This window comes from Peribacillus sp. FSL P2-0133, from assembly GCF_037975445.1.
Taxonomy (GTDB): domain Bacteria; phylum Bacillota; class Bacilli; order Bacillales; family DSM-1321; genus Peribacillus; species Peribacillus simplex_E.
This window is the reverse complement of record NZ_CP150254.1, coordinates 1,839,972-1,897,642: the sequence shown is the minus strand read 5'-3', so window position 1 is coordinate 1,897,642 and position 57,671 is coordinate 1,839,972. Positions and strand designations below refer to the sequence as shown.

At 37.6% G+C, this 57,671-nt stretch carries 63 protein-coding genes and 2 pseudogenes (2 of these 65 cut by a window edge); 17 read left to right on the top strand and 48 right to left on the bottom strand.

The genetic code is table 11. From position 1 onward, the window contains the following. The 18 genes from MKY17_RS09195 to MKY17_RS09110 all read right to left on the bottom strand — a co-directional run. Positions 1-696, bottom strand: the 5' end (the start) of a protein-coding gene (locus tag MKY17_RS09195; RefSeq protein WP_339201714.1) for a phage tail spike protein. 795 nt of this gene lie to the left of the window's left edge; the window shows 696 of its 1,491 coding nt (coding positions 1-696); the start codon lies at positions 694-696; its stop codon lies off the left edge, out of view. Next, entirely contained in the window at positions 696-1,406 is a 711-nt protein-coding gene (locus tag MKY17_RS09190; RefSeq protein WP_339201713.1) for a phage tail protein, read from the bottom strand. Before MKY17_RS09190 ends, MKY17_RS09195 begins: the two co-directional genes overlap by 1 nt. Continuing rightward, entirely contained in the window at positions 1,403-5,755 is a 4,353-nt protein-coding gene (locus tag MKY17_RS09185) for a peptidoglycan DD-metalloendopeptidase family protein (RefSeq protein WP_339201712.1), read from the bottom strand. Before MKY17_RS09185 ends, MKY17_RS09190 begins: the two co-directional genes overlap by 4 nt. 223 nt (positions 5,756-5,978) lie before the next feature. Then, positions 5,979-6,341 (bottom strand): hypothetical protein, encoded by a 363-nt coding sequence (locus MKY17_RS09180; RefSeq protein ID WP_339201711.1) that lies wholly within the window; start codon positions 6,339-6,341, stop codon positions 5,979-5,981. A gap of 187 nt (positions 6,342-6,528) precedes the next feature. Further along, entirely contained in the window at positions 6,529-6,984 is a 456-nt protein-coding gene (locus tag MKY17_RS09175; protein WP_339201709.1) for a hypothetical protein, read from the bottom strand. Between the two features lie 48 nt (positions 6,985-7,032). Beyond that, positions 7,033-7,653 (bottom strand): helix-turn-helix transcriptional regulator, encoded by a 621-nt coding sequence (locus tag MKY17_RS09170; protein ID WP_339201707.1) that lies wholly within the window; start codon positions 7,651-7,653, stop codon positions 7,033-7,035. A gap of 146 nt (positions 7,654-7,799) precedes the next feature. Then, positions 7,800-8,408, bottom strand: a complete 609-nt coding sequence (locus MKY17_RS09165) for a major tail protein (protein ID WP_339201706.1) — start codon at positions 8,406-8,408, stop codon at positions 7,800-7,802. A gap of 38 nt (positions 8,409-8,446) precedes the next feature. Beyond that, the gene (locus MKY17_RS09160; RefSeq protein WP_339201705.1) at positions 8,447-8,833 is read right to left on the bottom strand and encodes a DUF3168 domain-containing protein; all 387 of its coding nucleotides are present in this window, start codon (positions 8,831-8,833) and stop codon (positions 8,447-8,449) included. Beyond that, a complete protein-coding gene (locus MKY17_RS09155; RefSeq protein ID WP_339201704.1) occupies positions 8,833-9,225 on the bottom strand; it encodes a hypothetical protein in 393 nt (130 codons plus the stop codon). Before MKY17_RS09155 ends, MKY17_RS09160 begins: the two co-directional genes overlap by 1 nt. Next, positions 9,222-9,590 (bottom strand): phage head-tail adapter protein, encoded by a 369-nt coding sequence (locus tag MKY17_RS09150; protein ID WP_339201702.1) that lies wholly within the window; start codon positions 9,588-9,590, stop codon positions 9,222-9,224. The genes MKY17_RS09155 and MKY17_RS09150 overlap by 4 nt, the downstream gene beginning before the upstream one ends. Next, on the bottom strand, positions 9,577-9,870 hold the full coding sequence (locus MKY17_RS09145) for a phage gp6-like head-tail connector protein (RefSeq protein WP_339201701.1): 294 nt from the start codon (positions 9,868-9,870) through the stop codon (positions 9,577-9,579). Before MKY17_RS09145 ends, MKY17_RS09150 begins: the two co-directional genes overlap by 14 nt. Positions 9,871-9,883: 13 nt before the next feature. Beyond that, entirely contained in the window at positions 9,884-11,044 is a 1,161-nt protein-coding gene (locus MKY17_RS09140; RefSeq protein WP_339201699.1) for a phage major capsid protein, read from the bottom strand. Positions 11,045-11,055: 11 nt separating this feature from the next. After that, positions 11,056-11,781, bottom strand: coding sequence for a head maturation protease, ClpP-related (locus MKY17_RS09135; protein WP_339201698.1), 726 nt, complete (start codon positions 11,779-11,781; stop codon positions 11,056-11,058). After that, complete coding sequence (locus MKY17_RS09130) at positions 11,771-12,916, bottom strand: phage portal protein (RefSeq protein ID WP_339201696.1); 1,146 nt, start codon at positions 12,914-12,916, stop codon at positions 11,771-11,773. Before MKY17_RS09130 ends, MKY17_RS09135 begins: the two co-directional genes overlap by 11 nt. Positions 12,917-13,148: 232 nt before the next feature. Continuing rightward, a complete protein-coding gene (locus MKY17_RS09125) occupies positions 13,149-14,048 on the bottom strand; it encodes a hypothetical protein (protein ID WP_339201695.1) in 900 nt (299 codons plus the stop codon). 355 nt (positions 14,049-14,403) lie between these two features. Further along, entirely contained in the window at positions 14,404-16,038 is a 1,635-nt protein-coding gene (locus MKY17_RS09120; protein ID WP_339201693.1) for a terminase TerL endonuclease subunit, read from the bottom strand. Beyond that, a complete protein-coding gene (locus MKY17_RS09115) occupies positions 16,035-16,337 on the bottom strand; it encodes a P27 family phage terminase small subunit (RefSeq protein ID WP_339201692.1) in 303 nt (100 codons plus the stop codon). The genes MKY17_RS09120 and MKY17_RS09115 overlap by 4 nt, the downstream gene beginning before the upstream one ends. 105 nt (positions 16,338-16,442) lie before the next feature. After that, complete coding sequence (locus MKY17_RS09110) at positions 16,443-16,772, bottom strand: HNH endonuclease (RefSeq protein WP_339201691.1); 330 nt, start codon at positions 16,770-16,772, stop codon at positions 16,443-16,445. Between the two features lie 177 nt (positions 16,773-16,949). Between MKY17_RS09110 and MKY17_RS09105 the strand changes: the two genes are divergently transcribed. Next, positions 16,950-17,705 carry a DUF4393 domain-containing protein gene (locus tag MKY17_RS09105; protein ID WP_339201690.1) on the top strand — a complete coding sequence of 252 codons (756 nt, stop codon included), beginning with the start codon at positions 16,950-16,952 and terminating at the stop codon, positions 17,703-17,705. Positions 17,706-17,880: 175 nt separating this feature from the next. On the opposite strand, the gene MKY17_RS09100 is transcribed toward MKY17_RS09105, so the two are convergent. The 3 genes from MKY17_RS09100 to MKY17_RS09090 all read right to left on the bottom strand — a co-directional run bounded on the left by MKY17_RS09100 (position 17,881) and on the right by MKY17_RS09090 (position 19,665). Continuing rightward, the gene (locus MKY17_RS09100) at positions 17,881-18,432 is read right to left on the bottom strand and encodes a hypothetical protein (protein WP_339201688.1); all 552 of its coding nucleotides are present in this window, start codon (positions 18,430-18,432) and stop codon (positions 17,881-17,883) included. Between the two features lie 126 nt (positions 18,433-18,558). Next, positions 18,559-18,873, bottom strand: coding sequence for a hypothetical protein (locus MKY17_RS09095; RefSeq protein WP_339201687.1), 315 nt, complete (start codon positions 18,871-18,873; stop codon positions 18,559-18,561). A gap of 147 nt (positions 18,874-19,020) precedes the next feature. After that, positions 19,021-19,665 (bottom strand): hypothetical protein, encoded by a 645-nt coding sequence (locus tag MKY17_RS09090; protein ID WP_339201686.1) that lies wholly within the window; start codon positions 19,663-19,665, stop codon positions 19,021-19,023. A 403-nt stretch (positions 19,666-20,068) separates the two neighbouring features. Here MKY17_RS09090 and MKY17_RS09085 point away from each other — a divergent pair, with 403 nt between their 5' ends. Beyond that, positions 20,069-21,007, top strand: coding sequence for a hypothetical protein (locus MKY17_RS09085; RefSeq protein WP_339201685.1), 939 nt, complete (start codon positions 20,069-20,071; stop codon positions 21,005-21,007). Between the two features lie 87 nt (positions 21,008-21,094). On the opposite strand, the gene MKY17_RS09080 is transcribed toward MKY17_RS09085, so the two are convergent. Beyond that, positions 21,095-21,478, bottom strand: coding sequence for an ArpU family phage packaging/lysis transcriptional regulator (locus MKY17_RS09080; RefSeq protein ID WP_339201684.1), 384 nt, complete (start codon positions 21,476-21,478; stop codon positions 21,095-21,097). A gap of 824 nt (positions 21,479-22,302) precedes the next feature. Between MKY17_RS09080 and MKY17_RS09075 the strand changes: the two genes are divergently transcribed. Further along, entirely contained in the window at positions 22,303-23,430 is a 1,128-nt protein-coding gene (locus tag MKY17_RS09075) for a beta family protein (RefSeq protein WP_339201683.1), read from the top strand. Here MKY17_RS09075 and MKY17_RS09070 read toward each other — a convergent pair. The 8 genes from MKY17_RS09070 to MKY17_RS09035 all read right to left on the bottom strand — a co-directional run bounded on the left by MKY17_RS09070 (position 23,351) and on the right by MKY17_RS09035 (position 30,216). Further along, positions 23,351-23,956, bottom strand: coding sequence for a sce7726 family protein (locus tag MKY17_RS09070; RefSeq protein ID WP_339201681.1), 606 nt, complete (start codon positions 23,954-23,956; stop codon positions 23,351-23,353). The genes MKY17_RS09075 and MKY17_RS09070 overlap by 80 nt on opposite strands. A gap of 103 nt (positions 23,957-24,059) precedes the next feature. Next, the gene (locus MKY17_RS09065) at positions 24,060-24,239 is read right to left on the bottom strand and encodes an XtrA/YqaO family protein (RefSeq protein ID WP_339201679.1); all 180 of its coding nucleotides are present in this window, start codon (positions 24,237-24,239) and stop codon (positions 24,060-24,062) included. A 186-nt stretch (positions 24,240-24,425) separates the two neighbouring features. Beyond that, complete coding sequence (locus MKY17_RS09060) at positions 24,426-24,620, bottom strand: hypothetical protein (protein WP_339201678.1); 195 nt, start codon at positions 24,618-24,620, stop codon at positions 24,426-24,428. After that, positions 24,621-25,553, bottom strand: a complete 933-nt coding sequence (locus MKY17_RS09055; protein ID WP_339201676.1) for an ATP-binding protein — start codon at positions 25,551-25,553, stop codon at positions 24,621-24,623. Next, the gene (locus MKY17_RS09050) at positions 25,453-26,373 is read right to left on the bottom strand and encodes a hypothetical protein (RefSeq protein WP_339201675.1); all 921 of its coding nucleotides are present in this window, start codon (positions 26,371-26,373) and stop codon (positions 25,453-25,455) included. The genes MKY17_RS09055 and MKY17_RS09050 overlap by 101 nt, the downstream gene beginning before the upstream one ends. 185 nt (positions 26,374-26,558) lie before the next feature. Continuing rightward, positions 26,559-26,768, bottom strand: a complete 210-nt coding sequence (locus MKY17_RS09045; RefSeq protein ID WP_339201673.1) for a hypothetical protein — start codon at positions 26,766-26,768, stop codon at positions 26,559-26,561. Positions 26,769-27,338: 570 nt separating this feature from the next. After that, complete coding sequence (locus tag MKY17_RS09040) at positions 27,339-28,583, bottom strand: serine hydrolase domain-containing protein (protein WP_098372724.1); 1,245 nt, start codon at positions 28,581-28,583, stop codon at positions 27,339-27,341. A 592-nt stretch (positions 28,584-29,175) separates the two neighbouring features. Next, the gene (locus tag MKY17_RS09035) at positions 29,176-30,216 is read right to left on the bottom strand and encodes an NAD(P)-dependent alcohol dehydrogenase (RefSeq protein ID WP_098372723.1); all 1,041 of its coding nucleotides are present in this window, start codon (positions 30,214-30,216) and stop codon (positions 29,176-29,178) included. Positions 30,217-30,558: 342 nt separating this feature from the next. On the opposite strand from MKY17_RS09035, the gene MKY17_RS09030 reads away from it, so the two are divergent. The 3 genes from MKY17_RS09030 (at position 30,559) to MKY17_RS09020 (ending at position 32,674) form a co-directional block, all read left to right on the top strand. After that, on the top strand, positions 30,559-30,969 hold the full coding sequence (locus tag MKY17_RS09030) for a MerR family transcriptional regulator (RefSeq protein WP_098372722.1): 411 nt from the start codon (positions 30,559-30,561) through the stop codon (positions 30,967-30,969). A 393-nt stretch (positions 30,970-31,362) separates the two neighbouring features. After that, entirely contained in the window at positions 31,363-32,070 is a 708-nt protein-coding gene (locus MKY17_RS09025) for an SDR family oxidoreductase (RefSeq protein WP_098372721.1), read from the top strand. A gap of 193 nt (positions 32,071-32,263) precedes the next feature. Continuing rightward, positions 32,264-32,674, top strand: coding sequence for a cupin domain-containing protein (locus MKY17_RS09020; RefSeq protein ID WP_098372720.1), 411 nt, complete (start codon positions 32,264-32,266; stop codon positions 32,672-32,674). A 35-nt stretch (positions 32,675-32,709) separates the two neighbouring features. Here MKY17_RS09020 and MKY17_RS09015 read toward each other — a convergent pair. Further along, a pseudogene (locus tag MKY17_RS09015) lies at positions 32,710-32,846 on the bottom strand (helix-turn-helix domain-containing protein); the annotation flags it as partial. 310 nt (positions 32,847-33,156) lie between these two features. Between MKY17_RS09015 and MKY17_RS09010 the strand changes: the two are divergent. From MKY17_RS09010 to MKY17_RS09000, 3 genes are all read left to right on the top strand, one after another. After that, a complete protein-coding gene (locus MKY17_RS09010) occupies positions 33,157-33,345 on the top strand; it encodes a hypothetical protein (protein ID WP_339201672.1) in 189 nt (62 codons plus the stop codon). 170 nt (positions 33,346-33,515) lie between these two features. Further along, positions 33,516-33,794 carry a hypothetical protein gene (locus tag MKY17_RS09005; protein ID WP_339201670.1) on the top strand — a complete coding sequence of 93 codons (279 nt, stop codon included), beginning with the start codon at positions 33,516-33,518 and terminating at the stop codon, positions 33,792-33,794. 228 nt (positions 33,795-34,022) lie between these two features. Continuing rightward, on the top strand, positions 34,023-34,370 hold the full coding sequence (locus tag MKY17_RS09000; RefSeq protein WP_339201669.1) for a hypothetical protein: 348 nt from the start codon (positions 34,023-34,025) through the stop codon (positions 34,368-34,370). A 343-nt stretch (positions 34,371-34,713) separates the two neighbouring features. Here the strand turns inward: MKY17_RS09000 and MKY17_RS08995 are convergent, their stop codons facing one another. From MKY17_RS08995 to MKY17_RS08975, 5 genes are all read right to left on the bottom strand, one after another. Beyond that, the gene (locus tag MKY17_RS08995; protein ID WP_141995133.1) at positions 34,714-35,229 is read right to left on the bottom strand and encodes a hypothetical protein; all 516 of its coding nucleotides are present in this window, start codon (positions 35,227-35,229) and stop codon (positions 34,714-34,716) included. A gap of 6 nt (positions 35,230-35,235) precedes the next feature. Then, positions 35,236-35,649: a hypothetical protein gene (locus MKY17_RS08990; protein WP_098372717.1), complete on the bottom strand. Its 414-nt coding sequence runs from the start codon at positions 35,647-35,649 to the stop codon at positions 35,236-35,238. Between the two features lie 798 nt (positions 35,650-36,447). Then, entirely contained in the window at positions 36,448-37,029 is a 582-nt protein-coding gene (locus tag MKY17_RS08985) for a cupin domain-containing protein (protein WP_339201668.1), read from the bottom strand. 112 nt (positions 37,030-37,141) lie between these two features. Further along, positions 37,142-37,597 (bottom strand): peptidoglycan-binding domain-containing protein, encoded by a 456-nt coding sequence (locus MKY17_RS08980; protein WP_286177184.1) that lies wholly within the window; start codon positions 37,595-37,597, stop codon positions 37,142-37,144. 95 nt (positions 37,598-37,692) lie between these two features. Beyond that, positions 37,693-37,968, bottom strand: a complete 276-nt coding sequence (locus MKY17_RS08975; RefSeq protein ID WP_286177175.1) for a M15 family metallopeptidase — start codon at positions 37,966-37,968, stop codon at positions 37,693-37,695. A 602-nt stretch (positions 37,969-38,570) separates the two neighbouring features. On the opposite strand from MKY17_RS08975, the gene MKY17_RS08970 reads away from it, so the two are divergent. The 5 genes and pseudogenes from MKY17_RS08970 to MKY17_RS08950 form a co-directional block, all read left to right on the top strand. Then, positions 38,571-38,873, top strand: coding sequence for a CotD family spore coat protein (locus MKY17_RS08970; protein WP_286177183.1), 303 nt, complete (start codon positions 38,571-38,573; stop codon positions 38,871-38,873). A gap of 473 nt (positions 38,874-39,346) precedes the next feature. Beyond that, on the top strand, positions 39,347-39,721 hold the full coding sequence (locus MKY17_RS08965; RefSeq protein ID WP_142323992.1) for an S-Ena type endospore appendage: 375 nt from the start codon (positions 39,347-39,349) through the stop codon (positions 39,719-39,721). Between the two features lie 300 nt (positions 39,722-40,021). After that, on the top strand, positions 40,022-40,360 hold the full coding sequence (locus MKY17_RS08960; protein ID WP_098372714.1) for an S-Ena type endospore appendage: 339 nt from the start codon (positions 40,022-40,024) through the stop codon (positions 40,358-40,360). Between the two features lie 64 nt (positions 40,361-40,424). Continuing rightward, the gene (locus MKY17_RS08955) at positions 40,425-40,838 is read left to right on the top strand and encodes an S-Ena type endospore appendage (protein WP_286177174.1); all 414 of its coding nucleotides are present in this window, start codon (positions 40,425-40,427) and stop codon (positions 40,836-40,838) included. 663 nt (positions 40,839-41,501) lie between these two features. Beyond that, positions 41,502-41,831: pseudogene (locus MKY17_RS08950) on the top strand (HTH domain-containing protein); the annotation flags it as partial. 328 nt (positions 41,832-42,159) lie between these two features. Here the strand turns inward: MKY17_RS08950 and MKY17_RS08945 are convergent. Then, a complete protein-coding gene (locus tag MKY17_RS08945) occupies positions 42,160-43,125 on the bottom strand; it encodes a hypothetical protein (protein WP_098372712.1) in 966 nt (321 codons plus the stop codon). Between the two features lie 285 nt (positions 43,126-43,410). On the opposite strand from MKY17_RS08945, the gene MKY17_RS08940 reads away from it, so the two are divergent. Further along, positions 43,411-43,674, top strand: coding sequence for a hypothetical protein (locus MKY17_RS08940; RefSeq protein ID WP_098372711.1), 264 nt, complete (start codon positions 43,411-43,413; stop codon positions 43,672-43,674). 95 nt (positions 43,675-43,769) lie between these two features. Here the strand turns inward: MKY17_RS08940 and MKY17_RS08935 are convergent, their stop codons facing one another. Beyond that, on the bottom strand, positions 43,770-44,114 hold the full coding sequence (locus MKY17_RS08935) for a YolD-like family protein (protein WP_339201667.1): 345 nt from the start codon (positions 44,112-44,114) through the stop codon (positions 43,770-43,772). A 463-nt stretch (positions 44,115-44,577) separates the two neighbouring features. Here MKY17_RS08935 and MKY17_RS08930 point away from each other — a divergent pair, with 463 nt between their 5' ends. After that, positions 44,578-45,204: a hypothetical protein gene (locus tag MKY17_RS08930; RefSeq protein ID WP_098372951.1), complete on the top strand. Its 627-nt coding sequence runs from the start codon at positions 44,578-44,580 to the stop codon at positions 45,202-45,204. A 268-nt stretch (positions 45,205-45,472) separates the two neighbouring features. Here MKY17_RS08930 and MKY17_RS08925 read toward each other — a convergent pair whose 3' ends face one another. The 5 genes from MKY17_RS08925 to hflX all read right to left on the bottom strand — a co-directional run bounded on the left by MKY17_RS08925 (position 45,473) and on the right by hflX (position 50,865). Beyond that, on the bottom strand, positions 45,473-46,099 hold the full coding sequence (locus MKY17_RS08925; RefSeq protein ID WP_098372709.1) for a major tail protein: 627 nt from the start codon (positions 46,097-46,099) through the stop codon (positions 45,473-45,475). A 258-nt stretch (positions 46,100-46,357) separates the two neighbouring features. Beyond that, positions 46,358-47,692 (bottom strand): type I glutamate--ammonia ligase, encoded by a 1,335-nt coding sequence (gene glnA, locus MKY17_RS08920; RefSeq protein WP_034313424.1) that lies wholly within the window; start codon positions 47,690-47,692, stop codon positions 46,358-46,360. Between the two features lie 38 nt (positions 47,693-47,730). After that, complete coding sequence (locus MKY17_RS08915; protein WP_076368569.1) at positions 47,731-48,135, bottom strand: MerR family transcriptional regulator; 405 nt, start codon at positions 48,133-48,135, stop codon at positions 47,731-47,733. 195 nt (positions 48,136-48,330) lie between these two features. Next, complete coding sequence (locus MKY17_RS08910) at positions 48,331-49,599, bottom strand: methionine gamma-lyase family protein (RefSeq protein ID WP_098372708.1); 1,269 nt, start codon at positions 49,597-49,599, stop codon at positions 48,331-48,333. A 12-nt stretch (positions 49,600-49,611) separates the two neighbouring features. Further along, entirely contained in the window at positions 49,612-50,865 is a 1,254-nt protein-coding gene (gene hflX, locus MKY17_RS08905) for a GTPase HflX (RefSeq protein WP_144528769.1), read from the bottom strand. A 168-nt stretch (positions 50,866-51,033) separates the two neighbouring features. Between hflX and MKY17_RS08900 the strand changes: the two genes are divergently transcribed. Further along, the gene (locus tag MKY17_RS08900; RefSeq protein ID WP_098372706.1) at positions 51,034-51,642 is read left to right on the top strand and encodes a trimeric intracellular cation channel family protein; all 609 of its coding nucleotides are present in this window, start codon (positions 51,034-51,036) and stop codon (positions 51,640-51,642) included. A gap of 37 nt (positions 51,643-51,679) precedes the next feature. On the opposite strand, the gene spoVK is transcribed toward MKY17_RS08900, so the two are convergent. From spoVK to MKY17_RS08875, 5 genes are all read right to left on the bottom strand, one after another. Beyond that, positions 51,680-52,636 carry a stage V sporulation protein K gene (spoVK, locus tag MKY17_RS08895; protein ID WP_063236403.1) on the bottom strand — a complete coding sequence of 319 codons (957 nt, stop codon included), beginning with the start codon at positions 52,634-52,636 and terminating at the stop codon, positions 51,680-51,682. A gap of 388 nt (positions 52,637-53,024) precedes the next feature. Next, on the bottom strand, positions 53,025-53,258 hold the full coding sequence (gene hfq, locus MKY17_RS08890) for an RNA chaperone Hfq (RefSeq protein ID WP_034313436.1): 234 nt from the start codon (positions 53,256-53,258) through the stop codon (positions 53,025-53,027). A gap of 3 nt (positions 53,259-53,261) precedes the next feature. After that, positions 53,262-54,248: a tRNA (adenosine(37)-N6)-dimethylallyltransferase MiaA gene (gene miaA, locus MKY17_RS08885; RefSeq protein WP_098372704.1), complete on the bottom strand. Its 987-nt coding sequence runs from the start codon at positions 54,246-54,248 to the stop codon at positions 53,262-53,264. 305 nt (positions 54,249-54,553) lie between these two features. Further along, positions 54,554-55,876: an ATP-binding protein gene (locus tag MKY17_RS08880; protein ID WP_098372703.1), complete on the bottom strand. Its 1,323-nt coding sequence runs from the start codon at positions 55,874-55,876 to the stop codon at positions 54,554-54,556. A 529-nt stretch (positions 55,877-56,405) separates the two neighbouring features. Next, positions 56,406-57,671 carry the 3' portion of an ABC transporter permease gene (locus MKY17_RS08875; protein WP_098372702.1) on the bottom strand. 675 nt of this gene lie beyond the right edge of the window, so 1,266 of the gene's 1,941 nt are visible here — the last part of the coding sequence; the start codon falls outside the window, past its right edge; its stop codon occupies positions 56,406-56,408.

Here is a 57,671-nt window from a genome sequence, read left to right as displayed (position 1 = left end):
TCCTAGCGGAATCAACCGTGTAATAATCTCACTTGGATCCGCTTCTTTTTCAATGCTCTTCAAGTTTTTAGCAAGCCGAATCTCCGTTGTCTTTTTCACACCAATTTTACTTAGGTAATCCAGGTAACGGACACCGTTCTGTTTTCGGACCCTTAATTCCCCACCGAGCCGGTCAATGAGCTTGTCAAAGATGGAATCTAGCGTGGATTCATACCCCAAGTATCGATAGACATTATCGGTGGAATTCGTCACAGTTACTTGGCCCACTTGAAATTTTTTATCCACCTCGTCACCAGCGACCTCAGCATTATGGCAATCCACTATCACTTTAAAAAAGGCAGCAATCGTCATGTTTCTATATTCACCATGACGCTGGCAGGAATCATTCAGATACCCTAACTCCCCCTCGCACAAAAAGGATTTCATAAATTTGCCCTGATCATCCATTGACTCTGTTGGCATGAGAACACGGCCCTCGAATTCCCTTTTACCACTCTGAATATGATCCACCGTAACAAGCGTTCGCAATGGGCGTATGAGATGAAAACCTGGATTATCAGGAAGAATGGTAAATGAGAAGCTATCCGCTACATTAATGCCTTGTTTGACCTGGCCCGTCTGTACCTTAAGATCATTAAACGCTGGATGATGAATCACGGTTTCTTGTTTCCCATTCATTAACGTGACTTTGTACACTAAATCATCTCCTTTCGATAGTGGAAGGAGATGTGGCCATTTCCAATGATACGGAGATGATTATGTCCAGGCTTCAAAACAAAATCAAAAGAGGCGGATTCACCCTTTTTAACCTGGTAGGTGACCCCATCTTTAATAATCTGCATGGCCGCAGAAGCCTGTATGTTAGGCCGAGCATGCTTAGCCCCTGGATTGTGCAAAATGGGATCTAGCCTTCCTGAAACAGGGAATGCGGTCGTTTGAGCAACATCCCAAAGGAAGTTAAACTCATCCCACCGATCATGCCCTTCTTCATGATCGGCAATTTTAAATGGGTAAGCAGTAAATGTGATGCTGAGCTTGCCACCGACAAAATAATCTTCGTCATCTGGATTCTCCATGACTTCAGCCAAAAAGTAAAAGCCTGGGAGCTTATCATCTTTCAGCTTTATTTTTTTACTTGGCGGCATCAGCCAATGCAGGATGTCTGTTTCACGCACATACAAATGGTTTCTTCCCATTTCTCCCGTGATGTTAAATACATACGTAAGCTCACGCTCCAAATACTCTTGATCACCATACAGGGAAGAAAAATCATACTTTGTATTGGAAAAAGGGATACTCTCCAAAATCTTGTTTTTAGAAGGATTGCCGATTTTACGGCTCTCTAGTGTAAGCCCGAAATCCCTATAACTATGTTTGCCATTGTATTCAATACCGGTCCATATCAAGTGGCCATCCTCCTTCCAGCATGATTAATTCGTTTAGCCTGGTCCTGATCCAATAGTGAACCAACCTTTTCCCTTCCCAAATACACATCGGCCGTCTTTTCCGCAATGGCTTTTAAATAGGCCATCATTTCCGCATGATCTTTCTTCAGAAGTTGGTTTTGTTTCAGTGTCGCTTCAAGCAGCTGCATCAACAGGTTATTTTCTTCACTGCAAGTGCTAGGTGAAACATTCGGCAGCTGGTGTGGACGCTTATTGCCTTGAATCTCTCTGCCAGCAAGAGCCAACAATTTCTGTGCAGCCGTTCTTCGGGCGGGATTGGTTGGAATGACAAATTCCGGCCACCCGTCTTCTGCAAGGTTGTACATACCAGCACTATTTATCAAACCACCTGTGGCATAGCCATGACCATGACCGATAACTCTAAGCATTCCGCCAACGCCATATTTTCCTTTAGCATAGTTCATACCTGCCAGCAAGCTGTGTAAGCCATTGAATGGATCGTTATATCCTGGGAATGCATGTGCACGGAATGTTGACGGGATCACCTGGACGAGGCCGCGAGCAAGTTGTCCACTGTAATAATTGGCATCTTTGACCCCAGAACTTTGTACAGCCTTCTCATTACCGCCCGATTCAGACTTAATTTGTCTTAACCATGTATTCACATAGGCATCGGTTATTGGAAGACCGTTCATCCCCAATGCTTTTATGACCGTTCCGCGCCATCTTTCCACACTGCTACTAACAGGTGTCTTGTTGCTACCAAATGCTCCTAACAAACCACCGCCACCCAGTTCCTCAGGGTTTACCGCCACGTTGTTTCGTCTAATCTCAAAATGCAAATGATTCCCTTTTGAATGACCGGTATTGCCGACAGTCCCGATGATTTGCCCGTTTCTTACGCTGTCACCTGTCTTCACGTTATTTTTACTGTTATGTGCGTAAAGATACGACAGACCGCCGCCTGCATCGATGTGAACGACATTCCCATATCCACCATAACCGGATCCTGTTTGGCCAAACCCGGCAAATCGGACCACTCCACCCGATTGGGAAGGAATCGGTGTACCTGCAGGAGCGCCAAAATCTATCCCTTTATGCAGTTTTCCCCAGCGCTTACCAAACCCACTCGTTTTCCGGAAGGGAGCAGGAAAGCTAAATCCCCCACCGCCAAAACTAGGAAGGAGTCCTCCTACAAAATCGACAACCTTATCTTTCACTATGCCGAATGCACCTTTTGCTATCGTGCCGAAGTTACCATCCATTTTAGGTACTTTTACGCCCATGGTGCTAAGGACTTTATCCATCAAGCTTTTGGCTCCTCCAGAAGCCCAGTCCCAAAATTGAGAGGCTTTATCTTTTAACGCACTATTACCGGTTTTGATGGCACCTGCAGTCTTTGAGCCTATACTCTTTACGCCATCCCAAGCAGCGCCCGCCCCATCTTTAATCTTAGTCAGCCATCCCTTTCCATCCTTATAAGTAGGAATGGCATCTAAAAACAGCTTTGTATCAGGACCATTCATAACCGACGTAGCTCTAGGTAAATTAACGAAGGTATCCGTTGCTGGTGACAGGGCGAATTGTCCGTTTGGAAAACTTAATAGCTCAGCCATTCCACCATCACCAACAATGGCAGGGCCACCAGGATGCCCGTCTGTACCTTTTGCGTATTGTGGAACTTTCCAAGGTTTTAATTGGTTCTTCTCATCCACACCTACCAAATCCATAACCCAATTGACACCTTTAATGACCCCATTTACACCTTCTCCAAGCCCCGATACCAATTTATTCGCAACTGATATGATACCTGCCTTTATAAAGCTACCTGTTTTTTTCAGGCCATCTGACATCCTTTTTGGCATGCCCTTTACCGTTTCGACCATATCTGAAACATAGCCTTTAACATTTTTTTTAATTGAGCCGAATACTTCTGATATGCGTGATTTTAAACTAGTAAAACGGCTTAACGTATTTGTCACCAAGTTTTTGATAGGCTTATAAATATAATCCTTAATGGCATTCCAGATGGTTTTTGTCAGATCACGGATTTCATTAAAAATGGTTTTTATCGTATTCCGCATGGTAGTGAAACGATTCTTCACTAAATCCCAAATGGATTGAATGATTGATTTGAAGAACTTAAAGATGCCATTCCAAATGGTAGAAATGAGATTTTTAATAGAATTGGTGATGGTATTCAACGTATTATTCATGGATGTAAATCGATTCTTCACAAAGTCTACGATCCACTTAATGACCGTAGAAAAAACGTTTTTAATACTTCCCCACATGCCCTTGAATGAGTTTACTAGCAACTTCCCTAGTGAAAGAATGCCTTTCAGCATCTTGCCCCAGAACATTAATTGCACGAAATTCCAAATGAATGTTAAAGCACCTAAAAATACTTGTTTAATGCCTTCCCACATCTTACGGAAGTTCCCTGTGAATAGTCCGGAGAATACCTTTACTAAACCCATAATGATGTTTAAGGCTCCGGAGATGACGCCTTTGATATTTCCCCAAACAGATTTAATGATTGCCAGCACGAGAGGCATGGCAAACTTTATCACCTTCACAATAGCCCCGAATACAACTTGAATGATTTTACCTATATTTAAAAGAGCATCCATGATAATCTGTCCATTTTCATCCCAGAATTTTTTCAGATGATCTAGTTGATCTTTAAAGAATTTAATGACCGCTTGAATGGCTGGTTGGATAGCTTTTAACAAGTTCTTAGCCAGTTCTTTTATTTTTCCAAGCAATTTGTGGACGCCGTTACGGAAAGTCTCTGAGTTTTTATAGAGGAGGATAAATCCGGTACCTAATAACGCTAAAATCCCAATGGTTATCCCAACGGGGCCAGTTAAAGCTATAAAACCTGATTTTAACCATTTTAATAGGCCGCCGCCTTTGGCAATAGATTTAAAAAGTGGTCCTAACTTGAGTGCAACATTAGCAATTACACCACCAAATAAACCCAACCCAACAAGTAACGGACCGATTAAAGCTAAAAATCCCATGAATGTAACCATTAGATTTTTCGTGCCATCGCTAAGATTTTTAAACCACCCCACAGCATTTATCGATATTGAAACGACGAATTCTAGTGCAGATCCCAATCCTGCAAAGATAGGTTTAAAGATTTCATCGGAATTTTTGAAAAGGTCCCTGCCCTCATCTAACATGTTTTTTACACCGTCAAAAATACCGTGTTCTGTAACCATCCTCTCTCCAACCTGAGAAATGGACGCTTTGAAATTCTTCCATTTACCGGATAATGTTTCACCTGACTTTTCAATCATTCCGCTCGCAGCTACCGTCTTTCCATTCAGCCCTTCTGTTCCCTCAAGTATTCCTTCTGACATGGTCCTTAGAGCATCATTTATATCGATGGTTCCATCTTTTAAGGCTTTTCTTACTTCCTCTCGACTTTGGCCTAATTTGTTTCCAAGAACGGCCAAAATATCAATGCCTGCATTGGCAAACGAGTTGACCATGCTCCCGTCCACTTTCCCACTTAATAAAGCCTTTTGTATCAAGTCTGTCAATTGTGGAACTAGTTGGTCATCCCCTTTTAATGCGGCTAATTCCATGGACACTTCCGCATAAAGCAAAGAGTCTTTTTCTGACGCATTAGAAGCCAATAAATTGGCTACGGGGTTAGCAATTTCTGATAAGCCAAATGATGTTCCTGTAACGAGATCACTAACGCCTTTCATCACGGATTCCACTTGTTTTTCGCTGTCAAGAATCGTGCTAAGCATGAAATTAACCTGCTCTAAATCCATTGCCCGTTTAAACCCCATCGTAGCCACCGTGCCGACCAATCCAGCTATAGGTGCCGTTAATCTTGTGGTCAGGGTTTTACCTGTTTCTTTTATTTTCCCACTAATAGATTCAAGCTTATTTCCAAATGAAATCAGCGAATCTCCAGCTAGTGTCCATCCAGAAGAAGCAATTCGTTGTTCTTCTTTCAATTTTTTTAGTTCTTCTCTTACATCCCCAACATGACGTCCTAAGTTATTGAGGGCAGCCACTTCATAGTTATAGCTTTTGGCTGCCTTATCCGCTTCTTTAGAACCCTCACCATGCTCTCTGACCATCTTTTCGTACTCAGCCTTGGCTTGTTTCGTGACCTCTTTTTGGACTTCTAGTTTTCGATTCAATCCAGCTAAACGTGTTTCATATTTCCCTATAGATCGATCACCGCGATTAAATGCAGACAGGTTAGCCTTCAATTCACTGTTTACGGCCCTTAGCTTATCTTTTACCCCAGTTAGACCACGGTTGAGGCCTGTGGAGTCGAGGTCCAGTCCAATCGAAAGTCCTTCTATCTTCTCCATTCCATCACCCTCCCTTCACAAACCAATAAAAAAAATCCCTAGCCTCCGAATGCGGCAATCAAGGATTTTTCTTGTTTTGGTTTATTTTTTTCGTTTAGGATGTCGAGTAAAAAATGATAAGGCATATTCAATATCTCATTTATGTCCTTATCCTCTTTCAGGAGATCAAGGATGAGGATGTCCAAGTATGCTTTTTGCTTGGCTGGAGAAAAGTCCTCATCCGTTAACGTTCCTTCGCCAAGAACTTTTTTGTTTCATCATTTTGGCTGCCTTGCGCCACGAACATTATTTGTTCTTGCAGGGTTTGAATGGCATTAGGAGCATGGAGACCATTGAATAACTCTTCCTTGGTAAATTGCTTGTTATATACCTTATTGGCGACAAAATCCAATAATTTTTCGATCAACTCCCTTTCTGAACCAGCACTTTTACTTGATTCGCTTTTATCGATTTCGTCTGTCATATCAATCGCTTCATAAACAACAGAAAATGGAATGAATACAGGAGTGAGGTATTTTTCTGTGACAATTTCACCCTCTTTTACTTCTTTCACCAATTCGATCATATTGCGTTTTAAATTTGCCATGTTTCCACGTCCCCTTTTTAAATAGGCTTTGTTAAACATTAATGTTTATTTGTACAAATAAAGGAGACCACTTTTTATGGTCTCCTTTATTGCATCCTATGGAATTAAATCGCCAATTAGTTGGATAAGCAAAGGAACGACAGAAACTTATCCTTTGCTTACTTTACTTCCAACCTTAAAAATCGAGCTAAACAGTTATACTATTACCCTTCCCTTTTTCCTTCTCTAGTTGTTGTTCTTCGTGCCATTTTTTATATCCAGTAATGTGTTCATCAAGGAGTTGATGATAACGGAACCAGGTGTGCTTTTCAACTTTTGAAGTATAATCATTTAAATTTGCCCAATCAGATATTAATTCAATAGCTGGTTCAATATATTTTTCATTATTAGCTGCTATTTCTATTAAATTGGTACAAACATCTCTTGTCCAATTTAATTTATCGTATTTATCCGAAGACTCTTCATTAGGTATTCCCATCAAATCAAAAACATGGTCAACCATCTCATTCATTTCAGAATCAAAAACTTCAATAGCTTTCGACATTACTGGTTCATTCAAAAATACCCTTTTAAATGATTTTTGTTTTTCATAGTAATTTGAAAATGACGTAATTACATTTTTTAATATTTCCTTCTGTTCCATCAAGAAACTCCTCTTTTATTCATAGTTGAAGTGTAACATTATAATAAATTAGTATTCTTCACTCTTTTTTTCTCCACGCCAAATAGCAAATTGCGCTTCACTTTCAGCCTTTTGTTCATTTGATAGCTTTTTCCAAATATAAGTCTCAAAAATGTGATGCATATAAATGCTATGAACTCCCTTGCCAGAAAGCAAATTATCCATCATCCTATTTCGAATATCTTGCTGGACTATATAATGGAAAAACTCTAGGCAGTACCCAGCCTCTTCTAAACTACGAATATTAGCACGTCCCTTTGTATACGGGTTAAATAATTTACTTTCTTTTCTGGACCTATTAATGGCTTCAGAAATAGTTTCATCGCTAGATTCATGATATTCAAGTATATAATGGTCGATTCGTTGATAACCTTGCATATCACCTTTGAAAACCAAAAGTTCATCATAAGATTTCCCTAAAATCCTGGAGAGTATTATTAAATCAATTTTATCAGGAAGGGATATCCCACGATAATAATTAGATATCGTTTTTAATTCTCTTCCCAAAATTTTTGCTAATTCTGATTGTGAGAAACCTGCGTTCTGCACTAAATATTTTATTCTTTGCCCAGTTGCCTTTGTATCAATCTTGTCCAATTTTGAAAAGTCTTCCTCTATTTTACTTGTCAATCAAAGAGCCCCCTAAAAAGTAGATATCCGTATTATAGTTACTTTTTATTGGTATAAGAAGTAGAAAAATTCTTTCTATAATTGTTTAAAAACTAAAATTTGCAATAACTTTAAAATTGTTCCATTAACCCTGTCGGTTTACTTTTTTAAAATTCCACTGGTGTGCCAGGATAATCTTGACCAAAAACCTTTTGAAAAAGTGAATCCCGGTTGTCTGTTTCCCCTTTTTTGTCCGCTCCGAAAAGTACTGATTTTTCAGATTTGGCCCCTTCCACGTACCGCTCCATAAATTCTCCCGTTACTTCTTCATTACCAAATTCTTTGTTTTCTTCTTTGGTTTTACCAGTAATTTTGGTACGCATGAACATTCCTTTTGTTAGCCCCACCCACTCTTTAGAACCGTCCTCAAATGTCTTGGTAAATACCACAGCCACATAAGGAGGTACATCATCACCGCCAATGGAAGAAAGACCATCCACCGTTTCTAAACCAAACAAGATATTTTTGTCTTCAATGGGTACTGAGTGAAACTGAGTGGATACGGATATATTTCCACCTGAAATGGCAATTTCAGCTGTACGATTATCTCCAAACGCCCTAATTGCTTCTTGTGGCATCTCTATCTCTATCTCTTGCAAAAATTTAACCCGGATAATTTCCCCCGTCTCAAATTGTTCATCCTCATTGGTTAATACAGCATAATAAAATTCATCCACACCAGTTGACGCTTTATACCTTTTTTTCTCTTCCGGCAAAGTAATCACTCCTCATTTTTTGTATTAAAATAGTCATGCTATAAAGTGTCCAGATCATCTCGATATATTTTCCCTCGATATCTTCTAGCATCACGGAAGGTCCCTGTATCTTTATCCCATTCATCCACCCCTGACCCTTGAAAAAACCCAACGTTCCACATGACAAGGCAAATTTGTTCGGATAGTTCTCTTGTAGCGGTTCTCTTTTTCGACCAAACGTCTATTTGGAATAGGCAATCATAAGTAAGCCAGGTATTATCAGCAAAATCTTGAGGAAGAGGGACATCTAATGGATCAATGATGATAAAAGGTGCCTTAACTTCTCCCGTTTCAGGAAACTCGTAAAATTTAATTCTTCCATTAGCTGTTTCCTTGATATATGGGTCTGCCATTAACGCATCATATATCATCCCTAAGACATCCATTACACTCCCTCCTTTATCACCCTTTTTATTGCACTACGATAGGCTGATTCGGCATTCCGCATGGCTCGTACGATGGCACCTTTACCACGTGGGCTCGGGTTTTGCACCGTGCCAAACTCATTTAAATGAATGATGCGATAACGATCTTTCGGACCATGCCAATGAATTTTAATCGTCCTCACACCAGCAACCCACATCGGCTCCGATATGGTCATTTCTTCAATGGATGCCCCGGTATCTTTAAAGGAGGCAAATTGAATTTTAAGTTCCTTGATAAATACTTGGGCGCCTCGTTTCAACGCTTTATCACTTAACTGCTGCACCCTCATTCTCCCTAAGCGTTTTTCTAATTCTGCCATCAACGCTTTTTCCCCATGGATTTTCACGCTCATTCGGTTAACCCTGCCACAATTTTGATAAAATTCTTATTTTGCAAATCCGGCTGAACATGTTTAATGTTATATCTCTTGTCCTGATACCTTGTATCATCGATGGAAAGAACATGCTTATTGGATGGAATATAGTCTTCTAGTGGATCCCGTATCGTAATGGTAATATCTGATAAAGTGCCATTCGACTTAGCCATCTCTATATCTTTCAACCACACATGATCAACCTTGGCCATGGCTTGATGGAGAACCTCTCTTTCAGACTCCCCAGGCTCTGGACCCTTATTTGGTGCATACTCATAAAAAGTGATAGGCGTACGTAAATCCCCTGAATTCACTCTTGGCGGCTTATATTTAAACGGCTGCATCAGATTCCCCCTCTTTTAAAGCGATCGATAACCCTAAGCTGGTAATCTCACTCAAGAAATTATCCTCAAAATATTCAACCGCATCATTATAGAGATACCTTGTCCGCTCAAAGATAAGCTCCTTGGCCTGCGTATTCTTTTCCACATCAAATGCACCGCACTTGCTTTGTAAAACCTCAATAGAAAAGGACAACAATCTTTTTAAATTGTCATCCTCGCTCGAATGGGAAATATGCATGCGCTCTTTAAATTCTCGTAATAGTTCTTGTGTGATTTCCAATCACATCCACCCCTTATGCACCTTCTGGTTCCATTGTATCCTCTGTTATATCAAGATTTAAATCATATACTTGGGCAGCATAGTTATCTTTCGGTTTACCTGTGGCATATTGTTTAGCAATGTACAGCGTTGCATCTTCCATGGCTAAGGTTTGATCATATTTCTTTACCTCCATTGCTCCACCGATCGCGGCGATGTATTCACCACGGATAAAAAATAACACTTTACCTTTTGGTACAAACATCGATTCTGTCATAGTCGGGTTGAATGGTAGACTCGTCACATAAATGCCTGCAGCATTTTGAACGGTGGCATTTGCTTGAATGCTAAAGTTATCAAATGGATTGACAATCATGACTACTTTCCCGGCTATATTGCGCACTTTTTCTTCTTCTTTTTTCCCAACTGGACGAATGGATAGCTTTTCTACGACCCCTTTCAATTCGTTGATCGTCGTGCGACCAGGCTTGAAGGTTAAAGTGCCCGCAGATTTTTTATCTTTGTACTCTCCCTCTCCATTGGTTCCACCTTTTAGATCCTTCAATAAGCCAATCGGCATACCAGATCCAGTACCAGCAACATATCCACGCTCTAGCCCCACTGACATTGCTTCCGATATCATTGTGCGCACATACCGTTCAACCCACACAGGACCAAGTTTTAGCATGTCATTTGATAATGGTATAAATGCGGTTAATTTAAGTTGGCCGATTTTTTCTTTACGGAACGTAGCATTTAATTGCCCTTGAATCTCTCCAAATAATTCGCCCCATACTGCCATACCTTCTGGATCCCCATAGATGTATTCAGTAACAGCACCAAGATTTTGAATACCGATTTGTTGGAGCAGTGGGTGTGATTCTACTAAATCATCAAAAATCCGGTCTTGAGTAGTGACCGGCAGCGTATCGTTATCTTTGAATCCACCATCTTCAATGACCACATTAAAAAACTTGGTTTCTTCGCTGGTAAGGACATTGGCACCCCTTGCTTGCATGATGGAATTGTCGGCCATATGTGCATGAACCTGATTCATAATATCGCCTTGTACATCCAGTGCCAGTGCTTCCAGCATGTTGTTTAACGCAGCCGCCTGTTCTTCAGCATTTCCTTCTTGTGTAGCTTGAGCAAATGCTAGTTTTTTCTCTGCAAAATTATTAAATCTAATCGCCATTTTCATTCCCCCTATAAATGTAAAAAGAGCATGCTCAAGTTCTGTTTGGGTTCAACAGGATCTTGATCAGGCTCTTTTTTTGGTATGAATTCATTTTTTATTTCATTTCTAAATTCAACAAACATCTGATTCAATGTATTTACATCGATGCCAGTAGATGCAGCGATTAATGGATTAGACGTTTTAGACATTGATAATTTGTTATTGAATTTTTTCGCTTTATTCTCAAAGATCTCTGACTCAACTTCTTCTGGTTCTGCATCGATGATTTCATCAATTAAACCATATTTTAATGCTTCCTCTGCTGTAAGGTACGTTTCATTATCGAGTAATTTTTTCATGGTAGATTCATCTACTCGATTCGTATAGGATTGCAAAACAGCTTGGCTCACCTTCTCCACATCATCAGCCGCTTTTCGAAGCTTCTTCGCATCCCCTGCTACGAATGTTTGAGCATTGTGGACCATCAACATCGCATTTGCATGTGCTCGCAATTTATCAGCACCCATACAAATGATTGAACAAGCACTGGCAGCGATACCTGTTATTGTTACAGTAACAAATCCCTTATGATCTTTAAGGGTATTACAAATATCAATTCCTAAAAAAGCATCTCCACCGTAAGAATTTACGGATAAATCAATATCCTCATCTTCCTTTATCGATTTCATCATATAATTAAAATCCCAAATACTCGAGTTCCAGCCAATAATATCACCTTTAATTTTATGCCTCATCCTCTTCACCTCCTTTAAGCGCTTCAGAACTTTCTTGATAATTCTTTGTAATAAAGTACCTGTCCATAATTGGGGCATCCACTCTTTCCTCTCCTAATGCCTCACGCAATTCATTCCCGTTAAATGTCCCTGAAGCCCTCAACTTATCGACCGCTGTGGCCACATCAAACATATTAATATTTGACACACGTTTAGTTTCCATTTTCTGTCCTGCTAGATAATCCTTTTTATCAATCAGCTTCGCATTCAATTCATCTTTGATTTTTTTCAAAAAAGGATCAATGCAAAAAGTCATGTAATTGCGGGTAGGCTTCTCTACATCTGCCATATCCCCATGAAGCAAAGAAATGGGAATGCCCAAGGCTTTTGCGACCTGATTGAGAAAACCATCTGCGACCTTGGCCACTTCGTCTACACTTTGAAATTGAGAAGTATTCTTCAATTCCTCTAACTTAAAGCCCTTTTGTTGAGGTACAAAAGCCACAGATTTATCAGTAAAAGCTTTATAAATTTTATCAATATACGTTTGTAGTCTTCGTTGTGTTTTCTCGTCTTTTTCATAGGTAGACTCTACATTAACAAGTCCACGTATTTGATTTTTCCTTTTCTGAAATTCTATAATCCTACCAAATAGTTCTCCATAATCGGCATATAGGCCATCCAGCATAGTGGATAGCTTTTTATTGCTGTATTCCAGGTAAATAACATCACTCATTTGAAAGGTACGAGAAAAAGTAAAATCCTTAATGGTTACATCTTTGAATGAATCATCGACCAGGGCATATTCAACTCGTGTGAAAGAGTCCGCAATCAATAAATCTTCGGTATCCGACTGGATAACCAAACACTCATTGTCATAGATCAGCTTATGGACCACAGTTTGCCAAAATTGGCTGGCTGACATGTTCAGATTCGGTCTGACATTTAATCGGTAATACATTTCGTCCTTCACAATCTTTTTATCCTTCTTCACATAAAATTCCGATTGACTGATGGTGCGGCCGATCATATTGGTACATGTTTGGATGGCCAGTTGCTTCATGTAAATTTTCTTGGAATTATCTTCGATTAATTCAAAATCAAACATGAATTCCAGTTCCTTGTTTCTGCTTTTTATCAGGTCTAGAAATCCCAATATCTCACCTCCTTTTTTAAGGCTTTGTTAAACATTAATGTTTATCTTTGAACAAATAAAAGAGACCACTTATTTGTGGTCTTCTTTAGTGCAACTAAAGAACTAATACACCTGTTAGTTTATTAAGAAAGCGATTTTTATTAAAGAACACGCCATATTGTTGAAGATTTTATTTAAATTAATTAATATCAATCTTCTTGAACAAAAGCTACACTATAGTTGAAATAGTAGTTTAATTATAATTATATATACTTGAATCAAAATTATTACGGTCGCAAATCCGTAATAATTCGTTTAATTCATCTTTTTGTTGTTTATTTTTCCCTTTTTTACTTGATAATGAATTTCCAATGTCTTTTAACATCATTTCTGCCTTCACTCCGATTGAGTCATGTATACGTAGTACCTCATCAGTACTTTCCTTTTTCATGTTATTTTTTAATGTTGAAAACGATATCAAATATGATAAAAGACGTTTACGGTCTTTAAATAAATACTTTTTATCATCAAGGATTGTTCTTTTAATCTGTTCAAATTCAGGATCAAATAATAGGATCATGTCTTTTTCAAACACCCCTTTATATCTCGTCCAGTTAAGTAAAGTCATAATATTATAGGCTAATACCTTGCCCATCTCCAAAGTGAACATTTTGTCAGATTCATCGTCTATTCCATTGTCAAAATTAAAAGCGAGATCATCAAATACTTTTTTTGCTTGTTTGTCAGTTATACCTTCAGGATGATTGTATTGAATCCTACCAGATATAATTATATCTCTAACGGAAATAGGCCTTTCTTCAGGCAAGTGAGAAAATATAAACCGACCTTTAGGACATTTTTCTATTGAACTATACTTTGAATATATCTTTGCTTTCAAGATTTGTAGAAGGGAACCACTTAATGCTTCTAATGAAAACATCTTTTGTTCCTCTTCCTGTTTAATTAGTTTCAACTTCTTTTCCAGCTCTAAAGTTTTATCCTCATCACCCGAAAGAATTATTCTTAAAGATTCTTCATTAGCTTTTAAATCATAAAATTCCCTGTCTTCTTTTCCGAATATTTCAATTAGTTGGGTAATACCAAAATGTAAATCTGGAAAGAGTTTAAATTCATCTTTAATTACTTTTACCATACTCATGTCCTCCAAATAGTTTAAGATTCACTTCTAAAACAAGAAATATAAAATTCGCTTACTCCATTAACATGTTTCTTAAGTCAAATAACAACTATTTACTTTTGTATATCCTAACAAAAGTTCCCTGATATTCCAATTACAAGACTATAAAAATTAACATACCTCCACTAACATTAGATTAATTTAATTACAATACTTCACGATTTCATCTAAACTGTAACATAGAAATCATTCTTTAAAAGTGTTGTTCAAGAATATGACCTAATTGTTGAACAAAGATCAAACAGCAGTGCTGAACTAAACTGCCCGATAGTTCAACAAGAAAATCAACAATATCCTTTAACAGAGCCTATTAAAAATCTATATCATCCAAGAAAAAATCCACATCATCGACTAATATTTCATCAGCTTTAAACAAGGCATGAATAAATGCCTGGAAGCCATCTGTTTTCCTTCTGAATTCATCCTTTTTCAGATACTCCTTGTTTCCATCCTTTTTAATGTGAACATAGACATTATTCGTATACCAGCGCATTAACGGATTGTCACCAAAAATAATATTGTGGTTTGCAAATGCTGTTTCCACTCTTGGAGCGAGCAATGAATGAATTGCTTTAGGATTACGAATAAATTCTAGTTCGAATCCCTCAGCTGCTAGAGCTGTTTTAACTAAATCCAACCGAAAGGTATCTGCCACAATCTTTGTAAGACCATATTTTTCCCGGGCATTTACAAACCAATTGACAATATGACGGATATCTATAGACGGCTCATCCACAATGGTTAGAAGCCCTAATCTTTCCCACTCCTTAATAGGAGCCTTTAATTTTACCGTGCCAAGAAACTCTTTACGTACAAAAGAGTGAGATTTCCACACATAATCATTTTCTACCTTGAAGAGTAACCCTACTGCTGCAAAGTCTTTGATGCTAGCATAATCCAAACCACCGACACAGGTACGATGTGCTAAGTCTGGGAGAGGTCTTTTAGTGGCAAGTACTTCTTCCCAGGAAGCAACAACCTTATTTAAATCTACTTCCGGGAGATTCATCCGCTTGGTTATGAACTCTTCACGATTTGATGGATCGTTGGCAAGATCCTTGTATTCTTCTTGAACAATATAAAAAAGCCCTTCGGCATAATCGCTTCTAGGCTCACAAAACATGGGGTTGGCTTTCTCCCATTTGCATATATCTTCGACTTCTTCCTTGTTATCTAGCTTACAAATAAACGGGAAAAGTGAATCGTTTAATTCTTGTCCTTCAAGGATATTGTTGGCCCGCTCTTTTATTTTATCGAGATAACCTTCTCGAACATAGCCATCCGTACCTATGAAAAACTCTCGAGGATTTTTTACTTTTCCTAAACCACTAGAGAATACCCGCACCACTTCATTTGTTTCGTATTGATGTATTTCATCATAAATGACGCAGCCATCACGTAAACCATCCTTAGTAGATGCGTTGGACGTACGATATTTTACAATGCTTTTTGTCGCATTATTTTTGATTTCCACTTTTGTTTTATAGAACATTCCTTCTAAAATTTTATGTTCTTCAATGGTTTCGTACATTTCCACAAAGGAGGTTTTTGCCTGGTCTTCCGAGTTTGCAACAATGGAAACATTGTATTTTGGGATACCATGCAATTCACTTATGAAAAAATTTGTTAATGCAGTGATTAAACCGTTCTTACCACCACCCCGCCCCATCATAATTAGGAATTTACGAAAGAAGTTTCTCCCGTTACTTTTGTAAAATAAAAAAACAAATGCTGCTATGAACATTTGAAAAGGTTCTAAGGGGAAATACCATTTCTCGGTAAACCTCTTAAAATTATTTATTTGCTCTTCGTCAAAATATAAAGCATCTCGTGATAAAACGTGTTCCTTCAAATACTCAATCAGCAGGACACGCTCTTTATTAAACTTTATCTTTCCTGATTCATACAGCTTGATATATTCATCAACGTATTTATTAGAAATCATATAAGGTCACTAGCGCTATGCTTGGGCTCCTTTTCATCCTCGAAACCAAATGACTTTTCTATACTCAATAAAGAAGCATTAATCTTATTCCGTTCACCAATCAGGGGGTGGGCTTTAGTAAATGTCTGTGATCCATTTTTCGTTGTTACGGATTCGCCCTCTTTGTTGATGATTTTATTTATTCTTCTAAAAGACTTGACCAAATGTATATACCTTTCCACTTTCTCAACCTGTATCAAATCATCCAAATTTATTTTATTCATTATCTGTTTTTTGAGTTCAGTGATTTTAACCGCCATGTTCCCACCCCCTAACGTGAAAAATTGGTGATAAATCTGAAAAAACGAGCCCCCTCCCCGCTCCCGCGGTAAAATAAAAATAGCCTCTTTGCAAGGCGGGGGGTGTTACCACAACTCATCATCCCATTTCTTCTGCTTTGTCGCTCCAAACACTCTATTGTGCAGCTTATTGTGGCAGTTTAAGCAAACCGTTTCGAGATTATCTAATACCAATGCCAATTGCGGATAGTGTTCAATCTCATACTTATGATGAACGTTTAGCTCTACACTCTTCCGTTCACCTTCCACCTTGATTGAGTCCACATGTACCTTGCCCTCTCGCTTACACTGTTGGCATTCATAGTTGTCCCTCACCAACGCCTGCTGCCTTAGCTTGTTCCAGTCGCTTGTCCTATAGAACTTCTTCTTCTCATCCTTTGACTTGTATTCTTTCACTCACCGCCTCCCCCCTTTATATTGGCTATTCTAGTTTACTTATTTGTTTATTTGACTTGTTGCAACGGTTAACCAGAAACCAATACAGAGAATAAACCATGTAGTTAAATATGGATGATTAAATATTGCCTCCAAAGTAAAAACCTCCTATAATTTGAATTGAGAGGGTGGATTTATATGGGTTTATTACCAAAGTTTATTGATGACGCAGCTGGACCTCCTGCCCAAGCTGTAGGAAACACTTTGTCTAATATATGGGAATTAGGAGTTGGCTCCCATGTTTCTTTGTGGTTAAAGAAACAAGAATATCGACAGAAGCAAAATTATGAGGACTATATTCAAAAAGTTGAGGAAAACACACAAAATATTCCTGAAGAATTTTTGAGTGAACCTCAACTAAACATTGTCGGACCAGCAATTGAAGCCTCCAAGTACTATATAGAATCAGAAGAACTACGCGCAATGTTTGCAAACCTTATCGCTTCATCAATTGATAGCAGAAAGACTAATGAGACGCATCCTTCCTTTGTGGAGATTATTAAACAATTATCTCCCCTTGATGCTCAAATTTTAAAAAACTTTCATACTATTCAACGGCATCCAATAGCACAAGTTAGATTAGTCAATGATAAAAATCACTTCATAGTAACCCAACAGCATATTATGGATTTCAGGGTATATGATGGTTATGAATCACATACATCTTCACTATCTAATTTACAAAGATTAGGATTATTAGACATTGATTATTCAAATGCCGTACCAGATTCTTCAAAATATGATTTCGTTAAAAATCATCCAGCTTACCAATCTGCCCGTCAGCAATTATTAGAAATCCAGGAAGATAACCCTTCCTTCAATACAGTTTCCCATCATGAAGGGATATGTGTAAGGACTCCTTTATGTAAAGACTTTGTTAAAGTATGCTTTTAAAGAAATCATTTTTTAGAATTTTTTAGGACTTCGTGATTCTATTAAGAAATTTATTTATATCCGCTAATGTTTAAGTATTTAATGAAGAAAACATTTGACCCTTTGTTGGGTCTTTTTTTATTTCCCCTACTCACTCCTTCTCCATAATAAAAAGACACTTCAAAATGAAAGTGTCTCAATCTTTTCCTTTTAAATAATGGTCGTGGTAAACCTCAATATTTCGACTAGAATATTGTCTGCTTAACAATATGATTAAAAATAAAAATGTAACTATTGCGAAATACCACCAAGTCCAATGATGATGGTGCCTTCCAATAACATTACTCAGCCCAATCACAAAAGCAGAGATAAATAGACTTACCATAAATCCCCCAAGTTCATGCTTTCGAGTAAGTAAATATCTATATCTTTCTTTCTTCTCGGCTCCATTTTTATGGTTTGCAATGTAATCATCTACTTTTAATTCTTCATTGAAATATTTGCTCCATGATCCAAATATTAATTTGGGCAGCACCCAAAAAACAGAATGATGAATCTGGTTTAGCAGATAGCCTAAAGGAACTCCTAACACCGTTAATACAGCACCAATAGCTAATAGATCAGATGAATTGACAACATGATCTGAAAAAAAATCAAAGTAAATAATAATATAGTACGGCAATAAAGCCATTACCATTATCCATCCTGGAATACCCCATCTAATCAAATACTTAGTATCGAAGTTCATTTCCTCGCTCCTTCCGCCTAATAATTATCAGGCAAAAGTAACTACGAGGACAAATACTATCGTTCGTCAATAAACGACATATTCAAAAAGAAAGAGCACCCAATGAATGGATGCCTCAACTAATAATTATTTATTATTTTCATGATATTCGGTAGCTGAAAGTATAATTTCCTCATAAATATCTTTGAACCATTCACAAGGCTGGTAAGATGCCGTTAATCCTTTACGTACCGGCCCTACGGTGGCTTTGCTTATACTCAATTGGATGATATCTTTAGCAGAATTAACAGATTCTTTATCAATGATAATGTTATTTTTGTATTCCTCTTCAAGGAACTTATATGCTTTAAAAGCCTCATCCTCAGACTCATAATCAAAAGATTTTCTTTCGTCATTCTTCATTATTTCTAAACTGTAGATTGTTTTATTTTTAGTTTCCATATAATCACCTCCTTTTGCCCTATATATTCGACATAAGTAATCATTTTCCTTCAAAAAGTAAAAGCACCCTATAGAAGGGATGACTTGATTTATACCATAACGAGCATGTCCTCGATAAAGTCTACTCCTTTCTTCCATAAAGATTAATCATTTTAAATGTTTTCTAAAACCAAATTTTTTATAATCTTTAATTTCACTTTCTTTTTGTAAAATTAGCTTCATTCTTTTTTCTTCTGAATAGAAAGAATTATTTTTTATTTCTTTTATTTCATATTTCAATTTATTAATATTGCTTTTTATTTTCTCTTTGGATGAGAGGTGAAAATCATGATAGAGGCTACCATATGTACTTACACTGGATCGTATAAAGTTTAAAAAAGCGTTATATGCATCGTATAAATCGTCTTCTGAAGAGACATTATTAAATTTTTGCTCCATCTCATACCATTTACCTAAATCTTGGTATACTAATAAATGAACATTCTTGTGAACTAATTTCGAAACTTCTTCCATGGCTGAATCCCAAATTTCAGCATTCTCAATTTCTAGAAATTGTTGAAAATGCGTTTCTTCTTCTACCTCAATATTTACTGTCTCCCAATCAATTTTTAATGCATGATTGTACTTTAAAAATGCAATAAAAATCCCATTATATAGCTCTAATAATTGTCTCTCTTTCAAAATTTGCTTCGCCTTCGTTATATCTGTAACTCTTTCCTTATATAAAGCCACAAGAGAAGAGAGCACCACAGTAATTAAAGGTATTAGAACGACGCCAATTAACCATTGCATCCTAGATCCTCCTAGAAATTTATTTAGTAGGTTAATTATAGCAAAATTGAATTTTTTATTAATCACCTCATTATGCTAATTGCTTAATAAAATAATTTTGGAGGGCTTTTACCCCCTTGCCCCGCCAGCAGTCACCGCAAACAAAGTGCATCAGCATAGAATTCATGCCTGTTTGACTACTCGAGTAATGCACTTTGATATGGGATATGTGCGTCTCCCAGGAATGACTTCCTGAGATAATCTTATAAAAATACGCATAAAAAAAAGGCACCAAATTTGGTAGCCTTTTTCTCCATATTTTTTCCTTGTTTTTTCAATGACCTGTTTAAATATAAAAACCATAGAAGGAATTTACTGAAAATAAGAGAATTGTTTAAAGAAATAAATATAATGGAGTGAAAATATGCAAACTGTTACTGAACTATCAAACCTTGAAATTAGAAACTTAATTTTAGAAACGCTCGCCTATAAAGACGATGACATAGATACAGAAGGCAAAACTTTTGAAATGTATATGTATCAAGGTAGTCAAAGCGATTTATTTCGCTTACTTAATGGATTAATTATAAAAAAAGAAATTAAACCACAAAAAGCGGAAATATATGGAGAAGCTTGGGGATGCGGTTCAAGATTATTATACGAGAACAGCAATATAAACCTTACTATGAACGAAATAAAAAAAGTTTACCAAGAGTTTAATAACTTGGTTGTACAAGGTGTTATTGCACCAGGTGCCTATGGAAGCTATGGACCCGACCTTCCTTTTTTTCATGTTACTGACTACGGTATGGAATGCATAAGACAAATAGATATCTTACCCTACGACCAAGATGGTTATTTGACCAGATTAAAACAAACTAATGGCATAAATGACTGGGTTGTATTTTATGTAACTGAGGGTTTACGATGTTTTAATGCAAACTGTATAAATTCTTCCATAATAAATATTGGGCTGTCTGGTGAAATAATTGCAGAAGAACTAACAACAAGTTTTTTAGATTTTCTAAAAAACAAAGATCTAGCACTATTCAATGTTTACGAAACAGAATTAAAAAACCCCAATATGAACAAAATCTCATTAAAATATTCAAAATACCTCGAATATCAAAAAAAATATCTAAAAAACAACAGACAAGATGTTGGTTTATTGGCACTTAAACCTAAAATGGATAATTCAAGTTCAGAAATATATGCAACCTTCACAAGATTAACCAGAAATTCAATTTCTCATCCTAATGATATTATCATGGATAGAATTAAAGCATTAATGTTCTTTTTATCCTTTGTTGATTACTGCGAAATACAATATCAATTTATCAACTATTATAAAATAAATTCATAACCTAAAACCTGTTAAAAATATAAAAAAACCGGAATTGAACTGCACCCCAAATGTTAGACACCTCCTAACATTTGGAGGTGGTATTTTTTAAATTATCCCTAAAGAAGAAGCTATCATAAATAGAGCTTGCTTCTTCTTTTCATAATATGAATTTTTCTGTAAACCTAACTCTAAATAAATGGTTAAATCATTTTGTCTCTCGAGACTAAGATACTTCATTTCAATGATTTGACGTTCGATCTGGTCAAGGCTATTATTCAAGGTCCTTTCTATATGTATAACCTTGAATTCATTCTCCGCGTCATTTTGTAGTAGTTTGGGAAAGATGTGTTCAGTAATGCCATTCTCATCTAATTCCTTTTTATTCTGTTGACGTATTTTAAGAGCTTTATAAAGCTTCAATTCCTTGGCCACTAGTGAGCGAACCTTTTTCTCATCAACGTCCGGAAAGAAGGATAATTGGTTACTCATTCATTCCCCCCCTAGGGTATAATATGTCTACCAAAACACACACCATAGCCGGGAGAAATCCTGGCATTTTTTTATTTCCAATTTTAATAATTAATACTGAGACTCATCTTTTACTAATTCAAGCTGACCAGGAGCTACACTTGCTGAACCATCTTTATCGATCGTGTACTCTACTCTACCCCATCGTGTGGTTCTTCATAGAACTCTTCAATATTCATTTGCGAAGGCTGTAGAGTAATGGAAACATAAGCCCCTGCATGAGGATATAATTTGTTGACCTTCCCATCCACATCGCGCTTGATATGGAATTTTAAGACAGTTTTCTAATTATCACGTTGGATGGATATAAACTCAGCTCCAATTTCCCCAGCTTCACTTTCCTCCACATTCAGCATCGTAATCGATCCAGGCATTTTAAAAAGATTATTAGCATGTGTAAATGAAAGCATATGTGAAAAAGACAGATACTACTGACTGAAGATTATTCCTCAGTGACAATAAACATTCGAATCGATATCGAGAGGAAGTTCTCGTAAAAGTTTATCCAAAAGAATGATAAAAAGGAACTTGTTATTTTCCATGTTCAGGGAGATCAATTGCCGATAGTTTTCAATTCTTCAAGCAAGAATTTACTGGGAATCTTCTTCTTACAAAAAAAAGACACTAAATAATGGTTTCCCATTCATTCAGTGTCCTCCGTTTTTCGGTTAGACTTTTTTGGATAAATTGTAATTTTTTTGAAACCTCCAAGACTATATATACGTATACATATAAATCATCTCGTGAATCAACATCATAAAACAAATAGAAAAGGAGAATGCCTTATGTTTGATCAAAATCATTATGTTCCCATCTTAAAGTGGAAGATGGGCGAAAGAAATGGATTAAAAAATGTTACTAAACCATCTAAGATGCGCATCACACCACTGCTTGAAATTCAGCCGTTCACTAAGGCTAATAAGACACTCGAACAAAATATAAAAGACCTTAGCAAACAAGTAAAAGAATCTTGGGATATAGACAAACCTATATTTGTTGACATTGATTCTCTTTATATTGATGGTGGTGTTGATCCAAATGCTTTGACATCAAATGGGATCCATTCTGTAGAAGCCATTATTGATTCTATTGAAAGCGAAGGAGTATCCGTTATTCCAGTCTATAGTTTTTTCAGATATAATATCGGCAATAAATATCAGGATGGTGTTAAAAAATCTGTTCAAAAACATCAGAACGGGCTTTGTCTAAGACTAACAAATGAAGATTTTGAAAGCATGAAAGATCTAATAACCAATTTAAAACAAGTCTTAATCGACTTCTCCCTAAGTCCTGAGCAAATAGATATAATTTTAGATTTCGGTGACATTTCTCATCAAAATAATTCACAAATCTCCTCACTCTACCTAAATGTAATTTTAAACTTTCCCTATATAAACCTGTGGAGAACTTTTACAATATGCAGCACCTCATTCCCTAGTCAATTAAGTAAAAAGGTTGCTACTAGGACCAATGGTGAACTTCCTAGAGCAGAATGGGGTATTTATCAAGAATTACTACAAAAAAACATCTCACGCCTTCCATCCTTTGGTGATTATACAATTGTTAATCCTGCCGTTCCTGTTGATTTTGATCCGACTTATATGGATATGGCACCCACTATTAAATATACAATAAAAGATAAATTCCTAATTTTCAGAGGCTCTGGTGTAAAAGCAAGTGGACAAGGTTTTGGACAAGTTGGCAAAATTGCAAAAGATGTAGTAACACACAAAGAATACCTTGGTGCTAAATTCTCATATGGAGATCAATTTATTGATAATTGCGCTAATGTACCGAATAGTCCGACAGGTAATGCTACTAGTTGGGTAACCATTAATGTGAATCACCATTTAGAATTAACGGCTTCTCACTTCTCCAACCTTGGCGCTGCTTCAACTGTTGGTTCACTGTAACCTTCAACTCTTCAAAAGTAATAGAATCGCAAATTTTTTGATATATAATCCTTCGAGGCTTGCCTATATATCCTTTTTGCATGCCTCTTTTTTTTAAAATCTCCAGAGCTTCCTCTTTCCATAATAAATGACTTAATGAATAAGGATCTACATTATCATTTAACCTTCCTTTCCTAATTTCACGTAAATTAAACTTATCCTTATTTTTTGTGACTAACATTATACCCCACCATTTTGGGACCATGGTTCGAACACTTTCTAAATAATTTCTTTGAACAACGATAGTCATCCTATCAAAAACCTTGTTATAATCATTAATTTGACTGGGCAGTCTAAGTAAATTATCACTTTCGCTTTTTATCTCATATCCATGGAGAATGCCATTAATTACAGCAACATCTACTCTAGATTTACCATGTAGTACACCCATTTCATTGACAATCTTTGTATCATTCACATGGGAATACCGACTATACAATTCATCTAATAATACTTCTCGTATGTCATTATCCCTTAATTTATTCATTGAATTTCACCCTTCTTTTTATATCAAAGAAATACTACCATAAATGTCCTGTCTAAGTAAGGTTTCTCCTTAAAATATAATTTTCCTTCACAAAACAGACAACTCATAACTTCCTTTTCTCAGTAGTTTCCAATCGATCTACTTTTCCACCAAGTGTAATTACAACAGTCTCCCCATATTCCGGTAATTCATGAAAAATCAATTTACCATCCTTAACAACATATAATTTATTACTATCCATCAAATCTACTTCAGTAGTCATTGTATTGATATATTTACCCATCCAGATTCCTCCTATGCTAAAATGAAAATAAGAAATGCACAGCTTAATCTCGGTTTCCTGTCGGCAAACGGGGATTCCTTATTTTGCAGCAAAACAACTCAGATTCAATATAAGTCTATGCCAACCTTCCAGACCTGATAACCTGTATTGATTGACGATTCGCATTTTGGATTAGTACAAGCCCTATTAGGAAGTAGAAACACCATTCACAATAGCCTTGTCATAAGTGCTATAAAAATCACCAATCGTACGAAAACGCTCCAAGGCTTTCTTTTCTTCGTCATCCGTATAACAAACTGTCTTCGATTGGTTCTCCCCACCCAACTGCCAATAAATGATTGAATAGGGTGCTAGTCCATCAAACCCTAATAAATTCCTCATTCAAATCCCTGCCAATCTATGATTAAGTATTTTTCTATCTCCCTTGATCACTACGGTGAAATCATGGCACATTTGATAAATGCGAGTCCCTAGTCCCTCATCTACATCTACTATTTCATCTACAACCAATTCTGAAGAAACAAGAATTGGTTTATGGTTTAAATACCTGTAATTAATTACCGCATATAGTTGTTCTACCTGCCAATCTGTAGCCCTTGGCTTGCCTTTCACTGGCTTGAACAAATCATCAATAAAGAGGACTTCGATTTGCTTCATACGTTCCAGTTTGGCTTCCAATTTATCGAAGTCATCTTTTAAATCGTTAAACCCCTCCACGTATGGAAAATACAAAACTGCCACGTTTAGCTTCTTAATCAGATTATTAGATATCGCTGTGAGCAAATGAGTTTTCCCCGCTCCAGGCTGCCCAAGAAGAGCGATACTATTGGCCCTATCTTTCCGGATTTCTGAGAAACTCTGAAAGTAAGCCAAAGAACATTCATAAGCATCAAAGATAACCTTTGGCTTACCTCTGCTAAGAAAATCTTTAAACCCAATCTTTTTAAAATCGTTCGTAATTTCGCTGGCTCGCATAAGTCGTTCGGCCTTTTTCTTCCGGACACATTCACACCGCTTTGAATATGTTGTATGCCACTCCTTTGCTTCATTAGGACTGCAAACTTTCCCAGCAAAATAGTCCGATTCTAAGACCATGCTTTCCGGCGTAAGCTTAGCCACTTCTTGACCGTCTATGGTTCTTGTGTCAATGAGCCATTTAGTCTTATCATGAACACGATAAATAATAATCTGATGGTCCTTACACAAAGGACAGTCAGGCTTTTTTTCTTCCGAGCCAACCGGTTTGGCCCCCTGTAATGGATCGCTCCTTTGAAGTAGTTTTACTAATGCTTCCTCTATCGATTTTGTTGCCATCGGATATCCCCCTTTTCGCAAGATTCTGAGATTCTAATTTTTTCTGGTGCCTATCTAAAATGAAACCGGCACAATAAGATAAACTGTTTATTCGATCGCGTATGTGCTTAGGTTTGTACTGCTCAAAACATTCGGTAAGGTATACTAAAGAATCGTTTAAAGGCACACCACTGGTTATAATTTCATTAGCTGCATCTTCATCCTTTGGTGAAAAATCAAAGCCATAGGCTCTAAGTTGTATGAATCGGTTTAAAAGTGATTGCACTGCTTGTTCAGAAGTTTGTGATATTTCTCCCGCAAACATGGGATCATCCTTTAGACCGGTCGTAGGCACCCCGTCACTTTCTTCTGGCGTCGGCACGTTATCAACAGCAACAAGTTCTTTATCATTCTTTTCATTCTTGTTTATATCCGTTAGCTGTTTCTTCACTGTTCCCTCACCGTTACCTTCCAACTCTTTCACTTGGTATAAATCCCAATTTATAAGACTTATCAGTGTGTATTGTCTGTTACCCTTTCCCCGATTTATCTTGATCATTGATTGCTTTTCTAGCCACGCTAATATTGTAGAAATCGTTTTAGGATTTGGTTCTTTATAAACCGCTCCCTCGTACCAACCAACATTATGAGCTATTGTCCTGACGGAGGTTAAGTGTTGTCCTCCCCTTATCGTTAAAAACGTTCCATCCTTCATAGGAATCTTATTATCCTGATGATTGGCCTGATATTTCAGATATTGCCAAACCCTATGATATAGAGGGGGCATCATCCAAATAGAACTATCCAACTCTTTTCTAAAATCCTTAATGTATCCTTGCAAGATTCCATCCCCCTCATCTTTAAATATTTATTTTTGATGGCAAATCCACTTTATATTCAACTCATATCTCTTATATTCATTGACTTAAATAGCCCTCCTTTACCATCACTGAGGATTATGCTAGAATGACGTTAATTAAATGGTTTTAAGATAAAGTGACTCCTGCTGCGAACAGGGGTCTTTTTTCATTCCGCAGTAGTAAATTGGAAACCTAATACTTCAATCAGATAATCTTCTAAACTATTTTCAAGAAATACTTCACCATTACTTTTATCAATGATAATTGCATCATCTTCTATTATTTCATTACCAAAATAATCGATTCCGCAATGTCCTGTTTGTGCTACCAAATTAGAATAACCAGTTTCTGAATGTTTAATATCCTTTTTAGGCATCTAATTTCCCTCCCAGTACTCATATTTCATATTTACAACAGGTAAATTAATTTCAGTGATAAATTCGTATACTATGAATTCTCCCAATTTTTCCAACTTCATTTATGGTGTTAATTCTTTTTGTTCAGATAACCATATAAGTAGAAATTCTTCGGTTGCTTTTGCGGGCATAACCCACTCTCGCCCCACTCTTACCTTCGGAAAACGAGTATCATAGAAAAACTGATCTTTAATGAAGTTTTCACTCATATTTGTCTGGCGGACTAACTCTTTCATGTCCCAAAAAGTGAAGCAATGTTCAAGTTTGCTTTTTAGTTAGCCATTTCAAACATCTCCATTTCTAATAGGCTTTGTTATAGATTAATGTTGATTTTTGAACGAATAAAAGAGACCACCTAAAAGTGGTCTTCTTAAGTACATCCTATGGAACTAACGCACCCTATTGTTAAGAACAATATCTCACAATCTTGATAAGCAAAGTACCAAAGGCAACTTTTGCTTCCAATCGGCCGACAGGAGGCTGACCGTTGGGTGTCGTGGGGGGCGGGCGTACCAGGCGCGGGCTCGGTGTCAGTCTTCGATTGCCTGGTAGACCATGGTCCAAAAGTCGTGGATAAGCCGCGCTGAATCCGGGGTGGACATCCCGACCTGGGTGAGCAGGATTCCAGTGAGCTGTTTGTCCGGGTCGGCGTACGTCGTGGTGCCGGTTCCACCGTCCCAGCCGAACTGGCCGATGGACGCGTAGTCACCACGGTAGGTGCGCACCGCCATCCCGAAGCCCCAGCCGCCGTGCTGCCCTTGGCCGAATGACACATGGACGTTGTTGCTGGCCATTGCGTTTCGGACGGATTGTTGCTCGGGCGTGAGGCGGTTGGTGGTCATCAGCTGGACGGCGGGCCGGGACAGGATCCGTTCGGTCCCTTGCATCCCGTGATTTAGCAGCATCCGGAAGTAGGCGTGGTAGTCGTCGACGGTGGAGGAAAGTCCGCCTCCGCCGCCCTGGAACGCTGGAGGCTGGCTGTGGCGTCCCCCCTTGGCCTCGTCCCACACAATGAACTCTCCGGTCTGCGGGTCGGGGGCGTAGAGGGGCGGCAGCCGGTCGATCTTGTCGGCGGGCACGTGGAAACCGGTGTCCTTCATGCCCAGGGGGTCGAAGATGCGTTCGCGCAGGAACGTCTCAAACGTCTGGCCCGTGACCCTGGCGACGAGCACTCCGAGTAGATCGTTGCTGATGTGGTACTGCCAGCGCTCTCCGGGCTGGTGCATCAGCGGGAGTGTGCCCAGGCGGCGCATCCACTCATCCGGCTCGGGCATCGGCTCCGGTAGATCGGGCGTGAGCCCCTGCTCGAATATCGCGCCCATAATCGGAGTGCCCAGCGACGTCATATCCATGCCGAGCCCGAACGTGGAGGTCAGCAGGTCCCGTACTGTGATCGGCCGCCGCGCCGGCACGGTATCGTCCAGCGGGCCGTCGATCCGCTTCAGCACCCGCCGGTCGGCGAGTTCAGGCAGCCACTGCTCTACTGGGTCATCCAGCCGCAGCCTGCACTCGTCGAGCAAGACCATCGCCGCAGCCATCGTGACCGGCTTGGACGTCGAGGCAATCCGGAAGATCGTGTCCCGGTGCATCGCCGCGCCACCGTCATGGCGCATCGTCCCAATCGCTTCGACGTGCGTCTCACCGTACCGGCTGACCAGGGCGACGAGTCCAGGGATTTTCCCGGACTTGACATGCCGTGTCAGCACCTCACGCAGTCTACGCAGTCCTGCTTCGGAGAAGCTTCTGTTGCTTCGTCCCGTAGTAATCTTTTTCATTTGGTTTCCCTCTCTTTACTTTTTTATCAGCCCTATTGTTCTACAAAATCTCTATTTGTTATCAATGCTTGAAAGCGTGTTCGATGCATCAAAGAGACTGAATATTGGTATTCAAAAGGTCACTCTCCTCCTTTCTGGGTGATCAGAATCTAGATATGTCCACCACTTAGCATAGTGCCATATGTTCATCGGACGTTTATTCTCGGTTTTATCAAATTCAAAGTCACCATTATTCCGTAAGTAATCTTCTTTGTAACCGTTGTCTTGCCCCCCTTAATGGAGTCGAGCAGAGCGAGAATACTGCCCTTTTCCAGTTAAGCTCCCACCTCCACATTCCCTAATTATGTATATTCTAGATGTAAATATAAATTCCTTATTCAACTATCCTGCCCCGTTAGTTCATCAAGGAAATCAACAACTCCTTTAACAGAGCCTTCTAATAAAAAAGAGCAGGCATTAGCCCACTCTTAGATTTCTTTAATGACTGGTTTACCCAGCATGTTCTCAGAGGACAATAGTTCCTCTAACCGTTCTTCCTCAACCTTTTTATTTCCTGGTTTCGGAAATGCAGTTTAGATCCTAATTTAGCAACTTAGATTGTACTAGTGTCAATAACAAATCGATACTTTACATCTGATGCTAAGACACGCTCATATGCTTCATCAATTTGATCAGCAGAGATTACTTCAATCTTAGGAACAATATTATGTTTGGCACAGAAATCCAACATTTCCTGAGTTTCACGTATGCCTCCAATCGCGGAACCTGCAAATGAACGACGATGACCGATAAGGGATATCACGTTTAGGGACAATGGCTCTCCAGGAGCACCGACGTTTACCATAGTGCCATCAAGGGTGAGTAAGGAGAAATACGCATCAAGATCAATCTTTGCACTTACTGTGTTGATGATTAAATCAAAAGAACCTGCAAGCTTCTCAAATGTATCTCGGTCGCTAGTAGCATAGTAGTTGTCTGCGCCAAACTGCAAGCCGTCCTCTTTTTTATTCAATGTTTGTGATAGAACGGTCACATTTGCACCCATAGCATGTGCAATCTTGACTGCCATATGGCCAAGACCTCCCAAACCAACAACCGCTACTTTCTTGCCCGGACCAGCTCCCCAATGGTTTAATGGTGAGTAGGTTGTAATGCCTGCGCAAAGTAATGGTGCAGCGGCGTCAAGTTCAATGTTATCAGGAATTCTTACAACAAAGCCCTCGGTTACGACGATATGTGTAGAATAACCACCTAGTGTAGGCTCACCATATTGGTCGACACCAGCGTAAGTTGGAACATGTCCTTTAAGGCAGTATTGTTCTTCCCCTTTAAGGCAGTTCTCACATTTTCCACAGGAGTCAACCATACATCCGACTCCTACTCGGTCACCGACTTTATACTTTGTTACCTCGGCTCCAACATCGGTAACAATTCCCGCAATCTCGTGTCCTGGTACAAGTGGATAGTTAACGGGACCCCATTCGCCGTGAGCAGCATGGATGTCTGAGTGACATATGCCTGCAAATTTAATCTCAATTAAAACATCATGTAAATCTAGATCACGTCTTTTAATTTCTGCTGCTCGAAAATGTCTGTCAGGACCGTCGACAGCTCTTGCTTTAGCCGTTACCATTTAAAACCCTCCAATTAAATATATTTTTCAAGAGAATACTTTGTAACTAGAGGAGAAAATTAGGTTTGAAAGCTCTCATTCCTTCATTACTACCCCTCCGCTTTTCTCTTGCAAATAAATGTTATTCCTTATAGTTAACTCTAAGTCAAGTCATTTTTTTATATTTTTTTCTCATTCGTTTAGGTGACAATTCAGCTAGTAACATAGGACAATAACACATTTATGAGTTATATCTCCATTATTTAAAAGTGATTTTGACACTCAGCAATACCCATGATAAAATCGCTTCACGTCTTAGAGTTAACTCGAAATTTATGCTTGAGGAGAATAGGAGTGAAAACAATGAACAAATATTCTATTAGTGAAGTTGCAAAAGAATTGAACCTTACAACATATACCTTACGTTACTACGACAAGGAGGGACTTTTGCCTTTTGTAGAACGAACACCTAACGGAACACGACTGTTTAAAGAATCCGATATTAATGCTTTAAAAATCATTGAATGTCTTAAATCCACCGGGATGCCTATTAAAGAAATTAAAAATTTCATTGATTGGTGTACTGATGGGGATTCCACCTTACAGCAAAGATATGACATGTTCTTAGAACGTAAAGCTGCTGTAGAAGCACAGTTGGAAGAAATGAACAAGACTATGAAACTAATAAATCTTAAATGTAACTATTATAAAACTGCCTTGGAGGCTGGAACGGAAGATATTCATAAAAACGATAAAATTGGGAATTTTAATTAATATAGAGCAACCTATCCTTCAAACCTAATTTGTAGGATAGGTTGCTCTATTTGTGATATTCACTGTGCCAATAAAGCAATGCATTTCCAAAACCACTGCATGTTCTCTACTCCCACTTCATCCAACGATACAAAGTGGCTTAATCTAAAGTTAACAATAAGCCAATAAAAAAATTAATTATTATTTATAAAATTTCCCCTTGAATTAGAGTCTACTCTAACCCTTATACTTAGTCATGTAACTAATTATCATTACTACGTCGTGTGATAAATGGAAATTCTTGATTCTAACAGAAGCTATTCGGGGAATTGGGCTGATTCCTTCATTTTTCTAGATTGTGCAATAATCTACTCTTGCCTATGATTAGCGGGCGAAAAAGGAGGATATTGGAAAATGTCAAAGGATACAAAAGTTGCACTTGTCACTGGCGGTAATCGAGGAATTGGATATGAGCTGGTCAAACAATTGGCTTTGGAAGGTTTTAAGGTCATCTTGACAAGTCGAGATCCAATAATAGGTCATAAAATTGCCAAAAAACTTAAGAAGTCAGATTTAGACGTATCATTTCTGGTAATGGATGTAAACAATCAAGAAAGCATTCTTCAGGCCGCGATCACTGTAAATGAGCGATATGGAAGATTAGATGTATTGATTAATAATGCAGGCGTGTATTTGGATGAGGATAAAAAGTTAATGGCTATGGACCCTTCCATTCTGGAGCAGACAATGGAAACCAATTTCTTTGGAGTTTACCATGTAATCCGTTCCTTTATTCCCATCATGGAAAAACAAGGCTATGGCAGAATTATTAATGTTTCCTCAGAATATGGCGGGATGAGCCAATTGTCATATCCAGGAGTAGGAGCATATAAGTTGTCTAAGCTTGCCTTAAACGGATTGACACAATTGCTTGCTAGAGAAGTCAAAGGTGATATTAAAATAAACGCTGTCGATCCAGGATGGGTAAGCTCAGAGATGGGTGGACCATCTGCTCCAACTACACCTAAGCAAGCAGCTGAGTCATTCTTATGGTTAACAACAATTGGATCTGAAGGGCCAAGCGGAAAATTTTTCAGAGGCGGAAAACTAATTGATTGGTAACAAAACAGTCTAAGAAATAGAATATTAAGTGTTTAGGTGTGTTGGATGAAACCATCCGCAATATGCCGACCGCATTGCTGGTGCAATTGCCTTTCCTATTTAGCAACTATCTGATGTAGTCATTAATGAAATGATAATTTGACCAACTGTTCAAGTTGGTTAATAAAAAAATGAAGTTATTGGAGGCAGTAAAATGGCAAAACATGAAGAAGTAAAAAATGGCGTTATTTTCCCAGTGGGTGAAAAAAATGAAGCATATGCTCAATTTTTTGTCGGACAAAGTTATCTTAAGACATTAATTGCAGATCCTAAAGTAAATGTTGGTGTTGGGAATGTAACCTTTGAACCAGGATGTAGAAATAACTGGCATATTCATCGTAATGGGTTTCAACTTTTATTAGTAACTGGTGGCGAAGGTTGGTATCAAGAAGAAGGAAAACCTGCTCAATTCTTAAAAGCCGGTGATGTTATTGTCACCCATGATGGTGTAAAACACTGGCATGGTGCTACAAAAGACAGCTGGTTTGAACACATTGCAATTACTGCAGGTACGCCGGAATGGTTGGAACCAGTAACAGATGAGGAATATAACAGATTAAAATAATTGGCCGGACACTTCTTGGACCCTTTCACAGGGTCCTTGCCGGACATTTTATCTTTCACAGGCTGATAATGATGGCGTTGACTGTTTGCATCATATCCTTTTTTCTCTTCATGGGTACTTGGCGGATCATGCCAAGGTCTTCAAGTTTCTTCATTAAACGTTGAACAGTTTTAATCGTATAAAAATATATAAGATAACTAATTAAAATAACTAAAGTTGCTATTGCTCACCAAAAGACTGCCGGTTATAAAAAAGGGGGTTTTTACGATTATAAATTGGAGAATAAAGGAATCTATTTAATACAGGGAAAAGAAAATCATTAAATTATGATACACACTTCCTCCTTTATCCATAAGTTCCTCTTTTTATCATGACCTTAAATCATATAATTTCCAAATATTATATTGAAATTCTTCATCACTATGATTTACTTTTTGGGGTGGAAGCGTTAATGTAACCGATTTATTCACAACAAAGGTGATATGGATGCGACAGATATTCAGGTTGCAGCAGAAGATAATAAATTTTCAGGTGCATTAATACGCATCTCTGACGACTCCACTACTGTTCAATCCGGCAATAATAGTAGCATTGACCTAGGAGTTCCTTCATTCCCGAGTAATATGATTAAGGAAATAGATCACGTAGAAATTAAAGCAATTAGTTATTAATTGTGAGGAAAAACAATGAACATAAACATCAAGGTTTACTTACATTCAAAAGGAACGAGATTTTTACAGAGTAGAAGTTTCCCAGTACATATTCCTAGGTATGAACCTAAACATCCTCCTTTTCTTTGCATACTCTAAATCAATAAAGAATAGAGGAGGAATCGCAAAAAATGCATGATATATACACAGATGAAGATATAAATTTAAACGATTTAAGAAGACGTATTGGTTTTGGTGGTGGAGGTCACTTTGGAGGTTTTGGAAGGCCTTTTGGGTTTGGGAGACCATTTGGTTTTGGATTTCCTTTTTTAGGTGGTCTTGCTGCTGGAGCTTTGCTTGCAGGACCTTTTTATGGCGGCTATGGAGGATATTATGGATATGATGGATATGGATATGGATATCCAGGTTATGCACCATATCCAGACTCATATTTATACTACTCTTATTGAGAAAAAAAGTTAGTGACTAAGAACAAGAGCGAATATGGACTTGTAAAGATAATCTACTTTAAAAGCCCTTCTCACATAGAGAGGGGTATTGTAAATGTGGTAAATGTGGTTCATAACAGGAAATATAAAACATAAAAAATGTTGATATTCCTAGGTAATAACCTAAACTTCTTCCTTATCTTTGCATATTCTAAATCAAATTAAAAAATAGAGGAGGGGTTACTTGAAATGTGTGAATTAAATGCAGGTATAAATATAGTTGATTTAAGGAGAATTACTGTAGGTGGTATTGGTCCCATTGGAGGGGTTGGACACATTGGTGGTGTTGGACACATTGGTGGTGTTGGACATGTTGGTCCCATTGGTGGTGTTGGTCCCATTGGTGGTGTTGGTCCCATTGGTGTTGTTGGTCCCATTGGAGATTATGGTGGTATTGGTATTAGCTATGGATTTCCTTTCGCAGGGGGGCTTGCTGGTGGAGCATTTCTTTCAGAGCCCTTTTATGGTGGATACGGTGAATATGGATACCCCGGATATGCTCCATATCCAGATTTTTATTCATACTACACTTATTGAGAAAAAAAGTTAGTGACTAAGGGCAAAACGAATGTAAATTGTAAAGATATTCTTATTTAAAAACCGGGATTTATGTTTGCATAAACATTAGCAATGCGCCAATTCTTACTAGTTAATTGTGAAATTATACATCATAAAACATTTATTAAATATGGATAAGTTTATTATATGCTTGAAAGGCTACTACCACTGCAATAAATGAACCAATAAGAAATAAAACAGAGCTTCCTAGTGTAAACAACCTTCCTATTAAGGTGTTTTTTGCTTCTTCAATCTAGGAAATATCGTTATTCATATATTATTGCCTCCGGCCTATTGAATTTAATATTCATAACTGCAAAATTCACTGTTGGTGAAAATGGGGATAAATAAAATTTTGTAAGAAGATCACTTCTCTTTTTAGAGATTCGGTAATAAAAAATAAAGATTTCATATCCTGATGTAATGAATCTATTTGTTTTTCCATTTTTTTAATTTTTCTACTTTGTTCCTTTGCTTCTTGTTCTGCTTTTTTCTCTAATAAAGCTGTTTGTTCAATTGCGAGTGCAGTAGATCCTGTAGATACCATGTCTCCAATAGTCACCAATATGGCCCCAATCAATGATAATATAAAGCCTGCATTAGAATCTGATCCTGAATTGGTGGTATTTGGATTCTTAGTAGCTCCTTCTCCTTCTCCTACTCCTACTCCCTCTTCAACTTCTTCAACCTCTTCAACTTCTTGGGCCTCTACAGCAATCCCGATAACAGTGATAAGATTCCCTATGTTTACAATCATTTCACCAAAAAAATCAATCTTATCCGCAGTATTAGTAGGTAAGGAATACAATATATTATTTTCATCAGGTCCTTGGTTCAAAACATCTCACCTTCTTGTTTGTGAATTTAGCTTTTCAATCAAACCCAGTGTAGTTTCAGTTAATTCCTGTTGAATCACTTTTAATATAGAAATTTCATTCATAATATCAGCTTCTTTTATTTCTGCGGGTGTTACACTTTTAATTCTTAGTATTAAACTGTTTAGACAAATTAATATATCTTTAAATGCTTTGATCAATAATCCATGTTCCGTTTCTAAAATATACGGAGGAGAAATTGTCTCAAGAGATTGTATACTGCTTTGACTAACACTTATTGCATTTTTTATATCCAAACAGTATTGTTGATAATTAGAAATAGTTCCATTTGAATAAATAGGATAAATCATATTAGAAATATATACTAAGTTCCCTCCAACCAAATGGAGAGTTTGACCGTATTGCTTGAAATTTTTTCTCATACGAATCCCTCCTGGACTTACCGAAAGACTTTGGGCTGTTTGCTTAGATAATGTATGTAAAAGGAAATAAAAAGGTTCATTAGAGAAGATTATAATCAAAAAATAAAAGGTCTGATTTTTTTACTAATAGTGATGAAATAAGGCTTTTTTGACGTGATATACTAAAACACTTAGCGGTCTTTGATACAGTCGGTATACTGGCATTATAAAGGACAGAGAAAGACTCCTTCCCGATTAAGGAGAAGGATAGTCAATTATCCAGCAAGCAATTCAGTGAAAGTAGCTTTTCCTGCTTTCTTATCTGGAGATTGTCAAAAACCTGTTAAAAATAGGTGATTCAATTGAACTAAAAAAAGATGAAGAAAATATATATGACGAATACGCAGTAGAAGTGCTATTTATAGTCATGAAATTATGGTATGTTCCTAAGTATTATTCAAAAGAATTTTGTAAAATGATTGATAGCAATGCACCTTATGATGCTAAAATTTCAAGGTTAGATATTGAAACCCCCTCCCCTGATGAATGGTCACAAATTAGGATTAAAATAAATAAGGTTCAATAAGAAAAGCCCCTCTCACTAAGAGAAGGACTTTTTATGATGGAGGTACCATGTGTAGTCTGCACCATAATTATACTTTTTCCATTCATTTTCTAATTAACCTAAACTCTCTCTATAAAAAAATTGAGCCCCACTCGATTCGAAAAGGACTTTTATTAATCCTTAACGATTACACTAATGATATCACTGAAGAATATACTCAAAGTTAAGGAGAAGGGTATTTTTTTAGGATTAATCTATTGCCATATCCGATGCCCTTCTTCCGAAGCCAATGCATCTGCTTTGGTAACATGAACAGTGCCAAATGGATGGTTAGGAGGTGCATATATCGAATAAAGTTTTAGAGGAATATTACCTGTATTGGTTACATTATGCCATGTGCCAGCAGGTATCATTATTGCATAATCATCATAAACGTTTCTTACAAAGTTTAAGTTATCCTGTCTATTACCCATTTGAACAACCCCCTGACCTTGTTCAATACGTAAAAATTGGTCAACGTTAGGGTGAATTTCTAAACCAATATCTTCACCAACTTTAAGACTCATCAGTGTAACTTGCAAATGTTTTCCTGTCCATAAAGCGGTACGGTAGGTAGTGTTTTGTTTCGTATCTTCATTGATATTCACTACAAATGGTTTTGGTCCATAATCTTTTACCTCAATATTATTTCTTCCGTTAGATGATTGTAAAAAACCCAATTGGTTAGCATTATTAACACTCCAATAATCAGGATTTCTTACATAGTTATACATTGGTACATTAACATAATAAGGATTTTGATATTGATAGGTATGGATATAAGGAACATAGTACATTTTTCTCAACCCTTCACAGTTTATAACATTATCATATGCACCTGTTAAGTGAATGTACTTTAAACAGAGCTATAAATAAAAAGCCCTACTCAAAGCGAGTAAAGGCTTTTTATTATGCAGCAAGCAATTTAGTGAAAGTTGCTTTACCTGCCTTCTTATCTGCAGTTATCTTTTTAGCTTTCTGGAATTTAGATAATGCTGATTCAGTACCTTTTCCGAATATAGAATCAAATGAGCCAGGGTTAAATCCTTCCAAATAAAGTGCAGACTGTAGGATCCATGTAAGATTCCCTTTTGCACCTTTTTGGACAGTGACAATTGCAGCCTTAGTTTTAGCTCCCCATCTACCATCCACAACAAGACCAGCTTTATAACGGCTGTTTAACGTTTTTTGAATAGAAAAAATAGTGTTATCCCATTTGTTCTTGGAAGGCTCTTTACTAACCTTTGAAGCCACTTCAGTCTTAGGAGGTACAGTAATAACGGTTACGTTTTCTATCTTGAATTTCAAAGAAAGACTAGGTTTTTTGCCTGCATTCTTCTGTGAATAGTATAAGCCACCCGTCATTTCCAAGTGAGGATAATCTTTAAAACCTGTCCAATCCTCCACCCCATTTAAACCCTAATTCTTTACCAATAACAGCTACTCGTTTCCATTTAGAGTTAATAGCCCACAATGGTTTTTACGTCCTCACTGACAAGAAAAAAGTCAATTGCTACTCCAAAGTTATGGAATGATTGTCCTGGCTTAGCGTTTGTCACCTTTGGCTTGGCTAGATTGCTATAATTTTTACCTTTGTAGCTATAAAAACGACCTTGGCCAAATAAAGCCGCCTGTTCTTCCATGGAGCGATAACCAGCGCTGATTTGTGCGTAAATACCTTCTTTATAGGCACGCTTAATCATTTCTAAGGTTGATGCTTTCACCACTGAATTCATACCAGAACCCATATTTTTAATTGAAATTAATAAGAAAAAGCCACCCAATGGGCAGCTTATTTTGAAGTTCCTTCTCTTTTGGTAACTAACTCATAAAATCCGGTCCCACTAAGGCCAACAAATGCACCGGGCCATAACCTTAAATTTAAATCCATATCAGTGAATGGAGATTCAATCTGATCCCTTGTTTAAGATATTTCCTTAATGACCTCGCTGTAGTTAGTTTCTAAATTCGTTATACGTTATTCATGATTATCTAATCGTTGTGGCATGTCCATTTCCTAAAATGTTCAGGTCCCCCCTTAACATAAAAATTCTCTTTAACTCTCTGTATGCCTAGGATGTATACATAATAAAAAGCCGCCCAATGAGACGACTTTGATTGCAACATATGTTCTATGCCTATTCTTGTCTTAAAAGGCTTTTTCAATAGTACAAACCTACCATTTTTTTCATAAACTACAAGTGTAATGAAATCTTAATGAAAGGATGTATTATAAATGTTTTTTCGTAATATTGGAGGAAATAACCCCCATGTAATGGGAGCGTTCGGGAACGCACCTGGAGTAATGGGCGCATCAACTGGTAAACACTCCAACGTTATGGGAGCCTTTAGTCCAATGCCTACGTCTCCAGTACAACATTGCCCCGCGCAAACACTTCCTACTCAAGTTGCTCCAGCGCAAGTCTCTCCAACACAGCAATATATTAATACGAACGTATCGAACACAGTAATTCCTGTCGTTCATCCATCACATACTACAACTGTCAATAAACATGTAAACACGTATAAGCATTACTTTCCTCACACTCAATCCGTGGTGAACGAATGTTATACACAACACCTGATATGTGGAAAGCCAACGCACAATCCATGCTGCCCTCCCAGGTATTTTGGATATTAATTAGTACTTTAAAGGGCTTATTTGCCCTTATCTACATAGTAGGTTGTTCTATTGTTCATTTTTTTTCGGAAATAGTTCATTTCTGTTTCACGATATTTCACCGGGGATGAATTTACATATCTTCAAGTTAGGGATGATTTAGAAAATACAACTAAAGAAACGGTTATTTTTAACGGTATAGAAACCGCGGTTCCTGACAATGGAAAACCTTCCTGTTTAACTAACGTGATTCCCATAAATACACCAAAAGTAGTCCCATTTTTAATCATAAAACCCTTGTTCAAGTTATAAGTACAGGCAATTTGTACAGTATATTAATAGAAATATAGTAACTTGAATTAGGGGGTGGAAGTAATTTGAGTAAACAAAAAAAATGTTCAGATTGCAAGTACACTAAATGCAGATGCAAGCATGAAAAATGTAGAGTTTGTGGGCACAAAAAATGCAAATGCATAGTCGAGAAAAAAATCAAAGTGAAAGTAAATATACCTACAGAAATGTCAGGACCAATTGTATGCAATAGCACATGTGGTAATCTGTTATTGACCGATCAGGTTCCGAGTCTAGAAATTTGGAAAGCGAGAATTTTGATGGACGCTACCGTAACAATCTCTGTATTCAATAGTGCTATGAGCACTGCATCGGTTCGGGTTCTCGTGAATCGAAATGATGAAAGTCCAGTTGAATTCTCCGTTCCTTCTGGCAATACGCTTTCAGCAACAGTAGATGCTGCCGAATCGATTATCGTATTTGGGATAGACACAGGGAGAACTGAGGGGAAATATTATTTGGAAGTATGCTTTCCTGTTATTTGCGATGACAAACGTAAACAAAAAAAAGATAAATAAGAAAAATGCAACAAGGAACCCAGCCATTGTAAAATAAAAAAATAGTTACTGAAACGTAAACTTTTCTACAAGTAATCAAACTATTTTAAATCCTAAAGGAGTTCTATTCACTTCTTTATCCTTCATAAGTATTCCACATATTTAAGGGAAATTGCCTTCCACCTTTTCTATTTCTATTAACGGAATTAAAATAATTTAGCAAATATTACACTCATGTCAGTTGCAAAATTGCAAAATTTACATTCTATAATATTGAATGGCTAATACAAGCTGTTTAATAGTAAATAGGAGGAATTCATAATGTGTGGTTCAAATGGAATTAACGGAGGTTGCTGCCCTCCTGCACAGGTGTTTCAAGAAAAAATTTGTGGTAATTTTAACGGCCCTTTAACGGGTGTGGAAATATGGTCTGCTCCAGCAGGCGCTTATTCTTCAGGAACTTTTGAAATTTTCAACTCAGCTTCTAGTACTGCTACAGTAACGGCTACAGGGACATCAACTCCAGCGATAGCTTTAAGTGCTGCTCCAGGAAATACTGACTCACAATCAGTTAATCAACCTACTAGTTTTACTATTACAGCAGGTGCTGGAGATAATGGGTCATATTGTATCAATTTGTATAAGCGTGTTCTAGCGTAATAAAGATATAAAGGAATTTATTACTCTATATCTTTTAAAACGGACTTCATACTCTATTAGAGGAATGAAGATCAAGTATCGAACAGATAAAACATATCTGGAAAAAATCAATCGAAAGGAGAAATATACAATGTGTTTTTATGACTCTTGTTGTCCTCCTGCTCAGATATTTCAAGAAAGCATTTGCGGTAATTTTAATGGTCCAACAATTGGAGTAGTAGATGAGACGGTATTTACTGCTCCCGTTGGTACTTACATTGAAGGGACTTTTGAGATTTTTAATTCTGCTGCAAGCGTTACAACTGTAACAGGTACAGTCAATTCATCAACAGCTCCTGTTACAACTACGATCGGGCCAGTACCACCAGGAAATACGATTGGTAAAAATGTGAAAAATCCAACTTCTTTTGTTATTCAAATGCCCGCAGGAACAAGTGGGACATACAATCTGACGCTATACAAGCGTATTCTAGCTTAAAACACTTTAAGTGCTGCCCTAGGAAATGCAGACTCATAATTAGTTAATCAACCTACTAAAAATGCTATATCCTCACTAACAAATGGGTTCTGGTGCAAATATGATTTATTAGAGCTGATGAAGGAACACAAAAATAATTAATCTTTTCTCAAAACATGCTTTTGTTCGTTTATCAAGAGTCATAGCATAAATTTGTTTAACCTATATTTGCCTGAAATAAAAAAACCCCTGACACCAAAGGTGCCAAGGGTTTTAAAGATTAATACATTGACATATATCGTTCGCGTTCCCATGGGTGAACTTGTGTTCTAAACATGTACTAACCGTTAATATAGTGTCAATCTTGCACAAAAATACCTATTTATAAGGGTTCCTTTGAATTTATCTATCAAAATAAATCATAATAACTCAAGCATTATCGGGCATTTACCGGGTGATTTTCGGGCAGTATTTTAGTGTAATATTCATTTAAAAAAACAAAATAAAAGAGCACAGCGTGTTAAAGTCGTGTTGGTAGCACTTCTTAAACCGTCCGCCTACTCTGAATATGCAAACACTTGCTGCACCCTTAGATGTAGTTTATTACATTATGGGTTTCTTCGTAACGGTTTGCTAATCAATGGTGAATCGTTGCTTTTTTGTTTCCTAAAAGAGACCAAATTAATGAAGAAACGTATCTATGTAATCGCAAATGAAGAAGCATATAACAACTTATCATCTTTCATTGACGTAGAAGAATTAAATAAGAATGTACGAGTTTGTCGAGACGCCATTCGTGCTTCTGTAAAACGTGTAGATGTACAAGCTAGATTAATTAAATTGTTAGAGATTTTAAAGCGTCACAGCTGCAATCAAATCGATGTGAGCTATATGTGTAAGAATACAATTGCAGATAAGCTTGAAGTTTCTTATAAAACAGTACAACGTTTAATGAAAAAACTTGAAGACCTAGGCATGATCCGCCAAGTACCAATGAAGAGAAAAAAGGATATACGAACTTATACTGTATTTGAGGAGTCCTATTTACGGAAAACTTATCCAAAAATAGGAAAGACCTGCTTCATGTTGGAATAGGGTATATGAATTCTCCTTTTGATTTTTGACTCGTCTTACAATGCTGTATAAGTAAGGAACAAAAAAAGGCCTGGTAATCCAGACCTCTTATCCGGGAAAGTGATTCCACTAATAAAACCAACTACCTTTTAGATTTATCTTTTATAGTTTTTGCTATTGCTAAAAAAACTATAAATCCGATAATACCCACGAAACCTAATATATTAATTATAGTAGACAATCCGATTCTTCCTTTCCGTTAATAATCTTATTCTTTATTTTGAATAACAACTCTAAAGGAACCAAAAGTTTGTTGACTCTCATAATTATCAGCATTTACTTCATAAGGAAATGGGAAGGCGATGAGTTGGAAATTACTTTCTCTTTCAATGTCGGGTAAATTAAAATCAAAAAGATGTCTAGTTTCTGGTGGAACAGTGGTATATAAGACGTCTGTGTTATCTCTAACTGCAACTTGTTCCCAATCTTTTAAAGCTATGATTGCATATCTGATCTCAGCATTTGTCTCATTTCCGGCAGAGAACTTAAGTTTCTTGCCTTCTTTTTCAGTCATAATTGATTGCAACTTTTCCTGACTATTTGTGATAGATATATTTTCATTGAATCCATCCTTTACAATAGTATCAGGTTTTACTTCCTTTACTTTTTTTGCATCTTTCCCGCTGTCAGCTTTGTTGATGGAATACCGCATACATAAAACTTGTTCTAAAATCCCTGCCCTATTTAGGTCGAGCTCCTTCAATTTATACTCTGGCTTTTGAACGATTACAAAAGTCAATTCACTGGAGTCGGAACGAATGGGAACAGAAACTTTGAAGTTTATGGAGGTATTAGGTTTCGCTTCAAAGAAAAATTTATTTACTTCCTGCTCCTTATTTTCAGCTTTGAAATTTACTTGTTTATAATCTTCAAAAATAAGTAAAGCATACTTTCTGTCCTCATCAATGTCATTGTCTACTGAGGCAACAACTGTCACTTCATTGTTTTTACTATTAAGTGCACTTCCTTCATCGATAAGTTTACCATTCAAATCTATCAAACCATACCCAACCGAACCATACTCAGCCGCATTCGTTTCTTCGCTTTCTTTTTCAATATCATCATTATTAGACGTACTTAATCTTAATTCTTTAGGTGGAGATGAAGCATAAAACCAGTAAAAAACCCCAAGCAATATCAAAACAGATAACGCAGCTATGTAGTATTTTTTCATAAAACCAATCTTCTCCTAATTAAAAGAGATATGCAATGAGCATATCTCTTCATTATTTTTCTACTACCAATTACCAATAGGCCTTTGTTTGACCATTAACAGTTTTATACCCTTTAAGTTTAAAAGTATGAGTCCCAATAGCAAAATCATTCCTGAAGTATGTTGAACCGTTCAATGTTTTAACTCCAATATAGTCCGCCTTTGTAGAACTTGCCGGTGAATAAGGGTTATTTTTTTTGTAATCATATTAAGAAATTTTCATAGGGAGAGGGTGGGAGTAATAAAATGCAGACTATCTCAATAAAAGAAATTAAACATAAAAGCGTTTTATCTATTACTGGGGGTAATGGGAAAATTATTAGAAAAATAGATTTAATAATAGGTAATAAATACATTGTAAATCCTTTGAATCCGAACAAGCTTAAAAATCGAGATAGGAAAGTGATTTTAGTGAGTATAGAAAATGATAAAATATATGTAAAAGTTAATTATCTCGACACATCCCGTCCAGGTAAAGTTGAAATTAGTGATTTAGATACTATAGTGTAATTATAATAGTAATAACTTCCACAAACAATAAGTTAGAATTAGTTGGTTATTTATGATATAAAAAGCCCTTACTCTTCGGGGCTTTTATTAATTTATTAATCCTCAACGATTACATTAATGATATTACCAAATTGAATATACTCAAAGGAACTATCTTTCTTCTGGATTCGTAACTCTTTCGTAACAGGATGAATGTACACACAATATCCATGCAATTCTTTTGAATTTCCCTCATTATGTAATGTAAAACTTATCGGTAAATGATATTCCATCACATAGTGAATATTGTTTTCAAACTCTTCAACCTGGTATTCATCAAGGATAGGTTTTTTATTTAGAAAATAATCGACCTCACCTATTTTTTTATTTAAAGCTTTATGTTCCGGCATAATTAATGCAGCTTGCCATTTAACGAGCCCTCTATCACGAATTGTACTCATCAGTAAGATCCCTCCTTTACATCTATTATATACGAACAGGCGTTCTTGTTAAAGGCAGAAAAAAATTCCTTCCCAAATAAGTTCGGGCTAGAGAAATGTTGATTCTTGAACAAATAAAAAAGACCACTCATTGTGGTCTTCTTTTATGCTCTATGGAACTAAAGCACCCGGTAGTTGAAGAAGGTTTCTAACCTCCCCCTCAATTTTCCAATTTATTCAATCATTAATTTCGGATACTCTATAGGTGATAACTTTCTGAGTCTACAGCAGAATTGATTTGTAAAACAGCAAACCGCCTATATTTAGTAGAGATAAGCTCTTTAAAAACTAATCTACATAAACTATGAAGAATTAATAAAAAGAAGGTGAGAAAGTGAGTAAAAATAAGGATAGCTCTTCACGCAAGGATGAAGAGAAAGTGAGTAATAATGAGCATAGCTCTTTACGCAAAGATGAAGAGAAAGTGAGTAATAATGAGCATAGCTCTTTACGTAAAGATGAAGCAAAAATAGGATCGGCACACCAAGAGTGTATTGACCGTGCTTATCGTATTCCCATATTTTTAAGTACGACAACTCATTTAAATGATAACCAACAACAGTTTCTAAACCGTCTAATTTTTGAGATTGAGAATGCTTTGCTTTTTCCACGTACATTACCTTTAAGCGAAAGTTATCCCGAAGCCATTTTAACCGATATTCGTCGGTTAGTTTCATCAAGCTATGGAATGTTAGCAGTAAACCTCCGTCGTTTTCAAATTAAGACCGTTGGCGTTAATGAGGGACCCCTTCCACCATCCACTCCGTTCTGGGAAGGATCAGTTTATTCACAAGTAGAACCTTCAATGGCTTTTCAATTTGGTCTACCCTTATTATTAGTTAGGGAAGAAGATACTGACGCAAATAATGGAATTTGGGCAGGAGGAATTGCCCCACTCAACCTATTTATAGTTTGGCGTTCTGAAACTCAAACTGTTGATCAATTCTTTAACACTCCTGAATGGAGATCAGCCTTTGCAAATTGGAGTGCACAAGTAAGAAATGCCTTTTATATTCAGACAGAACCTAAGTTCAAGTACAGTTGTCAATGATAAAACTGGTGCTTTTGCATCAAGTCGAAAATATACAAGGTTTTGTTCACCCTTATATATTTTCGACTTATTCACATAAAAACAAATATTTCCATTTGGTTACCAATTACAAAATTGAACCCAGATACAAAAAGATTTACTTCATTAAATAAACAGCCTTTAATGAAAGTAATTCACCAGTTGAAAGAAGTGTCTAGGACAGTAAATTGTTTCTTTAGAACCTTCACTAAAAGGAAAAATTAAGATAAAGCAGGAATATTCCTGCTCTTTATCCTTCCACACCACCTTGCTCTCCAGTTGTTCCTGGATAAGGTTTGCCAAATATCTTTTGGAATAGAGAATCCCGGCTGTCTGTTTCACCTTTTTTGTCAGCTCCGAAAAGAACTGATTTTTCAGATTCGGTTCCTTCTACATAACGCTCCATAAATTCTCCAGTGACTTCTTCATTATCAAATTCTTTGTTTTCTTCTTTGGTTTTACCGGAAATTTTAGAACGCATGAACATTCCTTTTGTAAGCCCCACCCACTCTTTAGAACCGTCCTCAAATGTCTTAGTAAATACCGCTGCCACATAAGGTGGCACATCCTCACCGCCAATGGACGAAAGTCCGTCCACTGTTTCTAGACCAAATAAAATATTCTTATCCTGAATGGGTACTTTGTGAAATTGAGTGGATACTGTTACATTTCCACCTGAAATAGCAATTTCAGCTGTACCACTATCCCCATAGGCCCTCATCGCTTCTTGCGGCATTTCTACCTCAATATTTTGCAGAAATTTAATCCGGGTAATTTCACCAGCCGTAAATGAATGGTCATCGTCATCTGTTAAAACCGCATAATAAAATTCATTCACACCGGTAGATGCTCTATAGCTTTTTTTCTCTTCTGCCAAATTAATCACTCCTATTTAGAATAATAAAAAAAGACACCTTATAAAGTGTCTAGATCGTCTCTGTATAATTTTCCCCGATACCTTCTGGCGTCCCGATAGATCCCTGTTTCTTCATCCCATTCATCGGGACCAGTACCTTGATGAAAACCAAAATTCCACATAACTTTCCCGATTTGTTCAGATAATTCTCTTGTATTTATGAATGAATGCCCGAAATAAAAAAACCCCTGACACCAAAGGTGCCAAGGGTTTTAAAGATTAATACATTGACATATATTGTTCGCGTTCCCATGGGTGAACTTGTGTTCTAAACATATCCCACTCGATTTCTTTTGCTTCGACGAAGTGTTCAAGTAAATGTTCACCTAATGCTTCTTTGATGACTTCATCGGATTTTAATGTTTCCAATGCAGCATATAAAGTAGCTGGTAGATCAACGATACCTACTTCTTCACGCTCTTCTTTATTCATTACATAGATATTGCGGTCAACTGGAGCTGGAGGAGTCAAGTCGTTCTTGATACCGTCAAGACCAGCTTTTAGCAGAACTGCAAGTGCCAAGTATGGGTTTGCTGCTGGATCGACACTACGTACCTCTACGCGAGTACTTACTCCGCGTGAAGCTGGGATACGGATTAGTGGGCTACGGTTTTTAGCGGACCATGCAACATAACAAGGAGCTTCGTAACCAGGAACTAGACGTTTGTATGAGTTAACAGTTGGGTTTGTTACCGCAGTGAAGCTTGGAGCATGCTTAATGATACCTGCGATAAATTGCTCAGCTGTTTTACTTAATTCCAATTTACCTTCTTTATCATAAAATGCGTTTTCGTTGCCTTTGAATAGAGAAACGTTACAGTGCATACCAGATCCGTTAACACCGAACAATGGTTTTGGCATGAATGTTGCGTGTAAACCATGTTTACGGGCAATCGTTTTAACAACCAATTTAAATGTTTGGATGTTATCACAAGCTGAAATTGCATCTGCATATTTAAAGTCAATTTCATGTTGTCCTGGAGCTACTTCATGGTGGGATGCTTCGATTTCAAATCCCATTTCTTCAAGCTCAAGAACGATATCACGACGGCAGTTTTCTCCTAGGTCAGTAGGTGCAAGGTCAAAGTATCCGCCTTTATCGTTCAATTCTAGAGTCGGCTCGCCTGCTGCATCCAGTTTGAATAGGAAGAATTCAGGTTCAGGTCCAAGATTGAAATCTGTGAAGCCCATTTCTCTTGCTTCTGCAAGTACACGTTTTAGGTTTGCACGTGGATCTCCATCAAAAGGTGTTCCATCCGTATTGTAAATATCACAGATTAAACGTGCAACTTTACCTTTTTCGGAAGTCCAAGGGAAGATAACCCATGTATTTAAATCAGGATATAGGTACATATCAGACTCTTCGATACGTACGAATCCTTCAATGGAAGATCCGTCAAACATCATTTTATTATCAAGTGCTTTTTCTAATTGACTGACTGGGATTTCAACGTTTTTAATTGTCCCTAAAATGTCAGTAAATTGTAAACGAATGTACTTAACATTTTCTTCTTTCGCTAAACGAGTGATGTCTTCACGTGTGAACTTTGCCAATTTCTATTCCCCCTAATAATCATTCATAAATCATATTTTTATTGGAAAAAACGGGACATATCCCCTTGTCGAAGAGATGTTCGATGCTTGCTTCCTTGTAAAAGCTCGGCACGCAGAAGCTTGCGAAGCTCCTCGTCACTAAGGTCCTGTCTTATCTTTTCCGCTTGTTCTAATTCTTGAGTTTTAGGTAAATTCTGTTCCTTTACAGTGAAAATCTTTTTGATGCCGGCAAGATTGACTCCTTGTTCGATTAAGTCTTTAATCTCAAGCAGTCGATCGATATCGTTTAATGAAAAAACCCGACGATTTCCATCTGTTCTCATAGGAGTAATAAGTTGATGCTCTTCGTAATACCGAATTTGGCGTGCAGACAACTCAGTTAGCTGCATGACGATTCCGATGGAAAAAAGAGGCATCGAACGCCGAATGTTGTTGCCGCTCATTCTTAGCATCCTCCTTTTGTTTATCTAAAATTATCTTATATCATGTTATTAAACTTGTCAATATCATGTTACATTTTATGACGTGTTTTTTTCAGAAAAATTAAATGATTTATTACTACTCAAATATTATGACTATTGCTTTTACAGGAATCCAATTGTATTTGGATTCCCATAACATACCTAACTTAGTTTCATTTACAATTGAATCAGCTTTTTGTCCATTAGCGCATTCACAGCAGTCAATACAGCTACTTTAACATGGGCGTATGTCAATCCGCCTTGAACGTAGGCAACATATGGAGCCCTTGTCGGACCATCTGCCGTAAGTTCAATGCTGGCCCCCTGTATAAAGGTGCCCGCTGCCATGATTACATCGTCTTCATATCCTGGCATATAGGCAGGATATGGTGTCACATGTGAATTGATTGGTGATGCATATTGGATGGCCTGACAGAAGGCGACCATCTTATCCCGGTCATTAAATTGGACGGATTGAATCAGGTCAGTTCGCTTCGCATCCCATTTAGGAGATGTATTCATACCGAGTTTTTCTAAAAAGGCAGCTGTGAATATGGCTCCTTTAACAGCTTGGCCCACGACATGTGGAGCAAGGAAGAACCCTTGGTACATTTCCTGCAGACTATAAAGCGACGCACCTGCTTCAGCCCCTATTCCTGGTGATGTTAACCGATAGGAACAAGCTTCAACCAAGTCCTTTTTACCAACAATGTATCCTCCGGTCTTCACAATCCCGCCACCGGGGTTTTTAATGAGTGAACCTGCCATTAAATCCGCTCCGACGTGACATGGTTCTTGTGTCTCAACAAACTCTCCATAACAGTTGTCCACGAACACGACGATTTCAGGGTTAATGTCTTTTACAAAAGAAATCATTTCCCTTATTTCATCAATCGTAAAGGAAGGACGTGTAGCATACCCTTTTGACCGTTGTATACCGATCATCTTCGTATTTGGTTGGATGGCTTGTTTGACAGCTTCGAAATCAACGGTTCCAGTTTCCTCTAACGGAACGGCCTTATAGCTGATCTGAAAATCACGCAAAGATCCGATACCCGAACCCCGGATGCCCACAATTTCTTCCAAAGTGTCATACGGCTTTCCAGTTATGTATAACAATTCATCCCCTGGGCGCAATATGCCGAAAAGAGCGGTGGAGATGGCGTGTGTGCCTGAAATAATTTGGGGGCGCACCAATCCAGCTTCCGCTCCAAATACATCTGCATATATCAATTCCAGCGTATCGCGGCCAATATCGTCGTATCCATACCCTGTAGTCGGGATGAAATGGGAATCACTCACTCTATGTGCTTGATAACTTTGTAATACGCGGAATTGATTTTCTTCAATTCGTTCGTCCACTTGCTTATGTAACGGAGAAATCATTGCTTCCACTTCCTGGGCAATGCTTTTCAACACTTCTCCATTAGTTAACTGATGATACATCAAAATTCCCCTTTATAATGAATATTTCTCCAGCTGCCCGGTTATTGGATGATCAGCTAGACAAAAACCTTTGCATTCATACCTTTCCGATTCTTCATTAAAGGAGAGCGTGCGCAATATGGTTTCATTTTTCAGCTGTGATAATAATTTACCCTCACTCGACGGCAGGAAAACATGATACGGGACCATTTCTTCAATCACGTACTTTTCAATTTCTTCCATGATTTGATTCAGGTCCGATTGTTCATAGGCACTGATCATTAATGAAGCACGACTTGCTGACCTGACAAAATCAGTGTGAATCTTATCTTTCTTATTATACAACGTTAGCTGTGGAATGGAAGGGACATCTAAGTCATTTAGCAAATCCTGCACCGTTTTCTGATGATTAAAGTAATCTGTACTTGAGGAATCGACCACATGAAGCAACAGATCCGCTTCTTTCACTTCTTCCAGGGTAGAACGGAATGCGGCAATTAAAGATGTCGGCAAATCTTGTATGAATCCAACCGTATCCGTCAGCAGCACGGTAAATCCGCTAGGAAGAATCGCCTTTCGTGTCATGGGATCCAATGTAGCGAACAATTGGTTCTCCTCGTATGAATCCGCCTCTGTCAAACGGTTGAACAGCGTTGATTTACCTGCATTCGTATATCCCACAAGTGCTATTTGAAATGTCTTATTACGTTTCCTTCTATCACGATAGCGTTCACGATGCTTCACTATCCCACTTAATTGTTGCTTGATTTCATCTATTTTCCCACGGATGTGGCGTCGGTCGCTTTCCAGCTTCGTCTCCCCTGGTCCCCTGGTGCCGATTCCGCCTCCTAGCCTGGACATCGCCGTCCCTTGTCCGACCAAACGCGGCAATAAATATTGGAGCTGGGCAAGTTCAACTTGCAACTTCCCTTCTCTGGATCTCGCCCGCTGAGCAAAGATATCCAATATTAGCTGTGTCCGGTCAATGATCCTTGCCTCCAATTGTTTCGAAAGGTTCCGAATCTGGCTCGGGGATAGTTCATCATTAAAGATAAATAAATCCGGCTCCAGCTCCTCTTCCAGATTCCGAAGTTCCTCCACTTTTCCTTTTCCTATATATGTAGCCGGATCGACACTTTCCCTTTTCTGGGAGATGGTCATTAAAACCTCACCATTCGCCGTCTTCGCCAAAGAAGCCAGTTCATCGAGTGAATATTCGAACCGTTCATTAGCCTCAGTTGTTTGACACCCAATCAACACGGCCGTTTCCTTTTTTGCTTCTTCCAAATCACATGCACCACCTTCTGGTAGATTTCAGTTAATCATAACAAAAAAATTGAATATATAAAAATTTCCTCAAAACGAAGCTTTTAACCGTTTTAAAAATTCCGATAACATGCTAAAATCATATTTGGCCTTACCATCAAAATCGAAAAGACATAGAGGGACATTCATATGACATGGGAAGTATTAAGCTTCATAGGTACGATTGCATTCGCTATTAGCGGAACCATCATCGCCATGGAAGAAGAGTATGATATTTTAGGAGTTTATATTTTAGGAATCATAACCGCCTTTGGCGGAGGGGCAATCCGTAATCTGTTGATCGGTGTCCCCGTTTCAGCGTTATGGGATCAAAGTTTCTATTTTGTCATCGCTTTAGTATCCATCACCATCGTTTTTGTTTTTCCTACAAACCTTTCAAAGCACTGGGACAGATGGGGAAACCTCACTGATGCCATTGGCCTTTCAGCCTTTGCCATCCAAGGGGCGATGTATGCTGTGGAACTTAATCATCCAATAAGCGCCATCATTGTATCAGCTGCATTAACCGGATGCGGCGGCGGGATACTCCGTGACGTGCTAGCTGGAAGAAAGCCATTGGTCTTCAGAAAAGAAATCTACGTAGTATGGGCCATCATTGCAGGCTTGGCTTTAGGCAGTGGTTTATTATCCCAGTCATGGCAGCTTTATTCGCTCTTTGCCGTCATCACGATATTGCGAGTCCTTTCTTACACCAATAATTGGCATCTTCCTAATAAGAAATGGGTGCCTAAAACATAAATTTGAAAAGCCCGCCATCTTGGCGGGCTTTTCCATGTCATTCTTTCTCATCATCCTCGAAAATCAAATCTTGGCTGGTAAGCGTCAGTAAATCGGATTTTTCAAATGAATCTTCCAGTAAAAGCCGCATTGCCTGCGCCCTAATAGACTTTTCAAGTACATTGCGGATATAACGTCCGTTGGAAAATGAAATAGGTCCCCGAAATGAACGCAATATGATTAAATGTTCTTTTAATTTCCTTTCGGCATCCCGATTCATTAGATACTCCTTTTCCTGCAGCATCAGATCGGCTATTTCCATTAACTGTTCAATCGTATAATCCGGAAAATCAATAACAAGCGGGAACCTGGAATGAAGGCCAGGATTAAGGCTGAGGAAATAATCCATTTCCCTCGAATATCCAGCAAGGATCAAAATGAATTCGTGCTGCCGATCCTCCATATGCTTGACAAGGGTATCTATGGCTTCTTTTCCAAAATCTTTTTCGCCGCCTCTTCCCAAGGAATAGGCTTCATCAATAAATAGAATCCCGCCAATGGCCTTTTTAATTAAATCCCTTGTTTTTTGGGCAGTATGACCAATGTATTCCCCGACCAAATCTGCCCTCTCCGCCTCAATTAAATGCCCTTTCGAAAGTACATTCATTTTTTGAAACAACTTACCGATTAAGCGTGCAACCGTTGTTTTCCCTGTTCCGGGATTTCCTTTAAACATCATATGCAGTGCTTGCCTGCCAGTTTTCAGCCCCTTTGCCTCACGTTGTTTATTGATGTAAATCCAGGCATATATCTCTTTTATCATCCGTTTCATTTCTTCCATTCCGACCAGCGATTTCAGTTCATCTTCAATCTCTTTCAATGCCACATGCTGGTGGGGGATTTCCTGCACCAAAATTTCTTTTATCGGCAGATCCTTTTGTAGCGCTTTTCTGTTTTCCGCATTAAACACAATATTGATTTGCCCGTTATTTTTCATACGGATCGGTTGTTCCAATGCATTCACCTCTCCATCTTGGACCCTAACTCAAACACCACAATTTTCGATTTATGATGGTCATAGGCATATGCTGCATAGCCAAAACTAACCCATCGGAAAATTCGTTTATTTCTTTTCGAGATTAAGCCCCATCCCTGCCTGGTAAGCGACTTATTCTGACAGGATTTTTTCATTGGAGGATTTGTTTCGACAAACTCCATTCCCGTTCACCAATTTATTAGGGATAATGTCATTTCCTGCGGTTTCCCGGAAAATAATCCGTTCCTTAATATATATTCAAATCAGGTACGTAAAATTATCGATTCTTTGAAAAAGAACAGAGAAGTGCATGCAAAAAAAACAGGTCGCTATAAGCTAAACCTGTTTTTCACATTCATATATATGATTATTCCTTCACTTCGTAATCAATCTGAACATTACGTTGTGGAGCAAATGTAGAGATCGCATGTTTATAGACTAATTGTTGTTTACCCTCTGATTCAAATAAAACGGTAAAATTATCGAACCCTTTCACTTGTCCTCTAATCTGGAAACCGTTTAATAAAAATACCGTCACATACGTACCATCTTTACGTAATTGATTAAGAAACTGATCTTGAATATTTACTGATTGTTTCATGTATTAGTCCTCCTCTTTTCTCTCTAAATTTATGTATTCGCCTTCACTGAAAAGCTTTCCTGCTATAAATCCAGATATTTCATGTATTTTTTTTGGAAAACCCTCGAGATCGGTCATATCAAACCAAATTACATCCATTTTATTCCGAAACCAGGTCAATTGCCTTTTTGCATATCGTCGGGAGTTTTGCTTTAATGTCTCAACTGCTTCATCCAATGAAGCCCTACCATCAAAAAAATCATAGATTTCTTTATAGCCTATAGCCTGGATTGATTGGCAATCCCTCAAACCTTTTTCATAAAATGACTCTACCTCTTGAATCAGCCCTTCTTCCACCATGCCATCAACACGTTGATCGATGCGTTGATATAACTTTTCACGTTCCATTGTCAATCCAATGATGCACGTATCATATTTCAATTCTGTAGGCTGTTCATTCAGCTGCTCACTCATTGTTTTACCAGTACAATGAAAAATCTCTAGTGCCCTGATCACCCTTCTTACATTATTAGGATGAATTCGATTCGCGCTTTCCGGGTCAACGCTGCGTAATTGTTCAAAAATGGGATCAATCCCCAAATCCCTAACCTGTTTTTCGAGTCCCTCCCTATAAACAGGGTCGGATGGTGCCTCCGAAAATTGATAATCATAAATGACCGATTGTATGTATAATCCTGTTCCTCCGACGATAATGGGAAGTTTTCCTCTGCTGTGGATCTCCTCGATACAAGCATTAGCCCGCTCCTGGAACTCTGCCGCACTAAAAGGTTCATCAGGGTCTTTAATATCAAGTAAATAATGAGGAATTCCCTCTGTTTCTTCCTTCTTGATTTTTGCAGTCCCAATATCCATCCCTTTATAAACCTGCATGGAGTCTCCGCTAATAATTTCACCATTAAATAACTTTGCCATCTCAATGCTCATCTTTGTCTTCCCAACAGCAGTCGGTCCAATGATAACGAGAAGTTTTCCTTTTTGTTGTTTCACAATCTCACTGCCTTAAATGATTTTTTCCCTATCTTATCATAATCTCGATGAAAGCAGCTAAACATCTACCCAGTATGTCCAATTCAGGTACTTTTATTCAACTTTTCACGGTAATAATCGTCATCTTTATATCGCTTAGATTGTCAGAGTGTAAAATTGCCAAAAATACATTTGAAGCTCACAGCTCCATTGCTCCTTCCCCTGGCAGAAGGGAATATAATCCAGTTAATAGAATCGAAAAAAGGTATGATTCCTTCTGCATTTGAGGAACCATACCTTTATATTTTTTGTCTTTCCTTTAGATCAATTTAGCCAATTTTTCCATTAACGGGTATGATCATCGAAACGGTCGTTTCTTTTTCAGTGGATTGTACATGAATCTCTCCATCATATCTGTTCACTAAGTCTTTAACGATGAACAATCCTTGTCCGCGAACTTTGCCCTTTTGTGCCTTTTTGGTTGAAAACCCGCTGGCGAATATGTTCTCGAGATCTAATTCCGAAATCATTGGTCCAGTGTTCGTTACCATAAAGGTATACTTTTCATCATCAGCTTTGCAGGCAATATTCATTCGTCGTTCTTGCTCTGGCAATTCAATTGTTGCCTCAATAGCATTGTCGATAACATTTGATAATAATTTAATCAAATCGATTGTTTTAATTCGATTGAAGGATTCGGGTGAAACATCAACCTCAATATCGATGTTATAATTCTGGGCCGAGAGCCTTTTTGTCTCTAACAGAACAGATAAGCCCGGGTGAGTCACATCCAATTTCATCGATTCAATTGTATGCACTTCTTTTGAAAGACCGGTTAAGTATTCGAGTGCTTTTGCGTTTTCCTCTAATTTAAGCAGTCCATGTATTACCTGAATATGATTGGAAAAATCATGCCTTAATGAGCGGACTGAAGCAATGAGTGATTGAAATTCCGATTGATACGTATCTTCCGTATCCCCCACTTCACGTGTCAGTTCCTTTTGATACCATTTTTGAATGACAAAAAAGGTAACCAGCAGCATGATAACAAATCCACCATTATAAACTAGAATGGCAATGCTGCTTTTCAATACCTTGCCGTTAATGGCATTAATATCTTCTGCGCTCACATCAATGCCCAAAAAACCAATTATGTCGCCATCTTGATTTTTCATCGGCACTCCCACAGTCAAATACTCACCATACTCCGGATCTTCTAGAATCCCGGTAATGAAGCTTTTTCCTTCATACCCCTGTTTGACCTGCTCCGGCGGAACAGTACATGCACCACCGATAGGAAAATCCCCTTTATGATCTTTAGAAAACCCAGTAATCATAGCCTTAGAGACTTCCGGATTATCAATCATGATGGTATAAACATATAATGCTCCTATTTTTTCACGGGCATCCTCTAAGTAAGCTTTTATATCCCTATAATCACGGCTATTTACTTGGTTATTAAGAAATCGCTGATAGGCCTCTATATCCATCGAGTCGGCAATAGATCTAGCAGCTACCAAGTTTTGATTAGCAACGGATTTTTGCACAGAATTTTTAATGCTTAAATATGTTGAAAACATATTTAGAAGAATGAAAACAATCAATAAAAGAATGGTCAAATAAATAAGTGCCCTTAACTTTTTATTTTTCATAGGATTAAACTTACCTCATCTCTAGCAGCTAAAAGTTAACGAACCTATTCTGAGTTTACTATATAAAGGGACAAAGAAATAGAGAAAAATCTAATAATCTCTATAATTCCAGGCATATAATACTATAATAAATCAAGTAATTAACAGATTACCCACTAACTTTCGATCATATAACTTTTTCATATTTTATCTGCACTGAACAAACTAATAATTTTTTCTAATAAATCATTTAATTTCCAATAATTAATTATATTAATATAATTTTATGTAAGAAAAAGGGGGGATTGACGATGTTCGGTTTGGTACTTTCTCTTTCAAATAAATAATTTTACCCTTTATATGAAAATATTACAAGAATCTAGAGGTTTTATCTGTAAAATTACACCATAATTCACACTTTTTATATTAATTTGCGTGGTAATAGGGAATCACTCCCCTTTCAATAGTACATATTAACTAATTTATCAATAAGGAAAACAAAAATGGAATCAGGACCTGACCCCCTGATTCCATTTACGTATGATAGCTTTTATTTAATCGAATTGATGACTGCGCGCTCATACATCTTTTTTGTTACTTGATAATATAGCAGTTGAAAAAGAAAATACGTTCCGATGACCATAGCAGAATAGACGAACAAGTTGGATCCCAATAAATTGCTTAATGCCACGTATGCGATTATGGCATGAATCATCCCTATTAGAAAAGGAGCGAAAAAGAGGATGCGTATTTCCGCACTTAAAATTTGCCGGATTTCTTTTTTTGTCAGTCCCAATCGATGAAGGGCATGAATTTGGATTTTTTTATCTTCTAAATTCGTAAAAACTCGCAGATACATCATGCTTCCTTGGACGATAAAGAATAATAAACTGACAAACAAGCCTATAAAAAGTATCAAAATGCTTCCCTGTTTCATTTCTTGATAAATCGGAGCTCTTGTTTGTAATTGATTCTGGTCTGGATTATTAGACATTTTTTCGATTTTACTGGATGTTTCCATTGATTCTTCCCAATCACTAATTTCATACCCGCGTACTCTTACCTTTTCTTTTAAAGGCACATCAGCAGTTATTTCATGAAACAGCCGATCATCGACCACCATCAGGGTCGTTGCTGACTTTATGGGGGCGACTATGGATTGATTGCGCTGACCAATCATTGTTACCTGTATGGTTTGTTTACCATAGTGAAGTTCCTTTTGTTCTCCCTTTTGGACGAATTGATAATCCAGTCCTCCATAAGGAAAAACGTATAACGATTCCTTTCCAGATAACTTTGCCGGATCAATTTTTCGCAATGCAGCCACATTGTTATAATCACTTTCCGAGATTAATAATGACCTATTTTCATTAGATTCTCCCGTTCTCATATGGGGTAACATGTAGGTAATGGGTACACCTGTCATATTTACTTTGTAAAGGATCTTGAATCCATCTTCCTTTAATGCTTTCTCTACTGCGGATGGTTCAATAATGGAATTTATAGAAGCATCATTTTCCACCCAGCCAATTGATTGAGGAATGTTATTCATCCCTTGCTTTTTTAAGTCTGCACTGAACATGAAAAGTGTGCCTGCAGCTGTCAAAATGACGGCTGTAATGATCGAGGTCAAAAAGAATAATCTGGAATAGTCTTTAATATTAAATATCAGGTTTGTTTGAGAAATTAAATTCGTTCCACCATATAAGCTTTTCTTCTTCCGGTAAAGCCTGCTGCAAAGAGCGACAATACTTTGGCTGAATAAAAAATAGGTGCCGATCAGTACGAAGAGTAAAATGGGCATTACTCGAATATA

Coding starts and splice junctions, on each gene's coding strand:
- MKY17_RS08935 (WP_339201667.1), bottom strand. CDS start 44,114: ATGAGTACAATTCGTGATAGAGGGCTCGTTAAATGGCAAGCTGCATTA.
- MKY17_RS09090 (WP_339201686.1), bottom strand. CDS start 19,665: ATGCAATGGTTAATTGGCGTCGTTCTAATACCTTTAATTACTGTGGTG.
- MKY17_RS09080 (WP_339201684.1), bottom strand. CDS start 21,478: ATGAGTAACCAATTATCCTTCTTTCCGGACGTTGATGAGAAAAAGGTT.
- MKY17_RS09185 (WP_339201712.1), bottom strand. CDS start 5,755: ATGGAGAAGATAGAAGGACTTTCGATTGGACTGGACCTCGACTCCACA.
- MKY17_RS08880 (WP_098372703.1), bottom strand. CDS start 55,876: ATGAAAAATAAAAAGTTAAGGGCACTTATTTATTTGACCATTCTTTTA.
- MKY17_RS09030 (WP_098372722.1), top strand. CDS start 30,559: ATGAACAAATATTCTATTAGTGAAGTTGCAAAAGAATTGAACCTTACA.
- MKY17_RS08970 (WP_286177183.1), top strand. CDS start 38,571: ATGGGAGCCTTTAGTCCAATGCCTACGTCTCCAGTACAACATTGCCCC.
- MKY17_RS09040 (WP_098372724.1), bottom strand. CDS start 28,583: ATGAAAAAGATTACTACGGGACGAAGCAACAGAAGCTTCTCCGAAGCA.
- MKY17_RS09140 (WP_339201699.1), bottom strand. CDS start 11,044: ATGGCGATTAGATTTAATAATTTTGCAGAGAAAAAACTAGCATTTGCT.
- MKY17_RS09085 (WP_339201685.1), top strand. CDS start 20,069: ATGCAAACTGTTACTGAACTATCAAACCTTGAAATTAGAAACTTAATT.
- MKY17_RS08910 (WP_098372708.1), bottom strand. CDS start 49,599: ATGTATCATCAGTTAACTAATGGAGAAGTGTTGAAAAGCATTGCCCAG.
- MKY17_RS09005 (WP_339201670.1), top strand. CDS start 33,516: ATGCATGATATATACACAGATGAAGATATAAATTTAAACGATTTAAGA.
- MKY17_RS08985 (WP_339201668.1), bottom strand. CDS start 37,029: ATGTACTATGTTCCTTATATCCATACCTATCAATATCAAAATCCTTAT.
- MKY17_RS09060 (WP_339201678.1), bottom strand. CDS start 24,620: ATGAGGAATTTATTAGGGTTTGATGGACTAGCACCCTATTCAATCATT.
- MKY17_RS09180 (WP_339201711.1), bottom strand. CDS start 6,341: ATGGCAAATTTAAAACGCAATATGATCGAATTGGTGAAAGAAGTAAAA.
- MKY17_RS08975 (WP_286177175.1), bottom strand. CDS start 37,968: ATGAATTCAGTGGTGAAAGCATCAACCTTAGAAATGATTAAGCGTGCC.
- MKY17_RS09105 (WP_339201690.1), top strand. CDS start 16,950: ATGGGTTTATTACCAAAGTTTATTGATGACGCAGCTGGACCTCCTGCC.
- MKY17_RS08915 (WP_076368569.1), bottom strand. CDS start 48,135: ATGAGCGGCAACAACATTCGGCGTTCGATGCCTCTTTTTTCCATCGGA.
- MKY17_RS09095 (WP_339201687.1), bottom strand. CDS start 18,873: ATGGAAACTAAAAATAAAACAATCTACAGTTTAGAAATAATGAAGAAT.
- MKY17_RS09035 (WP_098372723.1), bottom strand. CDS start 30,216: ATGGTAACGGCTAAAGCAAGAGCTGTCGACGGTCCTGACAGACATTTT.
- MKY17_RS08945 (WP_098372712.1), bottom strand. CDS start 43,125: ATGAAAAAATACTACATAGCTGCGTTATCTGTTTTGATATTGCTTGGG.
- MKY17_RS09100 (WP_339201688.1), bottom strand. CDS start 18,432: ATGAACTTCGATACTAAGTATTTGATTAGATGGGGTATTCCAGGATGG.
- MKY17_RS08960 (WP_098372714.1), top strand. CDS start 40,022: ATGTGTGGTTCAAATGGAATTAACGGAGGTTGCTGCCCTCCTGCACAG.
- MKY17_RS09125 (WP_339201695.1), bottom strand. CDS start 14,048: ATGGTAAAAGTAATTAAAGATGAATTTAAACTCTTTCCAGATTTACAT.
- MKY17_RS09020 (WP_098372720.1), top strand. CDS start 32,264: ATGGCAAAACATGAAGAAGTAAAAAATGGCGTTATTTTCCCAGTGGGT.
- hfq (WP_034313436.1), bottom strand. CDS start 53,258: ATGAAACAATCAGTAAATATTCAAGATCAGTTTCTTAATCAATTACGT.
- MKY17_RS09135 (WP_339201698.1), bottom strand. CDS start 11,781: ATGAGGCATAAAATTAAAGGTGATATTATTGGCTGGAACTCGAGTATT.
- MKY17_RS08990 (WP_098372717.1), bottom strand. CDS start 35,649: ATGAGAAAAAATTTCAAGCAATACGGTCAAACTCTCCATTTGGTTGGA.
- MKY17_RS09045 (WP_339201673.1), bottom strand. CDS start 26,768: ATGCCTAAAAAGGATATTAAACATTCAGAAACTGGTTATTCTAATTTG.
- MKY17_RS09155 (WP_339201704.1), bottom strand. CDS start 9,225: ATGAGCGTGAAAATCCATGGGGAAAAAGCGTTGATGGCAGAATTAGAA.
- MKY17_RS09000 (WP_339201669.1), top strand. CDS start 34,023: ATGTGTGAATTAAATGCAGGTATAAATATAGTTGATTTAAGGAGAATT.
- MKY17_RS09075 (WP_339201683.1), top strand. CDS start 22,303: ATGTTTGATCAAAATCATTATGTTCCCATCTTAAAGTGGAAGATGGGC.
- MKY17_RS09025 (WP_098372721.1), top strand. CDS start 31,363: ATGTCAAAGGATACAAAAGTTGCACTTGTCACTGGCGGTAATCGAGGA.
- MKY17_RS08955 (WP_286177174.1), top strand. CDS start 40,425: ATGAAGATCAAGTATCGAACAGATAAAACATATCTGGAAAAAATCAAT.
- MKY17_RS09120 (WP_339201693.1), bottom strand. CDS start 16,038: ATGATTTCTAATAAATACGTTGATGAATATATCAAGCTGTATGAATCA.
- MKY17_RS09065 (WP_339201679.1), bottom strand. CDS start 24,239: ATGGGTAAATATATCAATACAATGACTACTGAAGTAGATTTGATGGAT.
- MKY17_RS09055 (WP_339201676.1), bottom strand. CDS start 25,553: ATGGCAACAAAATCGATAGAGGAAGCATTAGTAAAACTACTTCAAAGG.
- MKY17_RS09070 (WP_339201681.1), bottom strand. CDS start 23,956: ATGAATAAATTAAGGGATAATGACATACGAGAAGTATTATTAGATGAA.
- MKY17_RS09010 (WP_339201672.1), top strand. CDS start 33,157: ATGGATGCGACAGATATTCAGGTTGCAGCAGAAGATAATAAATTTTCA.
- MKY17_RS08900 (WP_098372706.1), top strand. CDS start 51,034: ATGACATGGGAAGTATTAAGCTTCATAGGTACGATTGCATTCGCTATT.
- MKY17_RS09175 (WP_339201709.1), bottom strand. CDS start 6,984: ATGGAACAGAAGGAAATATTAAAAAATGTAATTACGTCATTTTCAAAT.
- MKY17_RS08980 (WP_286177184.1), bottom strand. CDS start 37,597: ATGACGGGTGGCTTATACTATTCACAGAAGAATGCAGGCAAAAAACCT.
- MKY17_RS08940 (WP_098372711.1), top strand. CDS start 43,411: ATGCAGACTATCTCAATAAAAGAAATTAAACATAAAAGCGTTTTATCT.
- MKY17_RS09150 (WP_339201702.1), bottom strand. CDS start 9,590: ATGCAGCCGTTTAAATATAAGCCGCCAAGAGTGAATTCAGGGGATTTA.
- MKY17_RS09115 (WP_339201692.1), bottom strand. CDS start 16,337: ATGGCGGTTAAAATCACTGAACTCAAAAAACAGATAATGAATAAAATA.
- MKY17_RS09160 (WP_339201705.1), bottom strand. CDS start 8,833: ATGGATGTCTTAGGGATGATATATGATGCGTTAATGGCAGACCCATAT.